At 70.9% G+C, this 57,671-nt stretch carries 47 protein-coding genes and 2 pseudogenes; 23 read left to right on the top strand and 26 right to left on the bottom strand.

Annotated features, from left to right (window positions below; translation table 11 throughout):
* Nucleotides 1–151 precede the first annotated feature (151 nt).
* The 5 genes from F8271_RS01010 to F8271_RS32880 all read left to right on the top strand — a co-directional run bounded on the left by F8271_RS01010 (nt 152) and on the right by F8271_RS32880 (nt 6,388).
* Nucleotides 152–748: a protein jag gene (locus tag F8271_RS01010; protein WP_370461837.1), complete on the top strand. Its 597-nt coding sequence runs from the start codon at nt 152–154 to the stop codon at nt 746–748.
* Nucleotides 749–917: 169 nt separating this feature from the next.
* Nucleotides 918–1,601: a 16S rRNA (guanine(527)-N(7))-methyltransferase RsmG gene (gene rsmG / locus F8271_RS01005; protein ID WP_192580093.1), complete on the top strand. Its 684-nt coding sequence runs from the start codon at nt 918–920 to the stop codon at nt 1,599–1,601.
* Nucleotides 1,602–1,859: 258 nt separating this feature from the next.
* Nucleotides 1,860–3,179 carry a ParA family protein gene (locus F8271_RS32110; protein ID WP_151487689.1) on the top strand — a complete coding sequence of 440 codons (1,320 nt, stop codon included), beginning with the start codon at nt 1,860–1,862 and terminating at the stop codon, nt 3,177–3,179.
* A 27-nt stretch (nt 3,180–3,206) separates the two neighbouring features.
* Nucleotides 3,207–4,223 (top strand): ParB/RepB/Spo0J family partition protein, encoded by a 1,017-nt coding sequence (locus F8271_RS00995; RefSeq protein ID WP_151487688.1) that lies wholly within the window; start codon nt 3,207–3,209, stop codon nt 4,221–4,223.
* Nucleotides 4,224–5,245: 1,022 nt separating this feature from the next.
* Nucleotides 5,246–6,388 carry a hypothetical protein gene (locus F8271_RS32880; protein ID WP_370461836.1) on the top strand — a complete coding sequence of 381 codons (1,143 nt, stop codon included), beginning with the start codon at nt 5,246–5,248 and terminating at the stop codon, nt 6,386–6,388.
* 79 nt (nt 6,389–6,467) lie between these two features.
* Here the strand turns inward: F8271_RS32880 and F8271_RS00980 are convergent, their stop codons facing one another.
* Nucleotides 6,468–7,472, bottom strand: coding sequence for a D-alanine--D-alanine ligase (locus F8271_RS00980; protein WP_151487686.1), 1,005 nt, complete (start codon nt 7,470–7,472; stop codon nt 6,468–6,470).
* Nucleotides 7,473–7,479: 7 nt separating this feature from the next.
* A complete protein-coding gene (locus tag F8271_RS00975) occupies nt 7,480–8,793 on the bottom strand; it encodes a PLP-dependent aminotransferase family protein (RefSeq protein WP_151487685.1) in 1,314 nt (437 codons plus the stop codon).
* A 285-nt stretch (nt 8,794–9,078) separates the two neighbouring features.
* On the opposite strand from F8271_RS00975, the gene F8271_RS00970 reads away from it, so the two are divergent.
* Nucleotides 9,079–9,744, top strand: a complete 666-nt coding sequence (locus tag F8271_RS00970) for a GNAT family N-acetyltransferase (RefSeq protein ID WP_151487684.1) — start codon at nt 9,079–9,081, stop codon at nt 9,742–9,744.
* 18 nt (nt 9,745–9,762) lie between these two features.
* On the opposite strand, the gene F8271_RS00965 is transcribed toward F8271_RS00970, so the two are convergent.
* The 7 genes from F8271_RS00965 to murJ form a co-directional block, all read right to left on the bottom strand.
* Nucleotides 9,763–10,929 carry an N-acetylmuramoyl-L-alanine amidase gene (locus tag F8271_RS00965; RefSeq protein ID WP_151487683.1) on the bottom strand — a complete coding sequence of 389 codons (1,167 nt, stop codon included), beginning with the start codon at nt 10,927–10,929 and terminating at the stop codon, nt 9,763–9,765.
* A gap of 173 nt (nt 10,930–11,102) precedes the next feature.
* The gene (gene trxA / locus F8271_RS00960) at nt 11,103–11,426 is read right to left on the bottom strand and encodes a thioredoxin (RefSeq protein ID WP_053651673.1); all 324 of its coding nucleotides are present in this window, start codon (nt 11,424–11,426) and stop codon (nt 11,103–11,105) included.
* Nucleotides 11,427–11,458: 32 nt separating this feature from the next.
* Entirely contained in the window at nt 11,459–12,409 is a 951-nt protein-coding gene (gene trxB, locus F8271_RS00955) for a thioredoxin-disulfide reductase (RefSeq protein ID WP_151487682.1), read from the bottom strand.
* Between the two features lie 180 nt (nt 12,410–12,589).
* Entirely contained in the window at nt 12,590–13,597 is a 1,008-nt protein-coding gene (locus F8271_RS00950; RefSeq protein WP_151487681.1) for a hypothetical protein, read from the bottom strand.
* On the bottom strand, nt 13,594–14,289 hold the full coding sequence (gene sigM / locus F8271_RS00945) for an RNA polymerase sigma factor SigM (RefSeq protein ID WP_151487680.1): 696 nt from the start codon (nt 14,287–14,289) through the stop codon (nt 13,594–13,596). Before sigM ends, F8271_RS00950 begins: the two co-directional genes overlap by 4 nt.
* Before the next feature lie 43 nt (nt 14,290–14,332).
* Complete coding sequence (locus F8271_RS00940) at nt 14,333–15,940, bottom strand: protein kinase family protein (protein WP_151487679.1); 1,608 nt, start codon at nt 15,938–15,940, stop codon at nt 14,333–14,335.
* A 441-nt stretch (nt 15,941–16,381) separates the two neighbouring features.
* On the bottom strand, nt 16,382–18,139 hold the full coding sequence (gene murJ, locus F8271_RS00935) for a murein biosynthesis integral membrane protein MurJ (protein ID WP_151487678.1): 1,758 nt from the start codon (nt 18,137–18,139) through the stop codon (nt 16,382–16,384).
* Nucleotides 18,140–18,260: 121 nt separating this feature from the next.
* On the opposite strand from murJ, the gene F8271_RS00930 reads away from it, so the two are divergent.
* Nucleotides 18,261–19,721, top strand: a complete 1,461-nt coding sequence (locus tag F8271_RS00930) for a CCA tRNA nucleotidyltransferase (protein ID WP_151487677.1) — start codon at nt 18,261–18,263, stop codon at nt 19,719–19,721.
* 76 nt (nt 19,722–19,797) lie between these two features.
* On the opposite strand, the gene F8271_RS00925 is transcribed toward F8271_RS00930, so the two are convergent.
* The gene (locus F8271_RS00925) at nt 19,798–21,333 is read right to left on the bottom strand and encodes a flotillin family protein (protein ID WP_151487676.1); all 1,536 of its coding nucleotides are present in this window, start codon (nt 21,331–21,333) and stop codon (nt 19,798–19,800) included.
* 27 nt (nt 21,334–21,360) lie between these two features.
* Nucleotides 21,361–21,882, bottom strand: a complete 522-nt coding sequence (locus F8271_RS00920) for an NfeD family protein (protein WP_225854085.1) — start codon at nt 21,880–21,882, stop codon at nt 21,361–21,363.
* A gap of 66 nt (nt 21,883–21,948) precedes the next feature.
* On the opposite strand from F8271_RS00920, the gene F8271_RS00915 reads away from it, so the two are divergent.
* Entirely contained in the window at nt 21,949–22,428 is a 480-nt protein-coding gene (locus F8271_RS00915) for a methylated-DNA--[protein]-cysteine S-methyltransferase (RefSeq protein WP_151487674.1), read from the top strand.
* 112 nt (nt 22,429–22,540) lie between these two features.
* Nucleotides 22,541–23,485, top strand: coding sequence for a hypothetical protein (locus F8271_RS00910; protein WP_151487673.1), 945 nt, complete (start codon nt 22,541–22,543; stop codon nt 23,483–23,485).
* A gap of 89 nt (nt 23,486–23,574) precedes the next feature.
* Here the strand turns inward: F8271_RS00910 and F8271_RS00905 are convergent, their stop codons facing one another.
* On the bottom strand, nt 23,575–24,654 hold the full coding sequence (locus tag F8271_RS00905; protein WP_139588081.1) for an inositol-3-phosphate synthase: 1,080 nt from the start codon (nt 24,652–24,654) through the stop codon (nt 23,575–23,577).
* Between the two features lie 23 nt (nt 24,655–24,677).
* Nucleotides 24,678–25,316, bottom strand: a complete 639-nt coding sequence (locus F8271_RS00900) for a PadR family transcriptional regulator (protein ID WP_151487672.1) — start codon at nt 25,314–25,316, stop codon at nt 24,678–24,680.
* Between the two features lie 176 nt (nt 25,317–25,492).
* Between F8271_RS00900 and F8271_RS00895 the strand changes: the two genes are divergently transcribed.
* The 3 genes from F8271_RS00895 to F8271_RS00885 all read left to right on the top strand — a co-directional run bounded on the left by F8271_RS00895 (nt 25,493) and on the right by F8271_RS00885 (nt 30,610).
* Nucleotides 25,493–25,942, top strand: coding sequence for a DUF5318 domain-containing protein (locus F8271_RS00895; protein WP_151487671.1), 450 nt, complete (start codon nt 25,493–25,495; stop codon nt 25,940–25,942).
* A gap of 197 nt (nt 25,943–26,139) precedes the next feature.
* Complete coding sequence (locus F8271_RS00890) at nt 26,140–28,977, top strand: transglycosylase domain-containing protein (protein ID WP_151487670.1); 2,838 nt, start codon at nt 26,140–26,142, stop codon at nt 28,975–28,977.
* 127 nt (nt 28,978–29,104) lie between these two features.
* Nucleotides 29,105–30,610, top strand: coding sequence for a glycosyltransferase family 87 protein (locus F8271_RS00885; protein WP_151487669.1), 1,506 nt, complete (start codon nt 29,105–29,107; stop codon nt 30,608–30,610).
* A 33-nt stretch (nt 30,611–30,643) separates the two neighbouring features.
* Here the strand turns inward: F8271_RS00885 and F8271_RS00880 are convergent, their stop codons facing one another.
* Together F8271_RS00880 and F8271_RS00875 are read right to left on the bottom strand one after the other, a co-directional pair.
* Nucleotides 30,644–32,806 carry a hypothetical protein gene (locus F8271_RS00880; protein WP_151487668.1) on the bottom strand — a complete coding sequence of 721 codons (2,163 nt, stop codon included), beginning with the start codon at nt 32,804–32,806 and terminating at the stop codon, nt 30,644–30,646.
* Nucleotides 32,803–33,594, bottom strand: coding sequence for a deoxyribonuclease IV (locus F8271_RS00875; protein ID WP_151487667.1), 792 nt, complete (start codon nt 33,592–33,594; stop codon nt 32,803–32,805). Before F8271_RS00875 ends, F8271_RS00880 begins: the two co-directional genes overlap by 4 nt.
* A 640-nt stretch (nt 33,595–34,234) precedes the next feature.
* Between F8271_RS00875 and rpsF the strand changes: the two genes are divergently transcribed.
* From rpsF to rplI, 4 genes are all read left to right on the top strand, one after another.
* Nucleotides 34,235–34,525: a 30S ribosomal protein S6 gene (gene rpsF, locus F8271_RS00870; protein ID WP_007073791.1), complete on the top strand. Its 291-nt coding sequence runs from the start codon at nt 34,235–34,237 to the stop codon at nt 34,523–34,525.
* A 79-nt stretch (nt 34,526–34,604) separates the two neighbouring features.
* Nucleotides 34,605–35,138, top strand: a complete 534-nt coding sequence (locus F8271_RS00865; RefSeq protein WP_192580087.1) for a single-stranded DNA-binding protein — start codon at nt 34,605–34,607, stop codon at nt 35,136–35,138.
* Nucleotides 35,139–35,179: 41 nt separating this feature from the next.
* Complete coding sequence (rpsR, locus tag F8271_RS00860) at nt 35,180–35,419, top strand: 30S ribosomal protein S18 (protein ID WP_013289355.1); 240 nt, start codon at nt 35,180–35,182, stop codon at nt 35,417–35,419.
* A 14-nt stretch (nt 35,420–35,433) separates the two neighbouring features.
* Complete coding sequence (gene rplI, locus F8271_RS00855; protein WP_151487665.1) at nt 35,434–35,880, top strand: 50S ribosomal protein L9; 447 nt, start codon at nt 35,434–35,436, stop codon at nt 35,878–35,880.
* 81 nt (nt 35,881–35,961) lie between these two features.
* Here rplI and F8271_RS32105 read toward each other — a convergent pair whose 3' ends face one another.
* Nucleotides 35,962–37,503: a hypothetical protein gene (locus tag F8271_RS32105; RefSeq protein WP_192580094.1), complete on the bottom strand. Its 1,542-nt coding sequence runs from the start codon at nt 37,501–37,503 to the stop codon at nt 35,962–35,964.
* A 417-nt stretch (nt 37,504–37,920) separates the two neighbouring features.
* On the opposite strand from F8271_RS32105, the gene F8271_RS00840 reads away from it, so the two are divergent.
* Nucleotides 37,921–42,003 carry a replicative DNA helicase gene (locus F8271_RS00840; RefSeq protein WP_370461838.1) on the top strand — a complete coding sequence of 1,361 codons (4,083 nt, stop codon included), beginning with the start codon at nt 37,921–37,923 and terminating at the stop codon, nt 42,001–42,003.
* 24 nt (nt 42,004–42,027) lie between these two features.
* Here the strand turns inward: F8271_RS00840 and F8271_RS00835 are convergent, their stop codons facing one another.
* From F8271_RS00835 to F8271_RS00815, 5 genes and pseudogenes are all read right to left on the bottom strand, one after another.
* A complete protein-coding gene (locus tag F8271_RS00835; RefSeq protein WP_151487661.1) occupies nt 42,028–42,705 on the bottom strand; it encodes a maleylpyruvate isomerase N-terminal domain-containing protein in 678 nt (225 codons plus the stop codon).
* A gap of 103 nt (nt 42,706–42,808) precedes the next feature.
* Nucleotides 42,809–43,058: pseudogene (locus tag F8271_RS00830) on the bottom strand (zf-TFIIB domain-containing protein).
* Nucleotides 43,059–43,080: 22 nt separating this feature from the next.
* On the bottom strand, nt 43,081–43,713 hold the full coding sequence (locus F8271_RS00825; protein ID WP_151487660.1) for a phosphoribosyltransferase: 633 nt from the start codon (nt 43,711–43,713) through the stop codon (nt 43,081–43,083).
* A gap of 41 nt (nt 43,714–43,754) precedes the next feature.
* Entirely contained in the window at nt 43,755–45,086 is a 1,332-nt protein-coding gene (locus F8271_RS00820; protein WP_151487659.1) for a glycosyltransferase family 87 protein, read from the bottom strand.
* A 132-nt stretch (nt 45,087–45,218) separates the two neighbouring features.
* Nucleotides 45,219–47,735: a putative bifunctional diguanylate cyclase/phosphodiesterase gene (locus F8271_RS00815; protein ID WP_370461835.1), complete on the bottom strand. Its 2,517-nt coding sequence runs from the start codon at nt 47,733–47,735 to the stop codon at nt 45,219–45,221.
* A gap of 734 nt (nt 47,736–48,469) precedes the next feature.
* On the opposite strand from F8271_RS00815, the gene F8271_RS00810 reads away from it, so the two are divergent.
* The 5 genes from F8271_RS00810 (at nt 48,470) to F8271_RS00790 (ending at nt 51,833) form a co-directional block, all read left to right on the top strand.
* Nucleotides 48,470–48,706, top strand: a complete 237-nt coding sequence (locus tag F8271_RS00810; protein ID WP_151487657.1) for a winged helix-turn-helix domain-containing protein — start codon at nt 48,470–48,472, stop codon at nt 48,704–48,706.
* 385 nt (nt 48,707–49,091) lie between these two features.
* A complete protein-coding gene (gene moaC / locus F8271_RS00805; RefSeq protein ID WP_151487656.1) occupies nt 49,092–49,583 on the top strand; it encodes a cyclic pyranopterin monophosphate synthase MoaC in 492 nt (163 codons plus the stop codon).
* On the top strand, nt 49,580–50,050 hold the full coding sequence (locus F8271_RS00800; RefSeq protein WP_151487655.1) for a molybdenum cofactor biosynthesis protein B: 471 nt from the start codon (nt 49,580–49,582) through the stop codon (nt 50,048–50,050). The genes moaC and F8271_RS00800 overlap by 4 nt, the downstream gene beginning before the upstream one ends.
* 101 nt (nt 50,051–50,151) lie before the next feature.
* Nucleotides 50,152–51,408, top strand: a complete 1,257-nt coding sequence (locus tag F8271_RS00795) for a molybdopterin molybdotransferase MoeA (RefSeq protein WP_151487654.1) — start codon at nt 50,152–50,154, stop codon at nt 51,406–51,408.
* Nucleotides 51,405–51,833 (top strand): molybdenum cofactor biosynthesis protein MoaE, encoded by a 429-nt coding sequence (locus F8271_RS00790; protein WP_151487653.1) that lies wholly within the window; start codon nt 51,405–51,407, stop codon nt 51,831–51,833. Before F8271_RS00795 ends, F8271_RS00790 begins: the two co-directional genes overlap by 4 nt.
* Before the next feature lie 4 nt (nt 51,834–51,837).
* Here F8271_RS00790 and F8271_RS00785 read toward each other — a convergent pair whose 3' ends face one another.
* Nucleotides 51,838–53,283, bottom strand: coding sequence for a glycosyltransferase 87 family protein (locus F8271_RS00785; RefSeq protein WP_151487652.1), 1,446 nt, complete (start codon nt 53,281–53,283; stop codon nt 51,838–51,840).
* Between the two features lie 215 nt (nt 53,284–53,498).
* Complete coding sequence (locus F8271_RS00780; RefSeq protein ID WP_151487651.1) at nt 53,499–54,044, bottom strand: DoxX family protein; 546 nt, start codon at nt 54,042–54,044, stop codon at nt 53,499–53,501.
* 133 nt (nt 54,045–54,177) lie between these two features.
* On the opposite strand from F8271_RS00780, the gene F8271_RS00775 reads away from it, so the two are divergent.
* The gene (locus F8271_RS00775) at nt 54,178–54,726 is read left to right on the top strand and encodes a GNAT family N-acetyltransferase (protein WP_151487729.1); all 549 of its coding nucleotides are present in this window, start codon (nt 54,178–54,180) and stop codon (nt 54,724–54,726) included.
* A gap of 32 nt (nt 54,727–54,758) precedes the next feature.
* Here the strand turns inward: F8271_RS00775 and F8271_RS00770 are convergent, their stop codons facing one another.
* The 3 genes and pseudogenes from F8271_RS00770 to F8271_RS00760 all read right to left on the bottom strand — a co-directional run.
* Nucleotides 54,759–56,000 (bottom strand): ATP-binding protein, encoded by a 1,242-nt coding sequence (locus F8271_RS00770; RefSeq protein ID WP_151487650.1) that lies wholly within the window; start codon nt 55,998–56,000, stop codon nt 54,759–54,761.
* 135 nt (nt 56,001–56,135) lie between these two features.
* Nucleotides 56,136–56,546 carry a hypothetical protein gene (locus tag F8271_RS34050; RefSeq protein ID WP_151487728.1) on the bottom strand — a complete coding sequence of 137 codons (411 nt, stop codon included), beginning with the start codon at nt 56,544–56,546 and terminating at the stop codon, nt 56,136–56,138.
* Between the two features lie 497 nt (nt 56,547–57,043).
* Nucleotides 57,044–57,526, bottom strand: a pseudogene (locus F8271_RS00760) (hypothetical protein); the annotation flags it as partial.
* Between the last annotated feature and the right edge of the window lie 145 nt (nt 57,527–57,671).

Genomic DNA, 57,671 nt, shown 5'->3' with positions numbered 1-57,671 from the left:
CGGTCGGCGCCGGACGGAACCGACCGCGCTTGACGCGGCCACGGGCGACACTGCCCGTACAGACGTGCCCGCGGGCACCGGCGACCTCCAGCCGGCCCCGGGAAACCAGTCGGACCCGACGGTCCGGCCGAGCGAGTACGGAGATGAGACCGTGACCGAGACCAGCATGCCCCGCGCCGAGCAGTCCCTGGACGAGGAGGAGACCGCACCGCTCGCGGTGGACGACGACGCCGAGACCGACGACACCGAGACCACCGCCGGCGGCCGGGCGAAGAAGGCCACGGGCGAGGGCGACCTGTTCCGGCAGAGCGAGATCGCAGCCGACTACGTCGAAGGGCTCCTCGACATCCTCGACTACGACGGTGACATCGACGAGTTGGTGGCCGGCGGCCGCCCGGTGGTCGAGGTGGTCGGCGCGCGCCTGCAGAACCTGGTGGGTCAGCGCGGGGCCACCCTGGAGGCACTCCAGGAGCTGACCCGGCTCGCCGTCTTCCGGCAGACCGGGACTCCGAGCCGCCTGCTGCTCGACGTCGGCGGCTACCGGGCGAACCGCCGCAAGGAACTGGCCGCGGTCGCCAAGAACGCCGTCGAGAAGGTCAAGGAGTACGGCGAGCCGGTCCGGCTGGAGCCGATGTCCGCGTTCGAGCGCAAGTGCGTGCACGACGTGGTGAACGCCATGTCCGGCGTGGAGAGCGAGTCCGAGGGTGTCGAGCCGAACCGGCGCATCGTCGTACGGCCGGCGGACTGATCGGGTGACACACGACGACGCCACGGCCGACGCCGTGACCGGCCCGGGCGGCACGCCGCCCGGGCCGTCCGCTGTCCGCCCCGACCACACCGGCAACGCCCCGGCGCAGGACGACGCCGCCCCGTCCCCGGTCGACGCGGCTCTCCCGGCCGAGCTCGCCCCGGCGGCACTGACCCTCTTCGGCGACCGGCTCGACCTGGCCGCCGCGTACGCCGAACTGCTCGCCACCGACGGGGTGGTCCGCGGCCTGATCGGCCCCCGCGAGGCGCCCCGGATCTGGGACCGGCACCTGCTCAACTGCGCCGCGGTCGCCGAGCGGATCCCGACCGCGGCGACCGTGCTCGACGTCGGCTCCGGCGCCGGCCTGCCCGGCCTGGTCCTGGCCATCGCGCGCCCCGACCTGACGGTCACGCTGATCGAACCGCTCGCGCGACGGACGTCGTTCCTCATCGAGGTCGTCGAGCGGCTCGGCCTGACCAGATCGGTACGGGTGTTCCGGGGTCGGGCCGACGAGGCCGCCAGTGGGTCGAGCGGACGGGAGCCGATCAGCGGCGACGTCGTGACCTCCCGCGCGGTCGCACCACTGGACCGCCTGGCGACCTGGAGCCTGCCACTGGCGGTGCGCGGCGGCCGGCTCCTGGCCCTCAAGGGATCATCCGCCGCCGCGGAGATCGAGGAGCACGCCGACGTGGTGGCGCGGGTCGGCGGAGGGGAGCCCACCGTGCACCTCTGCGGTGTCGGAGTCATCGACCCGCCCACGACCGTCGTGGAGATCGTGCGCGAGCGGATGGTCGGCCCGGCCCGCCCCACCGCCAGCAAGCGGACCCGGGGCGGACGGGCCCGCCGCCGCTGACCCTGTGCGCCATCGGGCGTCCGGCCGACGGGTTGCCTCGTTGTACCGGTACGGATGGAACGAGGGTATGAGAACCCGACGTGGACCGGCCACGCCCGTCCGCCGTAGGCTGACCGCGCGTCGATAGTGTGGAGCGGGCGACGGACGTCGTAGGTCTCCGACCGCTCCCGAGGGGCCGTACGCTCCGGGGTGCGAGCGCGGGTGCGGCCAAGTTGACCGGGGCGCGGACCGACCATCCGAAGCGGGCAGGGATGACAGGTGCATGACGACGGCAGGTACGACGATCCACGCGTGACCGGGTCAACCAGCGACCCTGTTTCACGTGAAACCGACTACCCGAGCTGGTCGCCCGGCGAGCCCGGGCCGTCGCCCCGACCAGCGGACAGCGATCCGCTGGTGTCGAGCGACGATCCGGCGGGCCAGCCGGTCGGACCGGAGAGCCCGGATCCGATGACTACTCGACGGGCGTCCGAAGGGCTCACCCGACCGGTCAACGCCGTCGACGTGCGGCAGACGGTCGGACGGCGGAACACCGCAGCGGCGGTGCGTTTCGAGCCGGCGGTCCCGCACCAACCCACCGCGGCGGTCGCTCGGGACGCCGCGCCGGTGGTCGCCGACGCGCCGGTCGGGTCGGCCGAGTCGCTGGCTGCTATGGCGGCCGATCCCACGTACGTTTCACGTGAAACCCCGACGCGCGAAGAGGATGACCCACCGTTGGCTATGGAGGCGATGCGCGCCGTGCAGATCCTGAATCCCAGTGGCGAGGTGACCATGCCTCGGCCGGACCGGACCCGGGTCATGTGCGTCGCCAACCAGAAGGGCGGCGTGGGCAAGACCACGACCACGGTCAACCTTGCGGTGGCACTCGCCCTGCACGGCAACCGGGTGCTCGTCGTCGACCTCGACCCGCAGGGCAACGCCTCCACCGGGCTCAACGTCCCGCACCACACCGGCATCCCGGACGTCTACGACTGCCTTATCAACAGCGTGCCGCTGTCCGAGGTCGCGCAGGCGGTCGAGGGCATCCCCAACCTGTGGTGCGTACCGGCGACGATCGACCTCGCCGGCGCGGAGATCGAGCTGGTGTCCGTCGTCGCTCGCGAATCGCGTCTGGATCGGGCCATCGCCGCCTATCCGGGCCAGTTCGACTACGTCTTCATCGACTGCCCGCCCTCGCTCGGCCTGCTCACGGTCAACGCCCTGGTCGCCGCGCAGGAGGTGCTGATCCCCATCCAGTGCGAGTACTACGCCCTGGAGGGGCTCAACCAGCTGATCAACAACATCAACCTGGTACGGCAGCACCTCAACCCGAAGCTCGACGTCTCCACGATCCTGTTGACGATGTACGACCGCCGTACCCGGTTGGCGGACGCGGTCGAGCAGGACGTCCGGAACCACTTCGGCGACAAGGTCCTCCAGGCGGTCATCCCCCGCAACGTCCGGGTCTCCGAGGCACCCAGCTACGGCCAGTCGGTGATGACCTACGATCCCGGATCGCGGGGAGCCACGAGTTACTTCGAGGCCGCCCAGGAGATCGCCGAGCGGGGCGTCAAGGAGCCGGTGGGCCGGAATGCGTAGTGCGGAAGAGTCGCTGGGAGGCGTGGCATGAAGAACCGTCCTCGGGGCGGTCTGGGTCGGGGCCTGGGGGCGCTCATCCCGACCGGGCCGGTGAACGGCGTCGGCGCCGTGACGGCCGAGCCGGAGAACGGGTCCGTCGATGACGAGGGGACCACCGAACCGACACCGGCGACGGCCTCGGTCGCCCCGCTGGCGGAGACCGAGCTGGCGCTCAGCCCGGTGCCCGGCGCCCGGTTCGCCGAGATCCCGGTCGACGCGATCGTGCCGAACCCGAAGCAGCCCCGCCAGGTCTTCGACGAGGAGGCGCTGGAGGAGCTGAAGACCTCGATCCAGGAGGTCGGCTTCCTTCAGCCGATCGTCGTCCGGCAGCTCGACGACGAGAAGTACGAACTGGTGATGGGCGAGCGGCGTTGGCGCGCCGCTCAGGCCGTGGGGCGGGAGAACATTCCCGCGATCGTCCGGGACACCCGCGACGACGCCATGCTCCGCGACGCGTTGCTGGAGAACATCCACCGGGCCAACCTGAACCCGTTGGAAGAGGCCGCCGCCTACCAGCAGCTGCTGGAGGAGTTCGGTGCCACCCACGAGGAACTCGCTCGCCGGATCGGCCGGAGCCGTCCGCAGATCTCCAACACCATCCGACTGCTGAACCTGCCGGCGCAGGTGCAACGCCGGGTCGCCGCCGGAATCCTTTCGGCGGGTCACGCCCGCGCGCTGCTGAGCCTCGACGAGTCGGAGGCCCAGGAGCAGTTGGCGTTGCGGATCGTGGCCGAGGGCCTCTCGGTCCGCGCGACCGAGGAGATCGTGGCGCTGACGCTGAACGACGGCCCGGCGAAGGGGCAGGCGGCGAAGCGGCGTCCGAAGCCACACGCGCCGGCCCTCTCCGATCTCGCCGACCGCCTGTCCGACCGGTTCGACACCCGGGTGAAGGTCGACATCGGCCGGAGCAAGGGCAAGATCACGATCGAGTTCGCCACGGTCGACGACCTTGAGCGGATCGTCGGAATCATCGGAGTGCAGCAGGAGGAGGAGAGCGGAGACTGACCGCTCTCCGTCGCTCGCGGCCGCGCTCCCTCGGGGCGCGGCCGTTCTGCGTCTGCCGCGCCGGTCCCCGTTTCACGTGAAACGGGGACCGGCGGTGGGTCGGCGCGTGCCCGTGGACCGCCTCCGCAGCCGACCCGAACGCGCCCGACCGGCGGCTGTGGTGATCCGCGCCGCGCTCGTTTCACGTGAAACCGAGCGCTCGTCGGGGCCCCCGGGCGGATGCGGTTGCCCGGGGATCATCATGGAGGGGCCCCGTGCGCCCGCTCAGTAGCCTCCTGCCAGCCCGTAGACCGGTCGCGAGGGCTGGTGTCTGAGCACGTCGAGTCGCGGCCTCTTGGTCGCCTTGCGCGTTCGTGCGTCCGGGCCCCACGTTTCGCCGGACCGGCTTCGAGGGCCCCCGCCCCCGCCTGGACCCGCCGGTCGATCGGGTCTGACTCGGCGGGTGAGAGTGCCGAGTCGGCGTCGCGCGCCTCGACCCGCCGGCCGATTGTCGCCGGGAACCGGGTGGCGGGGTTCGGCCCGGCCGCAACAGCCCGACTCGGTCGCCGGGGTACCGACAGCGGATCGAAGGTGCCGGCGGTGAACTGCTGACGTTGCCCGTGTGCCGGGCGATCGCGGCGGCCGGGGATGGTTCACCCGACCCTCGCGAGAGCCGCGCGGGGAGATGACCGGGGCTGTCGAGGCGCAGGGCTGGCCATCACACGTCCCCGAGCCGCCCCCGCCAGCGGTCCGCAGGAGACTCGACGCACCGGATCGGCCGTCCGGACGCAACGAACGAGGGCCGGAAAAGTTATCCACACCGGTTGTCCACAGGCACCCCCCGTTTCACGTGAAACGCCGCGTGAAAGCGGGTGCCAGCCTGTGGATGACGGCCTGTGTCGGGGATCTCGGCAGCCTGTGGATATCCGTCCACCGGGCGTCGCAGAACCCGGGAACCGATCGACGGTGGACGCTGACCTGGTCGGTCGGGAGCGTTCAATCGGGTAGGGACAGCGGTGCCAGACTCGGTTAGGGTCAGCGTCGTGCACGACACCCCTCCCTCAGTCCCGGACTTCACCCAGTGGCCCTCGTTCCCCTTCGAGGGTGACCTGCGGGTGAAGCAGCTCGACGACCCGGTCCCGGTCGAACCGCCACGCAAGGGCGAGGGCCTCCGGGAATGCACGGCCTGCAACGCGCCAGACGACGCCTACATCTGGGTCGGGGAGCGTTGGCGGGTACGCGCCATGGACCGGCCCACCGGCCTGCCCATGGTGCTCATCCTCGAATCGCGGACCCACCTCGACCTGGGCGACCTACCGAACCTGCTCGCCGCCGAACTGGGCGTGATGACCGTACGTCTGGAGCGGGCCATCCGCTCCCTGGACGGCGTCGCCCGGGTGCACGTCAACCGGTGGGGCGACGGCTCCGCGCACCTGCACATGTGGTTCCTGGCCCGGCCCTACGGCCGGCTTCAGTTGCGCGGCACGTTCCTGTCCCTGTGGGACTCGATCCTGCCGCCGATCTCCGAGGCGCAGTGGCGGGAAAATCTGGCGCTCGTCGCCGCGTGGCTCGCGGAGTTCGGCGGCCGGCCGCTTGCCGAGCCGCCCCGCATCCAGTGGCAGGCGCCGTCCAGCCTGCTGGCCCAGTCCGCTGCGGCGCACGCCGCCGCCGAGGCGGAAGCCGTGTCGGTGATCGAGGCGGCCGAGGAGATCCCAGAGCCGACGTCCGACTCCACGATCGGAACCGACAGCGACAGCGGCGGCGACGCGGTCACCGATGGTGTCCCCGCGACCGGGGCCACCGCCCACGCCGAGCGCGAATCGCCGACCATGGGCACCACCGCACACGCCGACTCGGCGACCCTGCCCACAGCCGTCGAGCCGGAGAAGAAGGCCGGCGCCGGTCCACCACCGGACACCGACGCCGCCGCCGGTGCAGAGGCCAACCTCGGGCACATCCCCGCCGAACGCGCCAACGCCGACGACCCAACCAGCGAACCCGCCAACGCCGACGCCACGGCCGCCGAACACGCCGACGCCGAACACGCCGACGCCGACTTCGATCCCGACGCCGACGAGACCCAGAGCTCGGCCGCCCACCACCGCCGTACCCGCGCGGCAGGAGCGGACGACGCCCAGGTCGGCAGCGGTCGAGAGGCACCGGAGGACGCGCCGTCCGGTCGCTGAGCAATGAGGTTGGCGGTGGCACCGGATGTGCGGCCGCCAACCTCGACGTCGGCAGACGGTGCCGGGTACGCCGAGCGGGTCAGGACGTGGCGATGCGGGCGGCGGCCCGGGTCACCAGGGAACCGATGAGCCGGCCAAAGTCCAGGCCCGCCGCCTGCACGGCGAGCGGCAGCAGCGACGTCTCGGTCATCCCGGGTGAGACGTTGACCTCCAGAACGTGCGGTTGACCCGCAGCGTCCACGATCACGTCGACCCGGGACAGGTCCCGTAGTCCGAGAGCGGTGTGCGCGGCGAGTGCCACGTCCGCCACGGCGGCGGCCACCTCCGGATCCAGCCGGGCCGGAGCGTGCCAGGTGGTCCGCCCGGCGGTGTAGCGGGCGGCGTAGTCGTACACGCCGTTGCGGGGCACGATCTCCACCGGCGGCAGCGCCTGCGGGCCGTCGCCGAGGTCGATTACGGAGACCGCCACGTCCATGCCGGGCACGTACCGCTCCACGAGCGCCGTCGAGTGGTACGCGAAGCAGCCCACCATCGCGGCGGGCAGCGCCGCGGCCTCCCGAACCACCGCACCGCCCAGCCCCGACCCGCCCTGCGCCGGCTTGACCATCAGGGGCAGGCCGAGACGGTCGGCGATCCGGTCCAGGACGGCCACCGCGCCAAGCTCGGAGAAACGGTCGTGCGGGAGAGCCACCCAGTCGGGAGTGGGAATGCCGGCCTCGCGGAGCACCGCCTTGGCCGACGGTTTGTCCCAGGCCAGCCGGGAGGCGCGCGCGTCACAGCCGACGTACGGGACGTCGCACAGATCCAACACACCGCGCAGCGAGCCGTCCTCGCCGGTCGCGCCGTGCAGTGCGATCACCACGGCGTCCGGCGGGTCGGCGGTGAGGGCTGGCAGCAGTGCGACATCGGCGTCCCGCAGTTCCGCCTCGACACCGACGGCACGCAGCGCGTCGAGCACCCGGCGGCCCGAGCGCAGCGACACGTCCCGCTCGTAGGAGAGCCCGCCGGCGAGGACCAGCACACGCAGGTCGGCCGAGACGGCGGGATCGGTCACGAGGAGGCGCTCGGCAGCTGTCGTACCCATGCCGGCATCATGCCAAGTCAGGACCTGGCACGTCGGAGCCGGCCTGGCCGCGCCGACCCGCGGCGCCGCCCACGGCACCGAAGACGCGGCGCATCGCGATCTCTTGCTCCATGACGCCGGCCAGCCGGCGGACGCCCTCGCGGATCCGCTCCGGCGGCGGGAAGCTGAAGTTCAGTCGCATGGTGCTCGTGCCGGTGCCGTCCGCGTAGAAGCCGGTGCCGGGCACGTAGGCGACCCGGGCGGCGACCGCGCGCGGCATCATCGCCTTCGAGTCGAGCCCGTCGGGCAGGGTGGCCCAGACGAAGAGGCCGCCGGCCGGTGTCGTCCAGCTGGTGCCCTCGGGCATCAGGTCCGCCATCGCGTCGAGCAGCGCGTCGCGCCGCTCCCGGTAGACCTCGCGGTAGACCTTGAGCTGCTGCCGCCACGGCATCGTGCCGAGGTAGGTGGCCACCGCCGCCTGGGCGTAGCCGCTGGGGCAGAGGATCTGCGCCTCGCTGGCGATGACCAGCTTGTCGCGGACCGCGTGCGGCGCCAGGATCCAGCCCACCCGCAGACCCGGCGCGAAGGTCTTGGAGAAGGTGCTCAGGTAGAACACCCCGTCGCGGCGGCGGGCGCGCAACGGTGCCGGCGCCTCACCCTCGAACCCCAGCTGGCCGTACGGGTCGTCCTCGACGACGAGCAGACCGGCGCGCTCGCAGATGTCGAGCACCCGTTCGCGGCGCTCCTCGCTGAGGGTCACGCCGGTCGGGTTCTGGTAGGTGGGGATCGTGTAGAGGAACTTCACCCGACGGCCCGCGCGCGCCAGGTCGGCGATGGCCGTCTCCAGCGCCTCCGGGATCAGCCCGTCGGCATCCATGGGTACGTGCACGACCTGGGCCTGGGCAGCCTGGAACACTCCGAGCGCGCCGACGTAGGTCGGCCCCTCGGCGAGCACCACGTCACCCGGGTCGAGGAAGAGTCGGGCCACCAGGTCCAGTGCCTGCTGCCCGCCGACGGTGACCACCACGTCCTCCGGGGAGGCGCCGCATCCGGCGTCGATCCCGGAGAGCGCCATCACCTCGCAGATCCGCTCGCGCAGCTCCAGGGTGCCCTGGCCGATGCCGTACTGAAGGGTGGTGACGCCGTGCTCGGAGCCGAGCCGGCCGAGCATCTCGCCGACCGCGTCGAGCGGCAGGGCGGCGATGTACGGGGCCCCGCCGGCGAGTGAGACGACCTCCGGCCTGCTGGCCACCGCGAAGAGTGCTCGGATCTCCGAGGCGGTCATCCCGCGTACCCGCCGGGCGTACCGGTCGGTGTAGTCGTCGAGTGTCGTGCCGGTCATGACCTCACCTCGATCACTGCTCGGGTGGCTCCCGTCCGGGTACCCCGCACGCGGGCGACCATGGCGGTCGGGACACCGATTGTCGATCCTAGTCGCCTCTGGCCAGGGTGCTGGCCCTCCGTGACGGATCGTCCACATCCCGGACCATCCCTCGGTGCGGTGGCGATCTGCGCGTCCCCTCCCGTACCGCCGATCGGCGGCGTACGATCGCTCGTCGGGGACAGGAAGGCGGCGCTGTCGTTGCGTGCCGGCCTCACCACCGAGCCTATTGTGGGGATGCGCCATATGTCGCGACGTCTGGTCAGCCTGACCCTCGACACGCTTGAGGACCTTCCTCGCCCCTGCCGGCAGTGCGTCTACTGGGAGCTTGATCCGGTCTCCGCCGACCGGGCCTGCGCCGCCGGTGACCCGGGTCTGGAGAAGGAGGCGTGGGTCTCCCAGACCCTGCTGGAGTGGGGTTCCTGCGGCAAGCTCGCGTACGTCGACGGCATGCCGGCGGGTTTCGTGATGTACGCCCCGCCGGCCTACGTGCCCCGCTCGATGGCCTTCCCGACGTCGCCGGTCTCCGCCGACGCGGCGCTGCTGATGACGGCGAACGTGGTGGCCGCCTTCGCCGGTGGTGGGTTGGGCCGGATGCTGGTGCAGGGCGTCGCACGGGACCTGACCAAGCGGGGGATCAAGGCGATCGAGGCGTTCGGTGACGCGAAGTTCGGCGACGCGGACGACCCTGCGGGTGGCTGCGTCGCGCCGGCCGACTTCTTCCTCTCCGTCGGGTTCAAGACCGTCCGTCCGCATCCCCGGTTTCCCCGGCTGCGACTTGAACTGCGGACCGCGTTGAGCTGGAAATCCGACGTCGAGTACGCGTTGGAGAAGCTGCTCGGCTCGATGAGCCCGGAAACCCTGCTCCGTCCGGTCCGTCCCGCTCCTGCGACCCGTGCCACCGGCGGCTGACCGACGCCTCGCGGCAGATCAGGTGACCACCGTGGCGGCGGTCACCACCGCACGCAGTTCGCTGACGTCGAGCGAGCCGGTCGGCACGTCCCGCTCGATCGGGTAGTACATCCGCTGCACCGCGGCCACGATCGCCTCGACCACCCGGTCGCGGAACCGGGGGTCGACCAGCCGGGCGCGGTCGGTCGGCGAGGTGAGGTAGCCGACCTCGACGCGTACGGCCGGCATCCGCGTCAACCGCAGCAGGTCCCACGCCTTGGCGTGCGTACGGCAGTCCCGTAGCCCGGTCCGCGCGACGATCTCCCGCTGCACCAGCCCGGCCAACCGTTCGCCGGTCGCCGAGGTCACGCCGTTGTCGGTGCCGTAGTGGTAGGTCGCCACCCCCTCCGCGTCCGGGTTGGCGTGCCCGTCGAGGTGCAGCGAGATGAACACGTCGGCGCCGAGCGAGTTGGCCAGCAGCGCCCGGTCGGTGTCCGGCAGGCAGCTGTCGGGCGACGGACCCCGGGTCAGCTGCACCCGCACCCCAGCCGCGGCGAGCCGCCCCTCCAGCCGGCTGGCCAGGTCGTGCACCAGGTCCGCCTCCGTCCAGCGCAGCGGCCCGTCCGGCACCACCATGCCCGGGTCGGTGCCGCCGTGCCCGGGGTCGATGACGACGGTCTTGCCGACCAGCGCCGGCCCGGACTGCCGGATGGCGTCGGATTCGCGGAGCCACTGGGGGCGGCCACCGACGACCTTGCGGCCGATCCGACGCAGCGCGTTCATCGTGTGCGGCCCGCAGGACCCGTCGGGGGTGAGCCCGACCTCCCGCTGGAACTGGGCCACCGCACGGGAGGTCCGGATGCCGTAGATGGCGTCCGCGCGACCCACGTCGTACCCCATTTCCAGCAGTCGCTCCTGGAGCGACCGGACGTCCTCGCCGGTGAGCGGGTCGGGCACCGCGTGGTAGAGGGTGCGGGCGCCGAGCCGCCAGCGGGCGGCGTCCAGCGCACCCCAGGTTTCCGTTCCGACCCGGCCGTCGACGCTGAGCCCCCGGGACTGCTGGAACGCGCGGACGGCCCGTTCGGTGTCGAGGTCGAACTCGTCGGCGTCCGGACCGGCGGTGGACGCGAGCAGGTCGAGGCCGGTGAGGATGGTACGGATCTCCGTGACCGCTGGTCCCCGGTCACCGGGTCGGATCGGACGCACGCACGACCCCCTCTGCACGACGGTGGCTGGCCGGGCGGCGGCCTCGGCTTGAGGCTATGCGTTCTCCGGCGGTGAGGGGGCGCGGGCCGGGAAAAACGCCGCCGGCTCCGACCCGAAAAAGACCGAACCCCGCACCCCTTGACGGGTACGGGGTCCGGTGCTGTTTCTACTGGTCAGAGCGCCGATTCGATGAGTCGGACCAGCTCGCCCTTCGGCTTGGCACCGGCGATCGACTGCACCGGCTGGCCGTTCTTGAACACGGTGAGCGTCGGCACCGACATGACCCGGTAGGCACGGGCGGTCTCCGGGTTCTCGTCGATGTTGAGCTTGACGATGCTGACCCGGTCGCCCATCTCGCCGGCGATCTCCTCAAGGAGCGGCGACACCTTGCGGCAGGGGCCGCACCACTCGGCCCAGAAGTCCACCAGAACCGGCTTGTCGGCCTGCAGCACGTCGGCGACGAAGCTCTTGTCCGTGACAGCCTTGGTATTTCCCACTATTGCCCCTCCTCCGGGATGTGTTTCCTGTTTCAGCTGAGCGTCGCGATGAACCGCTCGGCGTCGAGCGCGGCGGCACAGCCGGTGCCGGCCGCGGTGATCGCCTGGCGGTAGGTGTGGTCGACCACGTCGCCGGCGGCGAAGACACCGGGCACGTTGGTGCGGGTGCTCGGCGCCTGGACCTTCACGTAGCCCTCGTCGTCCAGCTCGACCTGGTCCCGGAACAGCTCACTGCGCGGGTCGTGACCGATGGCGACGAACACGCCGGTCACGTCCATCACCTTGGTCTCGCCGGTGTGCACGTTGCGAACCCGTACGCCGGTGACCTTGCCGTCATCGCCGAGGATCTCCTCGACGGTGCTGTTCCACTCGACCTTGATCTTCTCGTTGCTCAGCGCCCGGTCGGCCATGATCTTGCTGGCCCGGAACGAGTCACGCCGGTGGATGATGGTGACCGTGTCGGCGAAACGGGTGAGGAACGTGGCCTCCTCCATCGCCGAGTCACCGCCGCCGACAACCACGATGTGCTGGTTACGGAAGAAGAACCCGTCACAGGTGGCGCACGCGGAAACACCGTGGCCCAGGTACTCCTGCTCGCCGGGCACGCCCAGCGGACGCCAGGCCGAACCGGTGGAGAGGATGATCGAACGGGCCCGGTACGCGGTCTCGCCGACCCAGACGGTGCTCACCGCGCCGGAACCGGCGTCGCCGGTGTCCACCAGCTCGACCCGGGTCACGTCGTCGGTGAGGAACTCGGCGCCGAACCGCTCGGCCTGCTTGCGCATGTTGTCCATCAGCTCGGGGCCGAGGATGCCGTCGGCGAAGCCGGGGAAGTTTTCCACCTCGGTGGTGGTCATCAGCGCGCCACCGGACTGGACGCCCTCGATGATCAGCGGCTTCAGGTTGGCGCGTGCGGCGTAGACCGCCGCCGTGTAACCGGCCGGCCCGGAGCCGATGATGATCAGGTTGCGGACCTCGTCCACTGCCGTCTCCCGCGTTGTGTGTGTTCGGCGTTGGTGCGCACCGACGCCGATCCGAGTGCCGACGCCTGGAGGGTGCCGGCAGCTGACTTCCAGAACGTCATCGTACGAACCGGGGATTCCCGAGCCGGGCATCCGGTGGGTCAGGTCACGTAGAGGGTCATCACACCGGTGACCGTGGATTCACCCTACCCGCGTCGAATACCGCGTGTCCGAGGCGGACCCGGGGACGCCGCACTCCGGGCCGCTCACCCAGGCCCAGCGGGCCCCGGTCGAGTCGGTGAACCGGACGATCAACGCCTGCTCGCCCTGGAACTGCGCGTAGTCGATCACCTCGACCACCAGCGGTGCGGAACCGTGCTCCGCCGCGATGTCGGCCAGGCAGGCGGTCAGCGCGGTCTCGTCGGTCAGGCGGGCCAGCTGGTTGAGGCCGTCCGGCGCGGGTCGCCGGCCGCCCTCGGCATCCACCTCGGGCTGCTCGGCGGGGGCGTCGCCGGAGGCGCCGGTGGGCGTGCGGCTGGAGATGTCGGTGGCCCGGTAGGGCACCGGTCCGCTCTGCGCGTCGCCGAAGGTCTGCGGGTCGTAGTTCGTACCGCTGCGTAGTGCCGGCCCTGTGGTGCGGACCGCTCCGGCCGCCGCCGCGCCCTCGGGCGCGCTGGCCGGCCGGTCCAGGGCGCTGGTGCCGGCGGAGTCCGAGGTGTCCGTCGAGAGCTGGTTGAGGCCCAGCGCGACCGTGATGACCGCGGCCGCCGCGAGGGCCACCGGTGCACCGCGCCGCGCCCAGCGGCGTCGGCGGCGACCCGGGCCGGTGGCTGCGGCGCGATCCGGCTCGGACGGTGCCGATCCGGCCGGCCGGCGGCCGGAGCCGACCTGGGACGGCACGACAACCGGGGTGTTCGTGGTGTCCGTGCCGGCCGAGGCCCCGTCCGGCGAATCGTGTGCGGCGGCCAGTGCCGCGGACAGCCGGTCGGCGATCTCCGACGGCATCTCCGGGGACGGGTCGGCCCAGGCGGCCAGGTCGGCGTGCACCTGCGTCAGCGCGCCGCTCAGCCGGGCGTGCGCCTCGGCCCACGCCGGGTCCTCGTCCACCAGCCGGGCGACCTCGGTCTGCTGTGGCGTGCCGTCCAGCGCCCCGCCGAGGTAGTCAGCGAGCAGGTCGTCGTCGACCTCCCGGAACCCCTCGGTCGTCACGTGTCCTCCTGGTTGGCGTCCCGCCGGTAACGGCCCGGCCCCGATCCGACGCCCTCTACCGGGCGGGGGTTCCCCGGGGTGACGTCCGGCACGTCCGCGATCGGGCCGGGCGGACCCGACCGGGTCGGGCGGAGATGCCCGAGCACCACCGCGAGCCGGGCGCGGCCCCGCGCGCAGCGGCTCTTCACCGTGCCCTCCGCGACGCCGAGGATGCGGGCCACCTCGGCGACGGGGTAGCCCTGCACGTCCACCAGCACCAGGGCGGCGCGTTGTTCGACGGGCAGGGTGGCGAGAGCGTCGCGGACCACCAGCGCGGTGTCGTGGTCCTGCACCGGTGCGGCCGGCTCCACGCCCCTGGTGCCGGAGCCGTCCCCGGCCCGGTCGCCGTCGGGCAGCGGCACGGTCGGGTGTGCCTGGCGGCGCCGGATCCGGTCGAGGCAGGCGTTGACCACGATCCGGTGCAGCCAGGTGGTGACAGCCGAGTCGCCGCGGAAGCGCCCGGCGGCCCGGTGCGCGGACAGCAGGGCGTCCTGGAGGGCGTCCGCCGCCTCCTCGCGGTCGCCGAGCGTCCGCAGGGCCACCGCCCACAGCCGGTCGCGGTGCCGGTGGAACAACTCGGCGAAGGCGTCCCGGTCGCCGTCGACGTGGGCGCGCAGCAGCTCCAGATCCGTTGCGGCGTCGCGCCCGTCCATCACCACGTCCTACGGATGTGGTGCCACGGCGGAGGTGCCGGGCTCACGACCCCTGGACCGTGATCTCCTGCACCCCCAGCTTGAAACCACCCTCGGCCGGGGGCAGCTCGGTGATCCAGAACAGCAGGTACCGGTATTTCGTGTCGGCGTCGAAGCCGTTGAACGTCATGGTGGTGCCGTCGTGGTCCTCGAACGGCTGGCCGATCGCGGTCTTGTAGCTGCCGACCAGCTGCTTGTCGCCGCTGAAGCTGGACGGCGGGTTGGTGGTGCCGGCGAGGAGCTGCGCGGACGCGCCAGTGGCCGAGAGCACCGCCTGGACCGACTTGACGTTGCGCGGCTGGCCCAGGTCGATCCAGACGCCCATGCCCTTCTTCAGGTTGCCGAAGTTGGGCCAGCCCCGATAGGTCTCGGTCTCCCAGCCCTTGTCATCGTCACCGTCGATGACCTTGTCGGCGCCGTCGACCTCGCTGCGGTCCTTGCTGTACGGGTCGATGATCCGCACGCTCTTCACGGTCAGCTTGTGCGCCGTGGCGGCGGCCGGAGTGGCGTCACCGGTCGGCGCGCCGGAGGTGGGCGTGGCGACCGGGTTGGCCTGCTGCTCCTTGTCGTCACCGCCGAGGGCGCTGATCCCGATCAGCAGACCGACCAGGGCGACCACCAACAGGCTGGCGATGCCCACGGCGACCTTGCGACCGCCGGCCGCGGCCAGCGGCGACGGCTCCTCCTCGGTGTCGGCGGCGAACCGCAGCGGGCCGCTGTTGTCGAGGTAGTGCTCATCCTCGGCCGGCACGTCCAGGCGGGCCAGCTCGGCAGCGAGCACGTCTGACGAGGGCGGGGCGATCTCGGCGTCGAGCAGATCCATGGTCAGGTCGTCCAGGTATGCGGGCACACCGGCCCGGACCTGGCGAGGTGCCGCGATGGCGCCGGCGGCGTCCCGGACAGCGTCCGGGATGGCGGCCCGGCCGTGGCCCGCGGTGGCACCGCGTAGTGGTGCCTCGGCGTGCGGCCAGTGACCGGTCAGGGCGAAGTAGAGGATGCCGCCGACCGCCCGGATGTCGTTCTCCTGGCTGTCGGCGCCGTCGGTGCGCGCGTCGGCCAGCACCACACGGCCCTCGTCGCTGATCATGACGGTGCCGGGGTGGACGTTGCCGTGCACCATCCCGGTGGCGTGCACCGCGGCGAGCGCGCTCGCGGCGGCGTTGCCGATCGCGGTGGCGCGAGCCGGGTCCAGGGGTCCCTCGGTCGCCAGGTCGCGCAGCGACTGCCCGTCCACCCACTCGCGGACCACGTACGCCCGCTCGGCCTCGTCGATCGCGTCGTAGACGCCGACCAGGTTGGGATGGATGACACGGCTCGCCGCGACGGCGGCCTGAAGCATCTCGGTGGCGGAGTCGCCACCCGGGTAGCGCAGCACGACCGCGACGGGACGGCGCAGGATGACGTCGACCCCGCGCCAGACCAGCCGACCCGCGCTGTCGTTGTTGATGTGCTCGACCAGCTCGTAACGCTCGGCGAGGATTTCACCGGCCGTGGGAGCACCGAAGGTCATGACCGGCGGAGCGCTCTCGTCCGCCTCCTGACCCTCGCCGACCTGGGTCACCCGTCCTCCCTCGGTGATCGTGTCGATCGATGGACCCGAACTGCTGGGCATGTGGCTTCCCGCTCTGCCGTCGAAGGAACCGGCCGACCGATGCCGACGCCCAGCGTCGGCGCCTGCCGTACCCGTCGAGAGCGACCTTACCCGGGTTGCCCGTCTCCCCGACATGTCATCTTCCCGCCGTACCCGGCGGGGTGCCGGGAGTCGGGGAAGTCGTCCGATTACTACCGTTGTCAGCCACGTTGCTGGCACATGTACTAGCTAATCTACGGCTTCATCGCAAGCGGCCGACGTCGGGGCCGACCCTGAATGGCACCTTCGCTCACCGGCATGTTCCCACCGATCGGGGGACCACGCTCATCCGTACGGTTGGTTATCCACAGGACGATCCGGTTGTTGACCGGCGAATCGCGGAGTTATCCACAGGTGCATCCCCAGGCTGGTGATCTGCGGTCACGTTCCGTGGTGGGCCACCGTGTGATCGGATGCTGGCGGTCAGTGACTCAAGCGGCGGCGGACCATACCGACCACCTCGGTGATCTCCCCGATCCGCAGCACCACGGCCAGGCCCAGGTACGTCCCGCCGATCACCACGCCGCCGATCACGAGCTGGAGCACGGCCTGCATCCGGCTCGGCGTGTCGCCGCCGGGCAGCAGACTCACCACGAGCAGCCCGACCAGGGCGGCACCCAGCGCGGCGACCGCCACCCGTCCGAGCGTGCGCAGGATGGCACCCATCCCGATCCGGCCGACCCGGGGTCGCAGCAGCCAGGCCGAGGCGAATGCCGCAGCCAGGTAGGACACCGCGTTGCCGATCATCATTCCGGCCGCGGCGAAGTGGGCGGCGAAGGCGACGTAGAGCACCACCTGCACGCCGATCCGCAACGCCACCACCGGAATGTTGATCAGTGCCGGGGTGCGGGTGTCCGGCAGGGCGTAGAAGGCGAAGATGAAGAGTTGGCTGATCGCGAACGGCACCAGTGCCAGCGCGGCCAGCAGCAGCACCAGCGAGGTGTCGGCCGTGTTCTCGTCGGTGAACGCGCCGTAGCGGAACAGCGTCACCGACAGCGGGGTGGCCAGCACCGCGTAGCAGACCGCGATGGGGGCGAGCACCGCCGAGACGGTCCGGGTGCCCTGCGACAGGTCGTCGGCGACGTCGGTGTACCGGCCGTCGGCGGCGGCCGCGCTCATCCGGGGCATCAGCGCCGTGATGATCGAGACGGCGATGATGCCGTGCGCCATCATCAGCAGCAGGAACACGTTGTTGTAGATCAGTGGGCCGGCGGCGTTCTCCTTGCCGGCCCGGTTGAGCAGGTTGAACAGCACGATCAGGCCGACCTGGCTCACCGCGACGTAGCAGACCATCCAGCCACCGAGCCGGCCCAGCTCGCGCAGCCCCAGGGTGCGGAAATCGAACCGCAGCTTCCAGCGGAAGCCGACCTTGCGTAGTGCCGGCAGCAGCCCGGCGGCCTGGATGGCGACACCGAGCAGGGTGCCGCCGCCGATCAACACGATCCGGCCGGTGGTCATCTCGTCGGGCCGGACGATCTCCGCGCCGAAAATCGCGATGTAGAGCCCGGCCGTGCCGATCACCACGATGTTGTTCAGGATCGGCGCCCACATCGGGGCGGCGAAGTGCCCCCGGGTGTTGAGCACCGCGCTGATCAACGCGCTGAGGCCGGTGAAGAAGATCATCGGCAACATCAGGTAGGACAGGGCCGTGACCAGATCCCGGAAGTTCTTCCCGGTGTCGTCGCCGGCGTAGAGCTTGGTCAGCAGGCCCGCCGACAGCACCGCCAGCAGGGTCGCCGCCCCCAGGGTCAGCACCGCGAGGGTCAACAACCGCTGGGCGTACGCCTGGCCGCCGTCGCTGTCGCACTTCCGGCGGCGGACCAGCACCGGGATCAGGACACTGGTGAGGATGCCGCCGAGTAGGAACTCGTACACCATGCCGGGCAGGATCTGCGCCGTCGTGTACGCGTCGCCGACCAGCGCGCCACCCAGCGCGGCGGTCAACGCCAACGTACGCAGGAAGCCCGTGCCCCGGCTGACCAGGCTGCCGATCGCCATCACCGCGCTGTTGGTCGCCGCGCTCGCCTCGTCCACCTGCTCCTGCGGAGGGGCGGTCGACTCCATGGCCGGCTGGTTCAGCGGCTCGGCGGAGATGAAGGTGGCGCTGTCGGAGGGGCGGACCTCGGCTTCCGCACCGCCGTCCCGCAGGGCGTCCGCGCTGCGGTCGAGCCCGCCGCTCATCTCCAGCCTCCCAGAGGTACACGAGCCGGGCATCGACCCGAATGGGACAAATTATAGTCAATCGGTCGTTACGGCGTCCGGCGAACGCGATGCTGACCGGGCCCGATAAGCTGGCGATCCCATGTCCGAAGCCTCCGCTCCCCACGCCGCCGCCCGCCGCGATCTCACCGCCGCGCAGCGCAACGCCGTCGCCGAACTGCTCCGGGTCTCCCCGGTCGCCGACGAGCTGGGCCGTCGTTTCGTCCGTGCCGGTTACGAGCTGCACCTGGTGGGCGGTTCGGTCCGGGACGCGCTGCTCGGTCGGCTCGGCGACGACCTCGACTTCTGTACAAACGCTCACCCTGACGAGACGTTGCGGATCCTCAAGGGCTGGGCCGAGTCGATCTGGGATACCGGCCGCGAGTTCGGCACCATCGGCGCCCAGCGCGACGGCCTCCGGCTGGAGATCACCACCTTCCGGGCCGAGTCGTACGACCAGGTCAGCCGCAACCCGGTGGTGGTGTACGGCACCAGCCTCGACGAGGACCTGAAGCGGCGCGACTTCACGATCAACGCGATGGCGGTCAGCCTCCCCGATCACCGGTTCGCCGATCCGCACGGCGGGCTGGAGGACATCTCGGCCAAGCTGATCCGTACCCCCAGCACGCCGCGTGAGTCGTTCGGTGACGATCCGCTGCGGATGCTCCGGGCCGCGCGCTTCGCCGCCCAGCTTGGCTTCGTCGTCCACCTCGACGCGCACCGGGCGATGAGTGAGATGGCGGCGGACCTGGACCGGATCACCGCCGAGCGGATCCGTGACGAGTTCACCAAGCTGCTCTGCGGCGCCGACCCGATCACCGGCCTGCGGCTGCTGGTCGACACGGGGCTGGCCGAGCGGTTCCTACCGGAGCTCACCGGGCTGAAGCTGGAGATCGACGAGCACGCCCAGCACAAGGACGTCTATGAGCACACGCTGACGGTCGTCGAGAACGCGGTCTCCTTCGAGGAGGAGGGCTGCGACTTCATCCTGCGGATGGCGGCCCTCATGCACGACGTGGGCAAGCCGGCGACGAAGGCCGTCGGGTCCGACGGCCGGGTCAGCTTCCACCACCACGAGGTGGTGGGCGCCCGGCTGACCAAGGCCCGGATGAAGGCGATGCGCTACCCCAAGGAGATCACCGCGAAGGTGACCGCGCTGGTCGCGCTGCACCTGCGCTTCTACGGGTACGGGCGGGGCGAGTGGACCGACTCCGCGGTGCGCCGCTACGTCGCCGACGCGGGTGACCTGCTGCCCCGGCTGCACAAGCTGACCCGCTCGGACTGCACCACCCGCAACCGGCGTAAGGCGGCTCAGCTCGCCGCCGACTACGACGCGTTGGAGGACCGGATCGCCCGGATCGCGGCCGAGGAGGACCTGGCGCGGGTCCGCCCCGACCTGGACGGCAACGCGATCATGGAGCTGCTCGGCGTACCGCCGGGGCCGGTCGTCGGACGGGCCTGGAAGCACCTCAAGGAGCAGCGCCTCGAGCACGGCCCGCTGGACCGCGACGCCGCCGAGGCGGAGCTGCTGCGCTGGGCGCGTGCCGAGGGCCTGATCGAGTAGCCCGCCGAGGGCCTGATCGAGTACGCCGACGGGCACCACCCCCGACCCCGGGAGCGGCGCCCGTCGGCGTACGGCGTCAGCGCGTCTCGACGGCCGTCCCGTCGACGGAGGCAACGCCCTTGCCGGTCGAGGTGCCGTTGCCACCGGGGGTGGACGCCGAGCCGAGCCGGGCGAGCAGACCGGCCAGGTCGATGCCGGTGAGGTCGCTGCCGAGCTGGAGCCCCTGGGCCACGTTGCCGGCCACCGACTTCGTCAGCGACGACGCGCCGTCGGTGGAGATGACGGTCATCTTGTCGATCGCCCCGATCGGGGCGCTGGCCGCTTCGACGACCTGCGGCAGCACCTTGACCAGCAGGTCCAGGACCGCCGCCTCGCCGTACGCGGCGAACGCCTCGGCCTTGCGCGCCATCGCGTCGGCCTCGGCCTCACCCTTGGCCAGGATGGCCGCCGCTTCGGCCTGACCCTCCCGCTCCACGGCCTCGGCGATGGCGGAGCGCCGCCGCTGCTCGGCCTCACCTTCCTTGGCGCCCTCGATGGCGTTGGCCTCGGCGAGCGCGGCCCGTCGCGCCCGCTCGCCCTCACCGGTGAGCCGGGCCTGCTCGGCGGAGGCCTGCGCGGCGGCGATCACGGCCTGGCGCTGCGCGTCGGCGTTCAGCACGGCCGCGTTGCGGGATGCCTCGGCCTCCTGCTCCACCTTGTACCGGGCCGCGTCGGCCGGCTTGCGCACCTCGGTGTCCAGTTGGCGCTGCTTGAGTTCGGCGTTGCGCTCGGCGACCTTCTGCTGCTCGGAGAGGATCGCCTGGTCCCGCTCCGCCTGGGCGAGTGGCCCGGCCGCGGCGGACTTCGCCTTCGCCGCGTCGATCTCCGCCTGGATGCCGGCCTGCTTGAGGGCCAGGTTCCGGTTCGCCTCGGCGATGGCCTCCTCGGCGAGCAGCCGCTCCTGCTCGGCCTGCTGCCGGGCCCGCGCCTCGGCGATCGCCGCGTCCTTGAGGACACGGGCGGCCTCCGGCCGGCCCAGGTCCTGCAGGTAGGAGCCCTCGGCGAGGATGTCCTGGAGTTGGAAGGTGTCCAGCACCAGACCCTGGTTGGTCATCGAGTGTTCGGCTTCCTCGGCGACCGCGCTGGCGAACGCCGCCCGGTCCCGGATGACCTCCTCGACGGTGAGCCGGCCGACGATCGAGCGCAGCGCGCCGGCCAGCACCTCCCGGGTGAAGTTGTCGATCTCGTCCTGCTGGTGCAGGAACCGCTGGGCGGCGGCCCGGATCGCGTCCTCGGTGCCGCCGACCTTGACGATCGCCACGCCGTGCAGGTCGGCGCGGATGCCCTGCTTGCTCACCGCGCCCCGGATGCCGACGTCGATCCGCCGGCTGGACAGGTCCAGAGACTGGAGTTTCTGCACCACCGGTAGCACGAACACCGAGGCGCCCAGCACGACCTTCTGCCCGGAGTTGTCGGTGGATCGGGCGCCGTCGGCGGTCTGCGTGGTGCGGCCCTTGCGGCCGGTGACGATGAACGCCTCGTTCGGCCCGGCCACCTTGATCCGGGAGAGCACGAACAACACCAGGATGAGTACGAGGAGGACCGCGCCGCCGATGGCGATCAGCAGGGGCATGGATGACGTCCCGTCTGTGAGAGGAGTTCAGTAGGTCTCGACGTGCACGCTGGTCTCGCTGAGCGCCTGCACGACGAAGACCTGGGCACCGATCGGGATCGGCTGGTCGGCGCGGGCGTTGAGCTTGACCGGTTGGCCGGCGACCCGTACCCGGACCTCGCCGTAGCCGTTGACCGGCACCGGCGTGACGACCAGGCCGAGCGCGCCCACCAGGTCGTCCCGGGTGGGGGTGGGGTCGGTGCGCATGTTCCGGGCCGCGCGGCTGAACCGCGAGGCCAGCCACCCGGTGGGCACGGCCGCGAGCAGGCCGCCGGCCACCGCGCCCGCGATCATGGCAGGGGTACGCGCGCCGAGCAGTTCGTTGACGATGGCACCGCCGAACCCGAACGCACCCGCGAAGCCGGCGACCGTCTCGACCGAGATCGGCCCGTCCACGTCGACGTGCCCGAAGTGGAGCAGCTCGGTGCCGAGCAGGGCGAGCGCCAGCACCGCCACACCGGCACCGCCGATGATGAGAAAGATGAGCGTCCCCGTGGCCACGACCTGCACGGTATCGACGTGACGCAACGCAGGGCGGGAGTCGGCAACGGTCGCGGGGTCGGGGACAATGGGTGGATGCGCTGGACTGTGCTCGACTCGCCGATCGGCGAGTTCTCCGTGGCCAGCGACGGCGTGAGCGTCTGTGGCGCGCACTTCGGCCGGGTCGACGGGGCCGCCGACGAGCCGGACGACACGCCGTCCCGGCAGGTCGTCGCCGAGCTGCGGGCGTACTTCGCCGGTGAGCTGACCGGGTTCACCGTGCCGGTGGCGATCTCCCGCGGCTCGGATTTCGAGCGGGCCGTGTGGCGGGAGATGACCCTCATCCCGTACGGCGAGACGCTGACCTATGGCGAGGTCGCGCGTCGGGTCGGCGATCCGGGCGCCGCCCGGGCCGTGGGTGTCGCCTGCAACCGCAACCCGATCCCGGTCATCGTGCCGTGCCACCGCATCGTCGGGGCCGGTGGGCGGCTCGTCGGGTTCGGAGGCGGCCTGCCGCGCAAGGTGCACCTGCTGGAGCTGGAGGCCCGGGTGGCCCTCCAGCAGGCGTGGTCCTGACCGGTCCGCCCCCCTCGGGAAGGTCTCTCGTTTATCGACCGATCGGTCGATGTGGACACCCCGCGACAACCGTCATGATCGGGCGTCATTTAACCGACTCTGCGGGGGACCGATGACCGAGCACGAGGACAAGACCGTGAACCGCCGCCGGCTGCTGCGCCGCGCCGGCACCGTGGCGGCGGGCGTCGCCGGCACCACCGTGGTGGGCGCCGCTGTCGCCGCGCCGGCCCAGGCCGCGCCCGGCGACCCGGTGGTCCAGGGCGGCACCAACGCCGCCGGCGCCACCATCACCACGCTGACCAGCACCGCGGCCGGGCCGACGCTGCAGCTGGCGAACACGAGCACCGCCACCTCGGATGGCGCGGTGCTGGCCCGACCGGCGCTGCGGCTCACGCCCAGTGGGGATTACCTGCACCCGGACTCGCCCGGTGGCTCGATCGGCATGGACAGCGCCAGCAACCTTCAGGTGGTCGCCGAGTACGGCGGCGGCAAGTACCTGGAGTACGTGCACACGACCGGCAACTCGAACCAGATCGTGTCGATCGTGCCGCAGCGGGTCGTGGACACCCGTTCGGCCGGGTCGCGCGCTCGGATCCTCAACGCCTCGTCGACCACCCTGGACAGCTCGGGGCGCCTGCGCGACGGGCAGACCATCCACCTCGACCTGAGCGACTTCGTCTTCTTCAGCGACGCCCTCTTCGGCAACCTCACCGTGACGACCGCGGTCGCCTCGGGCTTCGTGCAGATCTTCCCGTACGGCAGCCCGCGTCCGGCGAACTTCTCGACGATCAACTACCTGCCCAACCAGGTGATCTCGAACTCGTTCATGTCGGGTGTCGGCTACGACGAGGACTTCAGCGACGTCATCTCCGTCTACGCCGCCCGGACCACCCACATCATCATCGACGTGGTGGCGTTCGTGATCGGCGTCGGACAGGTCTACCCGGACATCCTGCCGTTCTCCGCCGGCGCGTCGGCGCGTAGCGCCGAGTCGGCCGAGGACCGCCGGGCGAAGCGGGCCGCGGCGGCCAAGCAGGGGACGCCGAGCTGGAAGTGATGCGGTCGCCGTACCCACGGCGGCACTGAACGCGGCGAGGGCCGGGTCCTTTCGGACCCGGCCCTCGGTCGTGCGTGGTGTTCAGCGCGTCAGCGCTCGACCTCGCCGGCGATGAACTCCTCCACGGCCTGGTGGGCGTCGTGGTCGGCGTACTGCACCGGCGGGGACTTCATGAAGTACGACGAGGCCGACAGGATCGGGCCGCCGATCTTCCGGTCCAGCGCGATCTTCGCGGCCCGGACCGCGTCGATGATGACGCCGGCCGAGTTCGGCGAGTCCCACACCTCGAGCTTGAGCTCGGCGTTGAGCGGGGTGTCACCGAACGAGCGGCCCTCCAGGCGGATGTACGCCCACTTGCGGTCGTCCAGCCACGGCACGTGGTCCGACGGGCCGATGTGCACGTCGCTCTTGCTCATCTCGTGCGGGATCTGCGAGGTGACCGACTGGGTCTTCGAGATCTTCTTCGAGACCAGCCGCTTGCGCTCCAGCATGTTCATGAAGTCCATGTTGCCGCCGAAGTTGAGCTGGTACGTGCGCAGCAGCTCGACACCGCGGTCCTCGAAGAGCTTCGCCAGGGCGCGGTGCACGATGGTGGCGCCGACCTGGCTCTTGATGTCGTCACCGACGATCGGCAGGCCGGCGTCGGTGAACTTCTGGGCCCACTCGGGGTCGGAGGCGATGAAGACCGGCAGGGCGTTGACGAACGCGCAGCCGGCGTCGATCGCGGCCTGGGCGTAGAACTTGGCGGCCTGCTCGGAACCGACCGGGAGGTAGCAGACGACGACGTCGACCTGCGCGTCACGCAGCGCCTGCGCCACGTCGACGGGGGTGGCGTCGGACTCCTCGACGATCTCGCGGTAGTACTGGCCCAGACCGTCGAAGGTCGGACCGCGCTGCACGGACACGCCGGTCGGCGGCACGTCGCAGAGCTTGATGGTGTTGTTCTCGCTGGCGACGATCGCCTCCGCGAGGTCCATGCCCACCTTCTTGGCGTCCACGTCGAATGCCGCGACGAACTCCACGGCGTTGACGTGGTAGTCGCCGAAGGCGACGTGCATGAGACCCGGGACGCGGTCGTTCGGGTCGGCATTCCGGTAGTACTCGACGCCCTGAACCAGGGACGAGGCGCAGTTACCCACACCGACGATGGCGACGCGGACGGAGCCCATAGCGTCTGCCTCCTTCTTTTCTGTCACGGCCGCTCTTTCCTGGTCTCTCCAGGCGGAGGCGGGCTGTTGTCTTCTCGTCGGCCACCGGCCGACCCCAGGTGCGGGGCCGTCGGGGCTCGGCCGGAGCGCTCGTTGGCGATGAGCTCCTCCAGCCAGCGGACCTCACGCTCACAGGCGTCAAGGCCGTGGCGCTGCAGTTCCAAGGTGTAAGCGTCGAGGCGCTCGGCCGCCCGGCCCAGCACGTCACGAAGTCCTTCGCGACGCTCCTCGATCTTGCGGCGGCGACCCTCCAGGATGCGGAGTCGGGTCGCCTGGTCGGTCCGGGCGAAGAACGCGAAGTGCACCCCGAAGCCCGTGTCGTCGTACGTCTCGGGCCCGGCCTGTGCGATCAGCTGGGCGAAGCGTTCCTTGCCCTCCGCGGTGATTTTGTAGACCACCCGACCTCGTCGGCTGGTCAGCGCGGGAACCTCCTCGGCGGTGGCGGGTGTCTCGGCGGCTTCGGTGATCCATCCCGCCGCCTGCAACCTGCGCAGGGTTGGGTAGAGCGAGCCGTAGCTGATCGCCGCCCGGATCGCACCGAGTTTGGCGGTCAGCTCCTTGCGCAGCTCATAGCCGTGCATCGGAGACTCCTGCAGGAGGCCGAGGATGGCGAATTCGAGCACTGGCCACCCTCTCTATCACCCTCCGGCGCGGATTGGTAACCGCCGCGATGTATCGGACCGATACATCGCACGTTAGCGGGTCGCGGGGGCCAGGGCAAACCCGCGTTCCGAGACGCTTCCGTCACGGATCGTGACCATGGTCGCCTGGTCGGGCCGGACCGCGTACCCTTCTCCGCATGCGTACGCAGCGCCAGGTCGTCGACTACTCGCTTCAGAAGCGAGCGGTGCTGCGTGAGCTCCTGGCCGGCCGGGTCGGCACGTACGACGTGTGTGACGCGTCGCCGTACCTGAAGAACGCGGCTCGGTTCCACGGCGAGCCGACCGACCGGCGCTGCCCCATCTGCCGCAGCGAGAATCTGACGCTCGTCCACTACATTTACGGTGACGAACTCAAGCAGTCCGCCGGCCAGGCTCGGACACTGTCCGAGCTGCCCGTGCTGGCGATGACGCTGCGTGAGTTTCAGGTCTTCGTGGTGGAGGTGTGCCTCGGCTGTGACTGGAACCATCTCGTCGAGCAGTACCTGCTCGGCCGGGACGGTCTCACTGCCGACGGCGACAGCGCCGGCGAGCAGGACGCGGCGGGCGCCGAGGGCACGGGTCGGCGGAGGCGAGAGGCGCAACGGTGATCTCAGCTGGATCGACCGGCCCCGGGGCCGCAGACATGAACCGGGACGGCCGACCGCCCGTTGTTCTGATTGGCCCGATTGATCCAGCAATGACCCCGGAGGGTCGGCACCCCCGTGCCGTCGTCCCGGGTGAAGCAACTCACGGCAACCCGGTGGCGGCGCAGTCGCGCCCCACCGCGACCGGCAGGGTGTGAGGAATGAACTCGTACGGCGATCCCAGTTCTGTGCGCGGACGGGCCCAGTACCCGGGCCTCGACGGTGACCCCGGACCGGGCGCGAACGACGCGCACCGCCAGACCGGCGGTGACTCCGGCGGGAGCGGCTGGTCGGCCCAGGAGGGCGCGGCGCCCCCGGGCCGTGCCTCGGTGACACCACGGCCCGCAGGCGGTCGCGCGTCGGTGGGTGGTTCCGCCGCGGTGCCGCCGCGCGGTGGTGCGGCCGGGTCCGCCTCGGTGGGGTCGGCCACGCCGGGCCGCAGCGGCCGTGCCTCGGTGCCGGTGTCACCGGCGCCCGGTGTGGCCGCCGGTCGTGCCGGAGCGGGCCGGGCCTCGGTGCCGGTGTCCCCGGCGCCCGGCGCGCCGGCGGGTCGGGCCACGGTCGGCGCCGCCGCGGTGGGCGCCGCCTCGGCCGGTCGGGCCAGTGTCGGCTCGGCGTCGGTCGGTGGTCGGGCCGCCGTCGCCAGGGCGAGTGTCTCCCCGGTCTCCGGCGGCCCAGGTGGCCCCGGCGGACCGAACGGTCCGGGGCGCGGTGGTCGTGGCGGTCGTGGCCCGGGTGATCCGGCCGGGGCGGCCCGCGCCAAGAAGCGCAAGCGGATGAACCTGCTGATCGCCGGTTTCGCCGTCTTCATCATGCTCGCCGGCATCGGTGTGGTCGGGTTCACCTACTACTCGACCAACGTGGTCATGCCCGACGAGATGCCGCTGCCGCTGTCCACCACCGTGTACGCCAAGGACGGCAAGACCCAGCTCGCCAAGCTGGGCAGCGAGAACCGCACCTTCGTCACCATCGACCAGATCCCGCAGCACGTGCAGGACGCGGTCGCCGCCGCCGAGGACCGGAACTTCTACCGGCACTCGGGTGTCGACTACAAGGGCATCGTCCGGGCCGCCTGGAACAACGTCTCCAACGGCGACAAGCAGGGCGCCTCGACGATCACCCAGCAGTACGCCCGCAACGCGTTCGAGAACCTCAAGGACGACACGTACGGTCGGAAGGTCAAGGAGGCGATCCTCGCCTCCAAGCTGAACGAGAGGTACAGCAAGCCAGAGATCATGCAGCATTACCTGAACGTGATCTACTTCGGACGCGGCGCGTACGGCATCGAGGCGGCGGCGCAGACCTATTTCGGCAAGTCGGCGGTGAAGCTCAGCCCCGCCGAGGGTGCGGTCCTGGCCGCGCTGATCAAGCAGCCCTCGGCGACCAACACCCACAAAGGCTACGACCCGGCGGTCAACCCGACCGACGCCAAGACCCGCTGGGACTACGTGATCGGTGGCATGAAGCAGGAGGGCTGGCTGGACTCCGCCAACCACCCGCCGGCGCCCACCGAGTACCCCAAGGTCCTGCCGCCGAAGAAGGGCGGCAACGGGTTCGGCGTCGACAGCCCGCGCGGCAACGTCATCAACTACGTCCGCAGGGAGATGGACCAGATGGGTCTCTGCTCCAACAGCGGCGCGGACGGCAAGACGAGCTGCTTCGACGCCCTGCGGGACGGCGGCTACCGGATCACCACCACCATCGATCCGAAGCTCCAGGCGACTGCCGAAAACCTCGCAATGCAGTCGAAGAAGGGCTCCGAGCTCAACGAGCAGCCGAAGAACCTGATGGCGGCCATGGTCTCGATCGACCCGAAGAAGGGCCGCGTGCTCGCCTACTACGGCGGTGACAGCGGCACGGACTTCGACTACGCCGGCAAGAACCTCGACCAGTACGGCGACCTGGCCGGTGGCCACCAGCCGGGCTCGTCGATGAAGGTGTACACCCTGGCCGCCGCGATCGAGGCCGGCATCTCGGTGAAGTCGCACTGGGACCCCACGCCGTACAAGCCCGAGGGTTCCGCGGTGGCGATCGGCAACGCCGGTCGTACCAACCTCAAGTGCGGCAAGTACTGCACGCTCGAAGAGTCGACGATCCAGTCGTACAACGTGCCCTTCTACTGGGTCACCAAGGAGATCGGCGCCGGGAAGGTGGTCGACATGGCCCGTAAGGCCGGCGTGACCACCATGTGGGGTGTCGACCCGCCGAAGGCCTTTGACCTGTCGAAGAAGGAGCCGAACCCCTTCGACAACTACACCGGTTTCGGCAAGTACCCGATCACCGTGTTCGACCACGCCAACGCCATGGCCACCTTCGCCAATGACGGCAAGTACATCAAGGCGCACTTCGTCATCAAGGTGGAGCAGCAGGACAAGGACACCGGCAAGTGGAAGGTCGTCGGCAGCGAGCGCATCAAGCCGGAGCAGCGGATCGACAAGAGGATCACCGATGAGGTCACCGGTGTCCTGAAGCAGATCCCGAAGCCCAACGGCCTGACGCTCGAGGGCGGCCGCCAGGCCGCCGCCAAGACCGGCACCTGGGAGTACGACAGCAATGACAACGCCCACGCGTGGACGGTCGGCTACACGCCGCAGAACGCCACCGTCGTCTGGGTGGGCAGTCGGGATCCGAAGAAGCCCCAGATCCGCCTCGCCAACGGTAAGCACATCAGTGGCGCAACGCTGCCCGGCCTGATCTGGGAGAAGTACTTGAACGCCGCCCTCAAGGGGCAGGATGAGATCTCCCTGCCCAGCGTCACCGGCGAGGGCGACACCACAAGGGGCAACGGCAAGGAGCCGGCAGCGCCGCCGCCGACCATTCCGGGCCTGCCCGGCGGGCAGCCCTGTAACCCGCTGACCGACCCGTTCTGCCCGAACCCCGGTGGCGGCGGTCCGGGTGGTCCCGGCGGTCCGGGTGGTCCCGGCGGTCCCGGCGGCGGTGGAAATGGCGGCGCCGGTGGTGGGCTGCTGCCCGGCCTGACACCGACAACCCGGGACTGACCCGCACTCGTGGAACCGACGCCGCAGCCGGCCGGACGACCTGTCCGACCGGCTGCGGCGTTTCCGTACCCGGATCTCCGCGCCGCGCCGGGACGCGCACCCCCGCCGTACGGCAGGATGCCTTGTCATGAGCACCCAGTCGACGCCCGGCATCGACGACGCCGGAACCACCGACCACCCGTCCCGCTCCGACGGGTTCGTTCGCGGCATCTCCGGCGCGATCGGCGGACCGCTGGGCGACCACGCGACGGCACTGAACCGACCGGCCGGCGGGGAACACCGGTTCTGGACGGCCGTCCGGATCGTGCTGGCGCTGGCCTGCCTCACGCTCGCCCTGCACTGGGTGCAGAAGTCTCCCTGCCAGGACGGTGCCTGGCAGAACAACGTCCAGTACACCCGGTTCTGCTACACCGACGTCCTCGCCCTCTACTACGCCGAAGGGCTCAACGAGGGCAAGGTGCCCTACCGCGACCACCCGGTGGAGTACCCGGTGCTCACCGGCTATTTCATGGGGGCACTGGGCCTGCCCGTGCACGCCGTGGGCGACGGCGACCCGAGCATCAACCAGGGCCAGTGGTTCTACAACCTCAACGCGCTGGTGCTGGGCGCGCTCGCGGTGGCCACCGTGGCGGTGATCCTCGCCCTGCGCCGCCGACGACCCTGGGACGCCGCGCTGTTCGCGCTCGCCCCGGCCCTGCTGCTCACCGCCACCGTCAACTGGGACCTGCTCGCCATCGGGTTGGCCGCCTTCGGCCTGCTGGCCTGGGCACGGCGACGACCAGCGGTGGCCGGCGTACTGCTGGGTCTCGCGGGAGCGGCGAAACTCTGGCCGCTGTTCCTGCTCGGCCCGATCCTCATCCTGGCGCTGCGCGCCGACCGGATCCGCGCGGCACTCGTCGCCATCGGCACGGCGATCACGGCGGTGGTGCTGGTGAACCTGCCGGCGGCCCGGTGGTACCCGGAGAACTGGGACCGGTTCTTCGAGCTGAACACCACCCGGCCCATCGACTGGGGGACGCTCTGGTACATCGGGCGCTACCTGGACGGCAAGGTCGGCGGCGACCCCACCCGGCTCGGCCCGTTCGAGTGGCTGAACGTCAACATTCCCACCCTCAACACCATCTCGTACGCCCTCTTCGGGCTGGCCTGCCTCGGCATTGCCGTGCTGGCGTTGCGGGCGCCGCGCCGGCCGCGGCTGGCGCAGCTCGCGTTCCTCGTGGTCGCCGCGTTCCTCATCTTCAGCAAGGTCTGGTCCCAGCAGTTCGTGCTCTGGCTGCTGCCGCTGGTGGTGCTGGCCCGGCCGAAGTGGGGTGCCTTCCTGGCCTGGCAGATCGCCGAGGTCTGCTACTTCGTCGCCTTCTACGGCGAACTGCTCGGCGCGGCCACCAGCCGTCCGGTCTTCCCGGAGGGCGTGTTCGTGCTGGCGTCGACGTTGCGACTGGCCACCGTGGTGGTGCTGTGTGTGCTGGTCGGCAAGGAGATCCTGCACCCCGAGCGGGACGCGGTACGGACCAACTACCCGGACGACCCGGACGGCGGGGTCCTCGACGGCGCACCGGATGCCCCCTGGCTGGACCGCTGGCGCCGCCGAGCAGACAACCCCGAACCGGAGCCCGCGATCAGCACCAGCTGACACCAAGCCACGGACGCAGCCTGACCAAAGGCCTCAGAGCCGATACACCACAGCGTCGCCCACATCCTGCCGCGTGATGCCGAGCGACTCGACCGGCGCGTCGATGGTGATCTCCCATGGCGTGCCGGGCACCTGACCGCGCAGCAGCACCACCGCGCGGACGCCGAGCGTACGCAGGTAGTCGACGCTGGTCTGGTCGGGGAACGACTGGCTCAGCCGGCGGACGTCGTCGAGCTGTCGCGGCGTGAAGCCGCTGCCACCGTTCACCACGTCCGGGAATCCGCTGGTCGACCAGAGCATCACGTGCTGGTCCAGGCTCTGGTTGCTGGGCAGCACCAGCAGCGGCCCCGCCACCGTGCGCATAGCCGCCGGCTGGGTCGGCACCACCGGATGCGGGGTGGTGTTCAGACCCTCGACGGTCACCAGCAGCAGCGGCAGCAGGGTGGCCAGCCGCAGCCACGGCCCCGGCCAGGACGGGATCCGCTGGGCGGCCAGGTCACGCACCCGTTCGGTGAGCGCGGTGACCGCGCCCGCGGCGAGCAGGGCCAGCAGCAGCGTGGCCCACAACATCAACCGGCCCGGGGTACGCAGCGCGTTCCAGCCCGGTGCGTGCTCGAAGAGTGGCAGGTATGTGAAGGTGCCGTCGAAGAAGCGGGTGCCCATCGCGAGGACCATGGTCACCAGCACCCCGGCGAGCAGCAGCAGCCGGTGCCGCAGCCGCCACACCGAGAAGAACAGCCCGCCGGCGGCCAGCGCGTAGAGCACGAAGCCCGGCAGCAGCGTCATCTCCGGGTGCCACGGCAGCGCCGCGCGGGCACCCTCGTGCAGTCCGCCCCAGATCCGGGACTCGGCGGGCGCGGTCACGAAACCGGACGCCGGCGGCGAGAAGATGCTGATGTCACCGATGGTGCGCTCGGCGTACGGGTGCAGCTCGGTCACCCTGAAGTACGGGTACGCCAGGAGCAGACCCACCGCGGCGAAGAAGATCCCGCCGAGCACGTCGGCCACGAGCAGCCGGCGGCCGAACGGCAGGGCCTCACCGGTCCGGAGCCGGCGAACGAGGAACAGGACCGCGGCGACGAGCACCGCACCGGCGAGGAAGTACGCGAACGGCAGACCGATGCCGAAGCCGAGGCTGAGCTGCCAGGCCGCGACCAGCCAACCGGCGTACACCCAGCCGTCGTGCCGGCGTTCGGGCCGGTAGCCGTGCCGCAGCGACCAGCCGTGCCCACGGGCGAGCATGGCCAGCGCCAACGGGATGCCGCCGTTCGACAGCACGTGCAGGTGCCCGGCCTGGGCCAGCAGCCACGGCGCGTAGGCGTATCCGACACCGGCGACCGCGGCACCGATCCGACCCGAGCCGAGCTGCCGGGCCAGCGCGTACGCCCCGAGCGTCGCGAGCGCGTGCGCCAGCACGAACATGATGTTGTAGCGCAGGACCGCGTCCTCGGGGCCACTGCCGAGCATCCCGGCCGGCGCGTAGCCGAGCAGCGTGTCGGAGAACGCGAAGCTCCACAGCTCGGGAAAGAACGTGTTGGACTGCCACAGGCGCGCCGGGTCGGCCAGCAGGATGTGCCCGGACCAGGCCATCTGCCACGCCTGCAGGCTCGGATCCCAGTAGTCCTGCGGAAGGGTGTAGCGCGGGTAGCGCAGCGTCGGCCACGTCATCAGCACGGCCAGGGCCAGCGCAGCGAGGCTCGCCAGCGTCCACTCGTGGATCAGGGACCGGCCCACTGCCCGGCCCGCGCGGGCGAGTCGGGAGGGCACGGGTTCGGGTGCGGACGCGAAGGCCACCCAGCGGTCGGAACCCTCCGCCGTCTTTCCGTCGGCGCCCGTCTTCCCGTCGGCGTCGTCGCCGGGCGTCGCGCCGTCGGTCGGGTCGCCGCCCTTGGCGGCGTCCGCCTTCGGGGCACCGCCTTCGGCGGACAGGCCAGCAGCGCCCTTGCCCTTCGCGGTCCTCCGCCTGCCGAACCAGCCCTTGGCCGCCTTGTCCTTGGTCAGGTGGGCGGCAGGCGTCGCGGCCTCGGCCGTGTCGTCCTTGGCCGTGTCGTCCTTGGCTGTGTCGTCCTTGGCTGTGTCGTCCTTGGTTGCGGTAGCCGTGGGGCCGACGTCCGTGGCTGCGGCGTCCTCAGGGATGTCCGATTCGCCGACGGGGGTGGGCCGGGCGTTCCCGGTCCCGGGCTGTCCGGTCGTCATGCCGCCGTGCTCTCCGCGCCGAGCTGCTGACGCAGGAAGTCGATGTCGGCGGCCTGACCGGTGACACCGCCCGGGGTCTCGACGACCACCGGCGCGCCGGCCGCCCGGATCACCGCGACCACCAGCTCCGGGTCGATCGTCCCGCCGCCCAGGTTGTCGTGGCGATCCTGGCCGGAGTTGAACGCACCCTTGGAGTTGTTGGCGTGCACCAGGTCGATCCGTCCGGTGATCGCCTTGACCCGGTCGACCAGACCGAGCAGTTCCTCGCCGCCCGCGAACGCGTGGCAGGTATCCAGGCAGAAGCCCACCTCGTGGTCACCGATGGCGTCCCAGAGTCGGGCGAGCGCATCCAGCCGTCGGGCGCACGCGTTGTCACCGCCGGCCGTGTTCTCGATCAGGACGGGGACGCCGAAGCCGCCGGAGTCGGCGGCGTACGCGAAGGTCTTGCGCCAGTTGTCGAAGCCGACGGCCAGGTCGTCCCCGGCGTTGACGTGCCCACCGTGGACGATCAGACCCTTGGCGCCGATCTCGGCGGCCGCGGTGGCGTGCCCGAGCAGCAGCTTGCGGCTGGGGATCCGGATGCGGTTGTTCAGGGTCGCCACGTTGATCACGTACGGCGCGTGCACGTACAGATCCACTTCGGCCGTGCGCAGCCGCTCGGCGTCCTCCCGCGGCTTGGGGGCCTTCCACCCCTGTGGGTCGGAGAGGAAGAACTGCACGGTGTCGGCGGACCGGGCGACTGCCTCCGCCAGCGGGTCGGTCGAATCGACGTGGGCTCCGATACGCATGCGAGCGAGCCTACGTCGCGAGCCCGACAGGCGGAGCGACGGTCGGGGTGGTGTCGGGGAGGGGTCGCGTCACCGGACGGACCGACGATCGTTGATGGGATGGAGCCGGCGGTCGACGCCCGGTACCGCCGACGGCGCGAGCGCCGCGTACGGCAGCCGGTGACCGACGGACCGACAGCGAGGTCACCCCCGCCGCGCGGCCCGGCGAGGCGGGGGCGGCCCACGTGGCAGACCCGACTCTCACCGATGAACAATCTCGGAAATTTGTGCTTTTTCCCCCGAGAAGGTACGAGAGCCGTTGTATCGTCAGGTAACAACACGATAAAGCTCCGCGGGGCGTCTTCGGTCCAACCTCATCGGTGTGGTCGTTCCTCCCCAGGTCCCACCCAAGGAATGCGGACGGGACGCCCCGCGGCCTCGTTGACGGGGGCTCATCACCGACCAATGGCGGTCGGACGGTGGGCCCCCGTCGGCATGCCCGGCCCACGACCCGACCACCCCGGGCATGATCGTCCGGACCGGGTATCCTGGTCAGGTTGTCCGCGTCCGGCCGGGTTCCCCCGGCACGTGCGGGCAGCGACGCACGACCTCCTGCCACGGAAGGACCGTGGCCGCCTAGCCCACAGGAGGTGAGCACGTCTTGCGTCATTACGAGATCATGGTGATCCTCGACCCCAGCCTCGAGGAACGCACCGTCGCCCCGTCGCTCGACACGTACCTGAACGTGATCCGGACCGCGGGTGGCTCCGTTGAGAAGACGGACGTGTGGGGCCGCCGGCGCCTCGCGTACGAGATCAACAAAAAGGCCGAGGGCATCTACGCCGTCGTCGACCTGCAGGCCACCCCTGCTGCCGTGGCCGAGCTGGACCGTCAGCTCCGCCTCAACGAGTCCGTGCTGCGCACCAAGGTCATCCGGCCGGAGATGCGCTAAGCATTCAACCCCGGTTCGCCCGGATCAGCCTCCGCGGCTCTGTCGTACTGCTCTGCGAGCCTGTACGTCGAGACGCTGAGTGCGCGAGGAGATGGTCATGGCAGGAGACACCACCATCACGGTCATCGGCAACCTGACCGATGACCCCGAGTTGCGGTTCACCCCGTCCGGTGCGGCGGTCGCCAAGTTCCGGGTCGCTTCGACGCCCCGGTTCATGGACAAGACCACCAACGAGTGGAAGGACGGCGAGCCGCTCTTCCTGGCCTGCACCGTGTGGCGTCAGGCGGCGGAGCACGTCGCCGAGTCGCTCCAGCGGGGCGCCCGCGTGATCGTCTCGGGTCGACTGCGTCAGCGGTCGTACGAGACCCGCGAGGGTGAGAAGCGCACCGTCATCGAGCTTGAGGTCGACGAGATCGGCCCATCGCTGCGCTACGCCACGGCGAAGGTGCAGAAGATGTCCCGCTCCGGTGGCGGTGGCGGCGGCTTCGGTGGCGGTGGCGGTGGCAACCAGGGTGGCGGCGGAGGCAACTTCGACGACCCCTGGGCCTCGGCTGCACCCTCTCCCGCGCGTGCCGGTTCGGGCGCCAACTTCGATGAGGAGCCTCCGTTCTAATGGCGCCGAGCGCCCGCGATCGCAAACCAGGAGCACGTGCAATGGCCAAGGCTGCGGCACTTCGTAAGCCGAAGAAGAAGGTGAACCCGCTCGACAAGGACGGGATCACCTATATCGATTACAAGGACACCGCGCTGCTGCGCAAGTTCATCTCCGACCGCGGCAAGATCCGCGCTCGACGGGTGACCGGCGTGACCTCGCAGCAGCAGCGGCAGATCGCCCGTGCGGTCAAGAACGCCCGCGAGATGGCGCTCCTGCCGTACACGGCCACCACCCGCTGAGAGGAGGCACCGATATGAAGATCATCCTGACTCAGGAAGTTTCCGGCCTCGGTGCCCCGGGCGACATCGTCGAGGTCAAGGACGGCTACGGCCGTAACTACCTGCTGCCGCAGGGCTTCGCGATCGCCTGGACCAAGGGCGCGGAAAAGCAGGTCACGGTCATCAAGCGGGCCCGTTCGGCCCGTGAGATCCGCGACCTCGACCACGCCAACGAGGTCAAGGGTCAGCTCGAGGGCCTCAAGGTCAGCCTGAAGGCCCGCGCCGGCGACGGCGGCCGGCTCTTCGGCTCGGTCACCCCGGCCGAGATCGTCGACGCCGTCAAGGGCGCTGGCGGTCCGGTCCTGGACCGCCGCCGGCTGGAGGTGCCCGGTCACATCAAGTCGACCGGCAGCTACCCGGTGAAGATCAAGCTGCACCCCGAGGTGACCGCCTCGTTCAACCTGAACGTCGTTCAGGGCTGACGTCGGCAACAGCACCACGAGGGCCCGTACCGAGCGATCGGTGCGGGCCCTCGCGCGTTTCGTGCGCCGGCCCGCGCCCGGTCAACCGATCGGCTGCCCGGTCACCGCGCTGATCAGCACGGTGGAGAGGCCACCACCCACGACCGCGGCGGCAAGAGCGATGGTCGCCGAACGCCACGTCGTGCCGACCCGACGCAGCAGCGCCGCCACCACCAGACTGCTCACCAGCGCCAGCCCGAAGCGCGGCGAGCCCGCGAGCAGCGACTCCAATGCCCGCGACCGAGGCGAATCACACCCGCCCCCACTGATGTCGGTGACACAGCCGGCCGGTGCCTGACCGTCCAGAGTCAACAGCCAGACGAAGATCAGGACGGCCGGCACCAGGTAACAGGCGGCGGTGTACAGCAACGGCCGGAACGATCCACCCGGATCCGGGTCGAGAAGGTCGTCCTCCAGGCGCCGAGCCCAACCACCCGTGGCCACCGACTCCACGCGTCGGCGCACCGACGCCGTTCCGACCGGAGACGGGACCGCCCGACGTCGGGTGCCCCCGTCCCGCTGCACGGGTGCGGTGCGAGGACGCGGAGCGGTGTAGCCCACCACCGGCGACCGTGGCGCCGACGTCGGTGGATCCATCCAGCGCGGATCGTCCCCGGCCAGCCGCGTACCGGACCAGAAGCCGTCGTCCCGACTGGGCCAACCCTCCGCCGCCACCTGCCGGTCGGCGCGCGGCGGGACCGTCCGATCCCACTGGTCGTCCGCGACCGCGGACCGCTCCCACTGCCCGGTGCGGTCGGACCGCTCCCAACCCCCGACACCCTCCACCTGTGCCCACTGCCCGCTCAGCTCCGTGCTGTCCGCGTCCGCGATCGACGGCCACGCGTGCACGCCCGACGCGTCCCACGGGTCAACCGCCGGCGCGTACGACGGCTCGGGCTCCGCCGCCCGCTCCGACCCGCGCTCCCACGGATCGACCGGGCGGGCCCAGGACTCTTCCGCCGCACGACGGCTGCGTCGAGTGCGCCGGCTCGCATCCCGACGAGGCGTCTCATCGGCGGGTGCCGCCTCCAGATCACCACCGGACCAGATCACCTGAGGACGACCAGCGGGCGCACGACGGGGGCGACTGTCCGAGACCGCTCCCGAGACCGGTTCCTCCTCCGCCGCGTCGGCGCGCCGGCGGCCGGCGTACCCCTGCTCCTGCGGACGGTCGAGCGTCCACTCCCGGGTGTGGTCCGATTCCGGCGCGGCACCGATCGCCGGTCGCTCCCGCCAACTGGTCTCGCTGACCTGCCGCCGCGTGCCCGTCGTCTCGGCGCGCCGCCAGCCAGCTCCGGAACTCGGGCGCTCCGGTGCGGCCGCATCCTCGTCGTCATCGGGTGCCGCGTGCCGGCCACCGCCGTCGGCGTGCCGAACCCCCGACTCGAGCGCCCACCTCGGCAGATAGGCGTCGACCGGCTCGTCCTGCCCCCGATCCAACGCGCGCCGCCGACTGGAGGTGCGGTAGCGACCGTCCTCGTCGTACGGGTCGACCGGAAGGGACGGCGTGCGCTCACCCCACGAGGCGGTCGGCTGGCCCTCGCGCGGGCTGCCCTCCCCGCGTCCCCAGTCCCGGTAACTCACGGCCGGATTGTGACCCTTCTGAACCGAAAGCGTAATCCGCTGTCCAGGTGTAGCCGTTCGCTGGAGATAGTACGGGACGATCGGGCGTCCGGCCCGACCGAAATATTCTCCTCCACAGGCTGGGGACCACGAAGCCGCAGGTCAGCGGCGTGCGGCCGAGAATTCCCCAGCGGTTATCCACACCCTGTGCACACGCTGCGCACATGCTCGTCCACCGGCGTCCACAGGTTGTCCCGAGGCTCGTCCACCGGCCTTGTTGAGTGGCTGACCTCGTGGTCCGTATGGTTGGCCCTCGACCGCCGGTGCGATGACCCCCGATCGACCGGCCTGGTCGGAAGAGAAGTGTCGTACCCCGGCGGTAGAGCTGGGTCCGGATCCGACGCAGTGGAGGGGGGCCCGGTGTCGGTCACCGATGACATGCGGGCGGAGTCACGGTCCAGCGGCGGCCAGCCGCCCGCGCAGCGGGACGGCCAGTTCGACAAGACCCCGCCCCAGGATGTCGCCGCCGAGCAGTGCGTCCTCGGCGGCATGCTGCTCTCCAAGGACGCCATCGCCGACGTCGTCGAGATCCTCAAGACCAACGACTTCTACCGGCCGGTGCACGCCACCATCTTCGACACCATCCTGGACATCTACGGCCGGGGTGAGCCGGCCGACCCGATCACCGTGGCCGCAGCCCTGACCGACTCGGGCGATCTGGCCCGCATCGGCGGCGCCCCCTACCTGCACACCCTCATCGCCAGCGTGCCCACGGCGGCCAACGCCGCCTACTACGCGCGGATCGTCAGCGAGCGGGCGGTGCTGCGTCGATTGGTCGAGGCCGGCACCAAGATCGTGCAGCTGGGCTACGGCACCGCCAATGGTGGCAGCCGCGATGTCGACGACATCGTGGACCTCGCCCAGCAGGCCGTCTACGACGTCACCGAACGGCGGGTCAGCGAGGACTTCGCGGTCCTGGCCGACATGTTGCAGCCGACGCTGGACGAGATTGAGGCGGTGGGCGCGCAGGGCGGCGTCATGACCGGCGTCCCGACCGGCTTCAGCGACCTGGACCGGCTGCTCAACGGCCTGCACGCAGGGCAGTTGATCATTGTGGCCGGCAGGCCCGGTTTGGGAAAGGCGCTGGCGCTCGACACCCCGCTGCCGACGCCGGATGGCTGGACCACCATGGGTGAGATCCAAGTAGGCGATCAACTATTGGCGGCGGACGGCAGCCCCACCACGGTCACACACGCCTTCGACGTGATGCACGACCGGCCATGTTACGAGGTGGAGTTCTCCGACGGCACCGTCATCGTTGCCGACGCGGACCACCTGTGGAAGACGACCAGCCGTGCCAGTCGACGCCAGGGGCCGGCGCGGCAAAGGCGACGCTGGCCCGAGTCGTCGCTGGCCAGCGTACGTGCGGCAGACAAGAGGCTCGGCGCCGCGAGAAACCAGCCGATCACGCTCTTCGACGAGATCGAGCAGGTCGGGCCGGAGTTCCGGCATGTCCTGCACACCGTTGCCCGTGAGGTCGGGTCGGTCGGCCGGATCAGCCGTCCCATCGTCCGGAACGGCAGGACGCAGAACTGGACTGCGCCCGGGTATCCGGCCGGCCCTCTTCTGACCTCCCTCCTCGCACGAACCGAGCGGGAGGTCAACGCCGATAGTCGGGTCGACCACGACGGTCTCGTCACTACTGCTGAGATCGCGGCCACGCTGCGTACTGACACCGTCGAGCGACGGCTCAACCACGCCGTACGCAACAGCGCACCCCTGCATCTTCCGGATCGGACTTTGGTGGTACCGCCCTACACGCTGGGGGCGTGGCTCGGTGATGGCCACACCGGTGCCAGCCGCTTCACCACCGCAGACCCGGAGATGGTCACGCAGGTCGAGGCGGACGGCTTTGTCGTTCGGCCCAGCGGGCCAATGGTGTACACCATTGTGTTGCTGCCCAGGCCCGCCGCTCAAGGGAACGGTGCCTGCGTGGACTGCGGCGTTTCCACCCGGGCGTTGCGCGAGAATCCAGCAACCAGGAAGTGTGCCGCCTGCCACCGCCAGAACGGATCCTTCCTCGCGCTGCTACGTCAGGCCGGGGTGGCGGCGGACAAGCACATCCCAGGCGTCTATCTGCGCGCCTCCGAGGCTCAACGTCGGGCTTTGCTGGCTGGGTTGATGGACACCGATGGCACTGTCGCTCCTGCGGGCAACCTCCAGTACACGTCGACCTCGAAGCGGTTGGCAGAAGACGTACACGAGCTCATTGTCAGCCTCGGATACCGCTGCACCGTCAACGCGAAGGCGGTGCGTGGTCGCACCCCGGAGTCGTCCATCGCGTACACGTTGAACTTCTCCACGCCGGATGTCATCTTTCGACTCAAACGGAAGCGGGATGCGCACGCCGACCGCCGCCGTACCGCGTCGGACGTCCGGACGACTTCGCGGTTCATCGTCGATGTTCGACCGGTGCCGAGCGTGCCGGTCCGCTGCGTCACGGTGGACAACCCCGAGCATCTCTACCTGGCGAGCCGGTCGATGATTCCTACTCACAACAGCACGGCCAGCATGGACTTCGCTCGAAATGCTGCGATTCGCGCCAACCAGGCGGCGGCCATCTTCTCGCTCGAAATGAGCAAGGTCGAGATCGTCATGCGACTGCTCTCGGCCGAGGCACGCGTGCCGCTGCACGTGCTGCGCAGCGGGCAGCTCTCCGACGACGACTGGACCAAGCTGGCCCGGTGCATGGGCGAGATCAGCGAGGCGCCGCTCTTCGTCGACGACACCCCGAGCATGAACCTGATGGAGATCCGGGCCAAGGCCCGCCGGCTCAAGCAGCGGCACGACCTCAAGATGATCGTCGTCGACTATCTCCAGCTGATGACCTCACCGAAGCGCACCGAGAGCCGGCAGCAGGAGGTCGCGGACCTGTCCCGTGGCCTGAAGCTGCTGGCCAAGGAGGTGGAGTGCCCGGTGATCGCGGTCAGTCAGCTGAACCGTGGCCCCGAGCAGCGCACCGACAAGCGCCCCCAGCTGTCCGACCTGCGCGAGTCTGGCTGCCTCACGGCGGAGACCCGGCTGATTCGAGCGGACGACAATAGTGAAATCACCCTCGGTGAGCTGCTGACCAACAAGGCGAAGGACATCCCGGTCTGGGCCTTGGATGAGGGTCTCCGCTACACCCCCCGCACTATGACCCATGTCTTTCCCAGTGGCACTCGGGAGGTCTTCCGCCTGACCCTCGCCTCGGGCAAGCAGATTGACGCGACGGCCAACCACCCGTTTCTCGCGTTCACCGGATGGGTGCCTCTGGGTGAGCTTTCACCAGGGGATCGCATCGCTACGCCTCGCCATCTGCCGCCCCCGATGGCCGTCCGCCCGTGGGCCGACGCCGAGGTCGTCATGTTGGCACACCTGCTCGGCGACGGTTCTTTCGTGCGGCGTCAGCCGATCCGGTACGCGAGTTGCGACGAGCTGAACCTCCAGGCCGTAACGGAGGCGGCGAAGCATTTCGGGATCTCCGCCGTCCGCGACGATTACACAGCGGCGAGAGTGACCACACTCCGGCTGCCCGCTCCGTACCGACTGGCTCGCGGTCGGCGCAACCCGATTGCGGAATGGCTGGACGGCCTGGGACTCTTCGGCCTCAGATCACATGAGAAATTCCTTCCGTCGCCTCTCTTCAGTCTGCCCAAGGAGCAGATCACCGCGTTCCTGCGACACCTGTGGGCCACGGACGGGTCGGTGACCGTCAACAAGTCAGGCTGCGGAGGGCGCGTCTATTTCGCGTCCACGAGCCGACGGATGCTTGAGGACATATCCCGGCTGCTGCTGAGGTATGGCATCACTGCCCGGCTGAAGGTTGTACCGGTGGTGAATCATCGTCCGCAGTACACCCTCGATATCTCCGGTCGGGACGACCAGTTGAGGTTCCTCCGCGAGATCGGCGTCTACGGGCAGCGGTCGGAGGGATGTACGGCACTTCTTGCCGCTCTGGAATCGGCGGAGAGCAACACCAACGTCGACACGGTGCCGCGCGAGGTGTGGGGCAGGGTCCGGGAGATCCTAGTCGAGCAGGGAATGACTCACCGCGAGTTCGCGAAGGCAATCGGCACCCAGTTTTGCGGCAGCGCCCTCTGGAAGTGTGCGCCGAGTCGCTCCCGGCTGGCAGCGATCGCCGGCGTACTCGACGCTGCCGATCTGGACCTGCACGCGACCAACGACATCTTCTGGGACTCGATCGTGTCGATCGTGTCGATCGGTGAGCAGGAGGTGTTCGACGCGACCGTTCTCGGGACGCACAACTTCATCGCCAACGGCATCGCCACACACAACTCGATTGAGCAGGACGCCGACGTTGTCATCCTGCTGCACCGCGACGACTACTACGACAAGGAGTCGCCCCGGGCGGGGGAGGCGGATTTCATTGTTGCCAAGCATCGAAATGGCCCCACCGACACGGTGACAGTCGCCGCGCAGCTGCATCTGTCCCGGTTCGTCGACATGGCCATCGGCTGACCGTCGCGACTGAGCACCAGCCGGTCAACCGAGCAGCGGAAACCAACCCGCCGACTCGCCCAGCTCCAGCCGGTCCCGGTCGGTGAGCGGGATTCGCCCGGTGGCCTTCAGGAGGAACTCGTGGTCGTCCCACGCGGCGGGGCGGACCGTGTCATCGCTCAGCAGGCCGTCCATGGTGGCCACCGCGACGCGTACCGCCAGTGGGCCGGGCGGCGGCGCGTCGGGCAGGTCCGGCGTGAGGTCCAGATGGTGCACGACGGCTTCGGTGGTCAGGGTGGCCAGGAAGTCCGGTACGCGCAGCACGTGGCCCTGCGTGGTCACGTGCCCGGCCGGGTCGGCTGCCGCGGCGGCGCGGACGGCGGCGGGGGCGGTGTCCGTCCAGAGTCGGACGATCCCGCTCGGGCGGTCGAACGCGGCGGCCGACCGGCGGACCCACCAGGCGTGGCGGTCGCCCTCGTCACCGGTGCCGGGAAAGTCGCGCCAGTAGCTCACGTCGTCCACGTCGGCAGGGCCGTCGACGGGGCTGGCCAGCGTCACCAGGGCGCGCTGGGCGTCGCCGAGGACGTGCAGGAGCAGGTCCGCGACGAGCCACCCTCGACATCGGGTGGCGCGTTGCAGGGCCGCGTCGTCCAGGTCGCGGACCACTGCGGTGATTCCGTCGTACGCCTGAGCCAACGCGTGCTCCGGCCGGATCGCCGTCATGCGATGCAGCCTCGCACGGACTGCCGTACCCGCCAACCGCTGGCGGCGAACGAAGTGCCCGGGCCGACGCGCGGGTCGACCCGGGCGGGATGTCGGGCCCGGTTCAGCCGAACATCTCGTCGAGGAAGCCCTTCTTCTTCTTGCGCCGGTAGTGCCCGTGGTAGCCCTGGTGCTGCGGCTGGCCGTACGCCGGCCTGCTGGCGGCTCCAGTTGGCCTCCGCCTCGAACAGCTTCTCCAGCTCGCCGCGATCCAGGAAGATGCCCCGGCACTCCCCGCACTGGTCGATGACGACACCGCTGCGCTCGTACTGACGCATTTCTCCGTGGCACTTGGGACAGGTGAGACTATTCATCGCCCGACGGTACCCGCTCTAGCTATGCGGTTGCTGTGAGCGCCTCGGTGACCTCCTCGTCGGACACCTCGTGGAAGTCGTCGTAGTAGACGCTGACCGCGCCGAAGTCGGCCGGGCGTTGGGCGCAGACGACCTGGTCGGCTTCGGCGGCCAGCAGCTCGTACGCCTCCTGTGCGCCGACCGGGACCGCGACCACGACGCGGCGGGCGCCGAGCTGGCGGGAGACCTCCACGGCGGCGCGTGCGGTGGCCCCGGTGGCGAGGCCGTCGTCGACGATGACCGCGATCCGCCCGGTGAGATCGAGTGGGGGGCGGCCGGCGCGGTAGAGACGTTCGCGGCGTTCCAACTCGGCCTGTTCGCGGTGGCTGACCTCGGTGATGTCGTCGCTGCTGAGTCGGCTGGCCACCGCGTCGTTGAGGACCTGCACGCCGTCCGGGCCGAGTGCGCCGAAGGCGACCTCCGGGGCCCACGGCATGCCGAGCTTGCGGACCACCAGCACGTCGAGCCGGGCGCCGAGCCGTTCGGCGACAACCCGGGCGACCGGCACACCACCGCGGACCAGGCCGAGGACGACGACGTCGGGTTCGCCGATGAGTGCGGTGAGTCGCTCGGCGAGCACCTGGCCCGCCTCGGCGCGGTCGCGGTAGGTGGTCATGCCTCCAGGTGTACGCCCTGGCGGGCGGTTCCGCCGGACAGTTACGCCGAACTGGCCCGACCGGACAGCTCCGCGGGCGTGGCGACGCTCGGCCGGTGCAGGGCGGGCACCCAGGTGAGCAGGGCCAGCGGGTACAGCAGGTAGCCGAAGCGGGTCGAGGGCATCAGGGCGATGGCGGCGAGCAGTCCGTACCCGCAGATCAGTGCGGCGGCGACGGCGGTGCGGGGCGGTCGGCGGGCGAGCCGGACGGCGATGGCCACGCCGGCCGCGACCAGCAACGCGGCGGCGATGAGCCGGCCGGCGGGCAGCGCCGAGGCGATCAGGTGTCCGGGGAACGGGGACTGCGCGGGGCTGGTCACCAGGCCATGGCCGAGAGGGAAGCGGAGGACGTTCTCGGTCAGGGCGTCGCGGTCGACCAGCAGGGCCGGGAGCAGTGCGGCGATGGGCAGTCCGATCGCGCCGATGGCGACGCGCGTGCCGGCTCGCCGGGTCAGACCCCAGACGATCAGGACCAGGGCGACCGGCCAGGCGAACAGCTTCAGCGCGCCGGCCAGCCCGACCGCGAGGCCGGCCCGGCCGGGTCGGCCGGCGGCGGCGAGCGCGAGAGCCAGCAGACAGAGCGCGAGTACGGGAAGGTCGTCGCCGCCGGTGGCGAGCGTGAGGGCGCAGATGGGCAGGACGGTGGCGGCCTGCACGCCGCGGAGCAGCGCGGCGTCGCGACGGGGGTTCGCAGTGGCGGGGCCGGCGGTGGAAGGTGTGCGGCGCAGGGCGGCCACGGCGAGGGCGAGGGCCAGTGCGGTGCCCACCGCGAACCAGACCCGGGCGTCGGTCCACCAGGTGTCGATCAGGGCTCTGGGCAGGCCGAACAGGGCCATGCCCGGCTGGTACGGGGTGTACCCGAGCAGTTGCTCGCCGGGCGGGAGGGCGGCGATGGCGTCGGGGCCGAGGTACGGGGTGCCGTGTTCCACCAGGCGGGCGCCCGCGTGTTCCACGACCAGCACCTCCTCCTGGGCCCGGTCGGTGCGCCCGGCGGTGCGCTCGATGCTCTGCCAGACGACGGGTAGCAGCGCGGTGCTCCCCCAGGTGAGGGCGGTGACCGTCCAGCGGGCGGGTAGGCCGGCCAGTCGGGAGGTCGGGTTGCGGCGGTGCAGCAGGAGCTGGACGATCACGGCCAGCGTCGCGACCAGGTAACCGACGGCGGCGACCGAGCCCCAGGCGCGGTGTGGCAGTAGCGTCGAGGTGACGGCGGTGATCGCGGCGAAGATGGCCGAGACGCCGTACAGGCCGAGGTCGAGGGCGAGCCCGCCGGCGGCGGTGTCGAGGGTCCGCCAGTGCCAGCGTCGACGGCGGTCGGTGGGGTCGTCGGCGATCACGGCCGTCAGTCTGGCAGACCGGGTTGCTCCGGCTTCGCTTCTGCTCCCCTTGATCACATCATGCTCAGTAGTCGGAATGGTCCCCCGACAACTGCTCAGCGTGAAGTGATCAATGAGCTGGTCGGTGCCCGGTCAGGCCGGGAGGTGCGGGAGACGGGTGCGGCCGCCCTGGCGGCGGGTCTGGCTCAGCCGGATCACCGCGCCGGCGTCGTGCAGCGGCGCGGCCAGGGCGCCCGGGCGGCCGCCCGAGCCGCGTTGCAGGGCCGCGAGGAGGGTGCCGGCCGGCATCGGCCGGGCGAACAGGTGCCCCTGGCCGGCGACGCAGCCCAGCTCCCAGAGGGCGCGGCGCTGCGGCTCGCTCTCCACCCCCTCGGCGACCACGACCAGGTCGAGGCTGCGGCCCAGGTCGAGGGTGGAACGGATGACCGCGGCGGCTTCCGCCGAGCTCTCCATCGTGGTGACGAAGCTGCGGTCGATCTTCAGCTCGTGCACGGGGATCCGGGAGAGCAGGGAGAGCGAGGAGTAGCCGGTGCCGAAGTCGTCCAACGCCAGCCGGACGCCCTCTTCGCGCAGCCGGCTCAGCACCTGGTCGACCACGTCGAGCTGACTGAGCGTCAGGGTCTCGGTCAACTCCAGCACCAGCCGGTCCGGTGGGAGGTCGTGGGCGCGCAGGCGGGCCAGCACCGAGCCCGGGAAGCGCGCGTCGAGCAGACTGCGCGGGGACACGTTGACGGCGACCGGTACGTCGAAGCCGGCGTCGCGCCAACTGCCCGCCGCGATCAGCGCCTGGTCGAGGATCGCCTCGGCGAAGGCGGGCAGCAGTCCGGAGCGTTCCACCGCCTCCAGGAAGCGCAGCGGGTCGATCATGCCGTGGGTGGGGTGGTGCCAGCGGGCCAGCGCCTCGACGCTGGTCACCTCGCCGGTGCCCAGGTCGACGATCGGTTGGAAGTTGACGACGAACTCGTGGTCCGCGACCGCCCGTGGCAGGTCACCGCCGAGGGTGAGTCGACCCAGATCGGCGGTGTCCCGGGTCGGGGCGTACGTGGAGATCCGGAGGCCGGCACGCTTCGCCTGGTACATCGCCACGTCGGCGCGGCGCAGCAGCTCGGCCATGCCGCCGCTGGTCGGGGCGACGGAGATCCCGCCGCTGGCTTCGACGCTGATCCGCATGCCGTCCAACTCGAACGGCTCGTGCAGGGCGGCGAGCAGCGCCTCGGCCCGGTGCGCGGCCACCGCCGGGGCCGGCAGCCCGCGCAGGAGTACGGCGAACTCGTCGCCGCCGAGACGCGCCACCAGATCGCTGGGCTGGGCGGCCCTGCTCAGCCGGTCGGCGACCTGCACCAGCACCTGGTCACCGGCGGCGTGCCCGAGGGTGTCGTTGACCTCCTTGAAGTGGTTGAGGTCGATCAGCACCAGCGCGGTCACCCCTTCGGCGTGCCGGGCACTCAACTGCTCGGTGCCCTGGTCGAGCAGGTGCCGGCGGTTGGCCAGGTTGGTGAGCGCGTCGTGCGCGGCGGCGTACGCGTGCTCGTCGGCCACCCGGGCCAGCTCGGCGTACGCCTGGGCGTTGCGGACCGCCGTACAGAGGGCGGAGGCGAACGTGCGCAGCGTGTACTGCTCCCGTTCGGAGAGCTGGACGGGCCCTCGGAAACGCAACCGCAGCACGCCGACGTCGACGGAACGGTCGTGACCCTCCAGCGGCGTGGGCACGATGGTGCCGTCCACGTCGGTGGGTGTGCCGGTCGGCCCGTCGAAGGTGATGCCGCCGGTGCCGCCGCGCACGGTCCTGGTGCCGTCGCGCAGCTCGATCTCGACCTCGTCGGCGGAGAACAGCTCGGCGGCCTGGGTGACGGCGGTGGTGAGGACCTCGTCGAGGTCGACCACATTGAGCGCGTCGGTGGTGCGGGCGAGCCGCTGCCACGCCTGCTGCTCGGTCCTGGATCGGATTCTGGTGGAGTAGGCCAGGTGCAGGCTGAGCACGAGCGGCGGGACGGCCAGCAGGAGTTTGAGGTTGGCGTCGAGGATCAGCAGCGTGCAGGCCGCCACGATGAACCGTACGGCGAAGCCGGCGAGCCGGAGGTCGAGGTTGCTCCGGAACTGTTTGGAGATCTTGGTCCCGGATGCCAGCGCGATGACGGGGATGGCGAGGATGTCGTCCAGGAGGGCAGCGACCAGGTAGGCCAGCCCCAGTGGCACGATCAGTGCGACGAAGCCCGCTGGGGGCCAGGTCCACGTTGTCATGGCCAGCGTGATGCCGGCGCCCCAGGCCACGATGACGTTCTTGCCCACGCTGAACGCCAGCTTGATCGGCGGCACCCGGCGCGCGGTGCAGGCGATGCCGACCGCGGTGCAGAGCACCACCACCGGAGCCGGAGCGATGGCGAGACCGATGATGATCGCGGTTTCGGTCCAGCTGATCGAGTGGGTGGTGGATCGGATCCGCACCCGTGCCTTGACCAGCGTGCCGAGGGCGATCGTCACGGTGAGCACGACGAGGACCGCGACATCGTTCTGCGAGGCGGTCATCGCGGTGTGCGCTGCGACCGGTAGTGACGTGGCCGTGATGACAGTCGCCACAACGACGACGAGACCGACGAGCAGCCGTAGCCGCCGATCGGTCTCAATCTCTCGTCGCTGAGGAAGGGTCACACCACCCCCGAGGGACTGCCTCCGCCGTGCTCGTAGCCTACCGTTCTGGACTCGTGCACGTCCCCTGCCAGCTGATCAATCCCACTCGCTGCCGCGCATCGCAATGCTCCTCTCCTCCGCCGTGCCATTCGATGACCTACCGCCGTGGGCGGGTCTTCCTATGAATGGCAGCTTAAGAGGAGGAAGGGCAGCTTAAAAGAAATATATGTCGGTATGCGCAACATTAGCCAAGTTGGAGTGGCTTTATTACGTTCTGTCCATCACGACTAAACGGAGTGCGCTTGAGGTTTGCGGTGCCGGATCCGAGGCGGGGTGCGCAAGTGCGGACCTTATCCGGTCCGCGGAAGTGCTATTCGCTGAGTCTGGCCGCCCTTCTGGAGTTGTCTCATCCCGAGTTTGGCCAGGCGTAAGGGCGGGTTGGCCAGAGTTGGCGCAGGTTCGCGGCGTTGGTCGGCGGCGGTGACAACGTGTGGGCAGTTGCGTTGCGGCAGGTAGTGGTGCAACGTGCGGCTGCGGCGTTGTGGTCAGGGCCGGCAATCGGAGGGGCTCCTCGCATCATTCTGCGGCCCGTCGACGATCGTCGCTTGGTGCAGGAACGCGTATCACCGCAGCCGGACCTAGACTTCGTTGGGTGATCGGCTGAATACCGGCGACGGTCGAAGTGGGGACGGGTGGAGCAGGGGGCGGGTGGAGATTCAGGTTCTGGGGGTCTTTCGGTGCGACTGCCTACCCGCATGTTGCGCCTTGGCACACCCAAACAGCAGGCGATCCTCGCAGTACAGCCGGGCCGGCTGGTGGCGGTGGACGATCTCGTCGACGAGTTATGGGCTGATCGCCCACCGCGATCAGCGGTTGCGAATGTGCTGAGCTATGCCGCCAATCTGCGCCGAACCTTCGAGGCTTTCCCATCCGGTCGAGCGGTCATCGTGCGGCAGCGGAACGGCTATCGGCTCGCGTGCGCCCCGAGCTGATCGACGTTTTCTGCTTCGAGTTCGACTGGAGCGCGGGTCGCGAAGCGCTGGCGGCCGGTCACGTGGACAAGGCTCGGGACCTACTGGGTCGTGCGGTTGACCCGGGACGCTGACCTGCCCGGACAGAGCTTATCGATTTCTTATCGCCGGGTCCGCTAGCTTCTGCGCCGTATCGGCGAACGGGGGAGGTTCTGCCCACGGGCAGAACCGGGTCGTCGACACACGCCCGCCGCGAGGTCCCCCAGTGACTTCGGCAGCGGGTGGTGGTGAGGGAGGAGCGGCACCCGGAGCAGCATCGCGCCGTCAGCACCCGGCGCGGTTGGGGGCCGGGCGCCGCTCCTTCCGAAACACCCGTCGGTCGTGCCGCACCGATAGGCTCACGGCCGTGACCGAATCCGCCCAGCTCAGCCACGTCGACCGCGCCGGCGCGGCCCGCATGGTCGATGTCTCCGCCAAGCCGGTGAGCGGCCGGACGGCCGTCGCGGCCGGCCGTCTGCGCACCACGTCCGAGGTCATCGACCTGCTGCACCGTGACGGGTTGCCGAAGGGTGACGCGCTGGCGGTGGGCCGGCTGGCCGGGATCATGGGTGCCAAGCGCACCCCGGATCTGATTCCGCTCTGCCACCCGATCGCCCTGCACGGCGTCACCGTCGACCTGCTGCTGACCGCCGACACGGTCGAGATCACGGCCACCGCCCGCACGGCGGACCGGACGGGGGTCGAGATGGAGGCGCTCACCGCGGTCGCCGTCGCCGGTCTCGCCCTGATCGACATGGTCAAGGCGGTCGACCCGGCGGCCTCCGTGGAGGCCGTCCGGGTGCTGCGCAAGGAGGGTGGCAAGACCGGCGAGTGGGTCCGACCGGAGGACCGCCCGTGATCCGCGCCCGGGTCGTCGTCGCGTCCAACCGGGCGTCGGCCGGCGTCTACGCCGACACCAGCGGGCCGCTGCTCGTCGCCGGCCTGCGTGAGCTGGGCTGCGAGGTCGACGAGCCGGTGGTGGTGCCCGACGGTGAACCGGTCGGCGCGGCCATCCGGGCAGCCCTCGCCGACGGCGTCGACGTGGTGGTGACCAGCGGCGGCACCGGGGTGACCCCGTCGGACCGGACGCCGGACGTCACCCGGGGTCTGCTCGACTACGAGATCCCCGGCATCGCCGAGGCCATCCGCGCCCACAGCCGTGACCGGGTGCCCACCTCGGTGCTGTCCCGAGGGCTGGCCGGGGTGGCCGGCCGGATGCTGGTGGTCAACCTGCCCGGCTCGACGGGGGGCGCGCGCGACGGGTTGGCCGTACTCGGACCGATCCTCGGCCACACCGTCGACCAGCTTCGCGGCGGCGACCACTGACCGCTTCGCGGCGGCGGGCACTGACCGCTTCGCGGCGGCGACCACTGACCGGTCCGCGGCAGGCACCGGCAGGGGATGGCGCGTCCCGATAGGCTCGACCGGTGAGCACGGAAACGGCACCAACCGCGGATCAGGTCGCCGCACCCCCGCCGGCCGGGTGGGAGGAGGCGCGGTCCCGGGTGTACGCCGTAGGCCTGGCGGCCGCGCTGCCGGTGGTCGCCCGATCGCTCGCCGACACCGACGGGTCGACCCTGGCGGAGCCGTTGGCCACCCGCACCGACCTGCCCGCCTTCCCCACCTCCAGCGTGGACGGCTGGGCGGTGCGCGGGGACGGTCCGTGGCGGGTCGTCGGTCGGGTGCTGGCCGGAAACACCCCCGCCCCGCTCACCGACGACAACACGACCGTCGAGATCGCGACCGGTGCCATGGTGCCCGAGGGCGCCACCGCCGTACTCCGGGTGGAGGAGTCGACCATCACGGACGGCCTGGTTCGCGGCACGCCCCGACCGACGCCGGAGTGGCGGCAGCCGGGCGAGGAGGCGTACGCCGATGAGGAGCTGGTGCCGGTCGGCACGCCGGTCGACCCGGCGGTGATCGGCCTGGCCGCCTCCTGTGGGCACGACACGCTGCGGGTCCGGCGCGCGCCGCGCGCCGCGCTGCTGGTGTTCGGCGACGAGCTGCTCACCGCGGGGCCGCCCGCCGCCGGTCGGGTCCGGGACGCGCTGGGCCCGGCGGTGCCGGCGTGGCTGCGCCGGTACGGCTGTCAGGTGCGTCCGTCCGACGTGGTCGGCCCGGTGGCGGACACGCTGCCCGCGCACGTGGCGGCCGTACGCGCCGCGCTGGCCACCGCCGACCTGGTCTGCACCACCGGCGGCACGATGCACGGCCCGGTCGACCACCTGCACCCGACGTTGGAGGCGCTCGGCGCCGACTACGTGGTCAACACGGTGGCGGTCCGGCCGGGCTTCCCGATGCTGCTGGCCCGCCTGGTCGGTCACGACGGGCGGGTCCGGTTCGTGGCCGGGCTGCCGGGTAACCCGCAGTCCGCGATCGTCGCGTTGGTGTCGCTGGTTGCTCCGCTGCTCGCCGGACTCCAGGGTCGTCCGATGCCGGTGCTGCCGCAGGTCACCCTGGCCGAGGCGGTGCCCGGTCGCGGTAACCACACCCATCTCGCGCTGGTCCGGGTGGACCGGGCCGCCGGCACGGCGCACCCGGTGCGGCACGTCGGCTCGGCGATGCTGCGCGGGCTCGCCGGAGCGGACGGGTTCGCCGTCATCCGGCCGGGCACCAGCGGTGCGCCGGGTGACCGGGTGCCGATCGTTCCGCTGCCGTTGCTGCCCGGGGAGCGGGCGTCGTGATCGCGCCGGCCATCACCATCAGCGAGGTCACCGACCAGCCGCTCGACCTCGCCGCGCATGAGGCGGCGGTCGCCGACCGCAGGGCCGGCGCGGTGGTCTCCTTCCAGGGCGTGGTCCGCGACCACGACCACGGCCGTCCCGTCGTGAGTCTGGAGTACGAGGGGCACCCGAGCGCCGTGCAGGTGCTGCGCGAGGTGGCCGCCGAGATCGCGGCCGACCCCGACGTCTACGCGGTGGCGGTCTCGCACCGGGTGGGGCCGCTGGCCATCGGTGACGTGGCGCTGGTCGCGGCGGTGAGCACGGCGCACCGTGCGGCGGCCTTCGTCGCGTGCGCGCGGCTCGTCGACGAGGCCAAGGCCCGGCTGCCGATCTGGAAGCGGCAGGTCTTCGCCGACGGCACCGAGGAATGGGTCAACTGCCCCTGACCGGTCAGCGGCGGCCGTTGACCGCCACGGCACGGGCGAGCCGGTCGCCGTAGAACGCCGGCTCGGCACCCGGCCGCCACGGCAGCGCGGCGACCAGCACGATCAGCGCCAGCGCCAGCGAGTTCTCCATCAGCGCGCCGAACAGACCGTCCTGGTAGTGCGACATCTCGGGTAGCTGGTGCTCGTACGGCCAGATCGGTGAGATCAGGAACAGCAGGTAGAGGCCAATCGCGGCGACGCCGTGCCGGAGCCCGGTCAGCGTGGGATACCAGATCGGCGGTCGGAGACCGTTGAGGCCGGGGAACCCACCGAACGCCGGGCCCTGACCGACCCGCTGCGCCACCCCTCGGCTCGCCTCGCGGCGGCGTACGGCGGCGTCGGCCAGCACGATGATCGCGGGGATGACCCAGACCAGGTGGTGCGTCCAGGAGATCGGGCTGATCACGTTGGCGGTGAGGCCGACCAGGGTGAACGCGGTCAGCTCGTCACCGTCGGCGCGGGAACTGGCGGCCCGGGACAGGCCGAGCGCCAGGATCAGCACCGAGAAGGTGAACCAGAGCAGCCCCGGGGTCTCGATCGAGTCGTACAGCCGGGCCAGCAGACCGGCGAGCGACTGGTTCGGCGTCATGTCCGCCGCGCCGACCCGCTCGGTCTGCCAGAGCACGCTGCCGAAGTACGTCCGCGACTCGTCGCCGACGATCGCGAACGTCCCCAGGGTCACGCCGATCGTGGTGCCGATGGCGGTGGCCGCCACCCGCCACTGGCGGGTGATCAGCAGGTAGGCGATGAACAGCGCCGGGGTGAGCTTGACCGCGGTGGCGAGACCGATGCCGGCACCCGCCCAGGCGCCGCCGTAGATGAAGCGCAGCAGAGGGCCGTCCGTCGCGGCGTAGTGGGTACCCCGGCGGGAACGCCAGCGCAGCCCGATCAGATCAGCCATGATCAACGCGAAGAGCAGGATGTTGACCTGGCCGTAGCCGAGGGTCTCCCGGCCCGGCTCGATGGCGACCGCGAGTGGCACCGCCACGGCCACGGTGAACCACAGTGGCCAGCCCAGCCGGTCCACGATGGGCCGCAGCAGCCCGGCCAGCACCAGGGCCAGCGCGGCGATGCTCCCGAGGGCGTTGACCATGCCGGCCGCGCCGATCGGCAGCTGCGCCATCGGCAGCATGACCAGCCCGGCGAACGGAGGGTAGGTGAACCCGAGTGTGGTGCCGGGCGCGATGAACTCGTAGAGCTCGTGACCGCTCGCCCACCACACCACCGCGCCGTGGTAGATCTTCATGTCGAAGAAGTTGTACGGACGCCCGAAGGTGCCGATGGCGAGCCATGCGGCGTAGGCGACGGCAGCCACGATGGCGCCACGTACGACTTTCCTGCGATCGATCCCGCGCGTCATGCGTTGGATTGGGGCGAGGCGGTCCGCCCGTCTACCGACAGCCGTCGGCATGGCGTGGCCACCCCCGTACCAAGGTCGTCCTACCCGTCCAGGTCCTGCACGGAGCCTAGAACGGCGCCTCACGTCAGTGCCTCCCGCGTTATGCGACCGTGTCCGATCCCACACATGTTTTTGACATTTCCACCGCGTTAACGCCTACCGGGTGGTTCAGGTAATTCGTGGCCTTAGCGAGGGGCGGGGGTGGCACCGAGGGGGATCGACGCAGGTCAGCCGGGGAGGCGGCGTGCGGTGGCGGCGGACCGGACGGCGATCCGGGCCTCCCGCCGGGCCGTGCGGACGGCACGTTGCATGGAACGTCGAGAGTGGCCGATGCGATGACCCGTGCGCCACCGCAGACCCGGCTTGCCTCCGGTGTCCGCCGCGGCGAGCAGCAGACCGCCGAGGAGGCCCAGGTTCTTCAGCGTGTGGATCTCGTTGTTGTTCTTGGTGGTGGGGTCGTCGTTCTTCCAGAAGGGATGCCCGGCGATGGTCACCGGCACCAGCGTGCTGGCGAGGACCAGCGCGGCGGGTCGGCTGAACCGGTTGGTGGCCAGCATCAGCCCGGCGCTGACCTGCACTGCCGCGTTCATCCGGATCATCGTCTCGGTGTCGGTGGGAAAGCTCGGGTGAGCCCTCTGCAGGATCGGTGCGACCTTGTCGGTCACCGGTTTGGCCGCCACCACGAGCCGGCTGGGGTTACGGAAGTTGCGATACCCCTGCACCACGAAGATGCCGCTCAACATGGCGCGGGCGAGGGAGCGTACGGGCGTCATGGATCAGTCATACCCCGTCGGGGCGTTTGCTACCCCGTCAACCGCCGGATCCGGATTGGTGACCGTGCACGTCGCCACGCCGATTCGAGCGACCATCGCTGATGGACGGGCCGTGGCGGGTAACGTCGCGCGGGTGACCACGCTGCGGCTACGACCCGAGGATCCGGCTGACGCCGGCCCGGTACGTCGGGTACTCGCTGCGGCGTTCGCCCGCCCGGACGTGACGACGCCGCCGGAGGTGTTCCTGGTCGACGAGTTGCGCGACACCGACGCCTGGCTGCCGGAGCTGGCGATGATCGCCGAGTACGGCGGTGAGGTGGTCGGGTACGCGCTGCTCAGCCGGGTACGGGTGCGGCCGGAGCGGGGTCCCGCCGCGCAGGCGTTGGCGTTCGGCCCGGTGGCGGTGGCGCCGCACCGACAGCGCGTCGGGCACGGTACGGCGGTCGTGCAGGCCGCTCTGGACGCTGCCACCGAGCTGGGTGAGCGTCTGGTTGTGGTCCTCGGCGATCCGGCCTTCTACCGCCGGTTCGGCTTCGGGCCGGCCAGCGACCTCGGGCTGACCAGTCCGTGGGCCGGCCTCGGTGAGCCCTGGCAGGCGCTGGTGCTGCCGCCGTCGACCAGCGAGGACGGGCCGCCGCCACGCGGCGAGGTGCTCTTCCCCGCCCCCTGGTCCCGGGTCTGATCGGGCTGGTCCCGGAATCGGGCGCGGCTCGGTCAGGCCGGCTGGGTGCGCAGGTACCGGCCGAAGTGCGGGACGGTGAACGCCACCGTGCCCCGCTCGCCGGAGTAGATCAGCCCCTTCTTGATCAGGGCGTCCCGGGCCGGGGAGAGGCTCGCCGGCTTGCGGCCGAGGGCTCGGGCGATCTCCGCCGTCGGCACCGCGGCGTCCATGTCGTCGCGGACCGCGCCCCCGGATTCGGCCTCCACCAGAGACATCGTGGCCATCGCCCGCATGTACTCGCGTTCGGCGGGGGTGGCCCGCTCGAACCGCGAACCGAAGAACCCGACCGCCAGCTCTGCCTCCGCCTCCGGTGCGGCGACCCGCACGTCGGCTGCCGTGATCGGGGAGCGCGGCGCATGGTCCCAGGTCGCCTTGCCGTACGCCTGGACGAAGTACGGGTAGCCGCCGGACTTCTCGTAGAGCAGGTCGAGCGCCTTCTGCTCGTACTCCACGTCCTCCCGATCGGCCGGCGCGCAGAGCGCCTGGTCGGCGGCGATCCGGTCGAGCCGGTCGATGCGTTGGTAGCGGAACAACCGTTCGGAGTACGACTTGGCGGCGCTCAGCACGGCCGGCAGGTGCGGCAGGCCGGCGCCGACGACGATGAGCGGCGCGCCGAGCTGGGACAGCTCGTGGCAGGCGGCGCAGAGCGCCGACACGTCCTCCGGGCCGAGGTCCTGCATCTCGTCGATGAAGATGGCGATGCCGGTGCCCACGTCGCTGGCCACGGCTGCGGCGTCGCTGAGCAGCTCGACCAGGTCGATCTCGATGTCGCCGGAGTCGGCCCGGCCGCTGGCGGCGGGCACGTCGATGCCAGGCTGCCACCGGTCCCGTAGTTTCGGGGACGCGCCGGCCCGACCGGTCGGGGCCGACCGCTGGGCGAACGCCTTGAGGACGCCGAGGAACGCGTCGATGCGGTCCGGCGCGCGGTGTCGGGGGGCGAGTTCCCGGACGGCCATGTGCAGTGCCGCGGCGACCGGGCGGCGCAGCGACTGGTCCGGTCGGGCCTCGATCTTGCCGCTGCCCCAGAGCCGGTTGATCGCCTGCGACCGGAGGGTGTTCAGCAGGACGGTCTTGCCGACGCCGCGCAGGCCGGTGAGCATCAGGCTACGCTCGGGGCGCCCGCGGGCGATGCGCTCCAGCACGATGTCGAAGACGTCCAGTTCCCGCCCCCGCCCGGCGAGTTCGGGCGGGCGCTGGCCGGCGCCCGGTGCGTACGGGTTGCGGACCGGATCCACGCATCGCACAGTATCGGGCCATCTAGCTCGGGGACTAGACATGGATAGATGGGGCTACCGGCGTGTCGGGATTCGTCGACAACAAACTAGGGCTGTCTAGCGTCCACGCTAGACAGCCCTAGTTTTGGCTACCGGTTACTGCTTCTTCAGGCAGAGCACGTAGTCGAACAGGTCGATCGAGTTGTCGTGCACGTAGTTCGCGGTGGCCTGCGGCGCGAGCGTCTCGCACCGGTCCCCGTCGGTGGTCGCCGGAATCCGCAGCAGAACCTGGTAGGCACCCGGAGCGCAGGGCACCTTGCGCAGCTCCGCGTCGTCCTCGGTGCCGTCGTTCACCACGCAGTCACCCTTGGCGAACTCGTCCTCGTCCTCGTCCGCACTCGGGCTCGGCGCGTCGCTGGGCAGGGCGGGCGGAAGGACCGGCGCACTCGCACTCGCCGACGGGGCGGACGCGGCGCCACCGTCGCCGTCGGCGGCTCTCCAGATCGCCCAACCCGCCAGACCGAGGCACGGGCAGAGCAGGAGCAGCACCACCAGGGCGATGATCAGGGCTACCTTGCGGCCGGTCCTCGGCGTCGGCGGCGCGGGCGGTGCGCCGTACCCGCCGGGCATCGGCGGACCCCACGGGCCCCCCGGCTGCCCCGGCATCGGCCCGGCCGGCGGATACGGTCCCGGCCCGGCCGGTGGAAACGGACCCGGCGTCGGCCCGGCCGGCGGGAACGGTCCCGGTGGCGGTGGGTAGCCCGGCCCCGAGGTCGGCGGCGGACCCCACAGCGGCGCGGTCGGCGGCTCCGCGCCAGGCGGCGGCGGAGCCCACTGCTGCCGGGTCGGGTCGTCGCCGGACGGCGGGGCACCCCACTGCGGAGGCTGACCCGGCGGAGCAGCCGACTGCGGAGGCTGACCCGGCGGCGGACCCCACTGGGGCAGGGTCGGGTCCACCGGTGGCGGGCCGTCGGAGCCGGTCGGCGGGCGCTGGTACGGGTCGTCCGGCTGCCCGGAACCCGGTGGACCGTAGGTCGTCATGTCATCCCCAGGGGTGGGTGAGCTCAGCGCTGCTTGAGGCAGAGGACGAAGTCGAGGGTGTCCAGGTCGCTGTCGAAGAAGTACCAGTTGGTGTAGCCCTCGACCTTGGCGCACTTGGCTTCGGCGTCACGCTCGCCACTCGTCGAGCCGTCGACCCGGCTCAGCACCTCGTACGACTTCGGCGCGCAGCCGCTGATCAACAGCTTGGGCTTGCCGCCGGCCGCGCCGTCGTTGCGGACGCACTGGCCGACCTTCGCGAACCTCGGGTCGGCCGACGACTCCGGAGCCGCCGCGCTCGGCACCGGTTCGGTCACGTCCACGCTCGGCTCACCGGTCGCGGCCGGGGCCGAACCGGTCGGTGCGGCCGTCGGTGTGGAGGCGTCGCGACCGCTGAAGAACCAGAACGCGCCACCGCCGGCCACCACCAGCAGCAGGATGACGGCGAGCACCGAGATCAGCGGCCTTCGGCCGGAGCGGACCGGGGGCGGCGGCCCGGGATCCGCGCCGTACGGGCGGTCGTCGGGCCGGTACGGCTGCCCGCCGTACGCCGGTGCCGCCTCGACCGGCCGGTACTGCTCGCCGGGATAGGTGGGTGCGCCACCGTAGGGGCCGTCACCACCACGGTGGGGCCCCGGTTGCCCGGTGTACGCC

The sequence above is a fragment of the Micromonospora sp. ALFpr18c genome (assembly GCF_008868155.1).
Lineage (GTDB): Bacteria > Actinomycetota > Actinomycetes > Mycobacteriales > Micromonosporaceae > Micromonospora.
The sequence above is the reverse complement of the archived record's forward strand: the minus strand, read 5'-3'. Positions and strand labels throughout refer to the sequence as shown.

Excerpts from the sequence above, each read along its gene's own strand:
- F8271_RS00995 (WP_151487688.1), top strand. The coding sequence starts at position 3,207 with ATGAAGAACCGTCCTCGGGGCGGTCTGGGTCGGGGCCTGGGGGCGCTC.
- F8271_RS00910 (WP_151487673.1), top strand. The coding sequence starts at position 22,541 with ATGACCGAGCACGAGGACAAGACCGTGAACCGCCGCCGGCTGCTGCGC.
- F8271_RS00890 (WP_151487670.1), top strand. The coding sequence starts at position 26,140 with ATGAACTCGTACGGCGATCCCAGTTCTGTGCGCGGACGGGCCCAGTAC.
- murJ (WP_151487678.1), bottom strand. The coding sequence starts at position 18,139 with ATGAGCGGCGGGCTCGACCGCAGCGCGGACGCCCTGCGGGACGGCGGT.
- rpsR (WP_013289355.1), top strand. The coding sequence starts at position 35,180 with ATGGCCAAGGCTGCGGCACTTCGTAAGCCGAAGAAGAAGGTGAACCCG.
- F8271_RS00975 (WP_151487685.1), bottom strand. The coding sequence starts at position 8,793 with ATGACCGGCACGACACTCGACGACTACACCGACCGGTACGCCCGGCGG.
- F8271_RS00875 (WP_151487667.1), bottom strand. The coding sequence starts at position 33,594 with ATGCGTATCGGAGCCCACGTCGATTCGACCGACCCGCTGGCGGAGGCA.
- F8271_RS00785 (WP_151487652.1), bottom strand. The coding sequence starts at position 53,283 with ATGCCGACGGCTGTCGGTAGACGGGCGGACCGCCTCGCCCCAATCCAA.
- F8271_RS00880 (WP_151487668.1), bottom strand. The coding sequence starts at position 32,806 with ATGACGACCGGACAGCCCGGGACCGGGAACGCCCGGCCCACCCCCGTC.
- F8271_RS00810 (WP_151487657.1), top strand. The coding sequence starts at position 48,470 with ATGTTGCGCCTTGGCACACCCAAACAGCAGGCGATCCTCGCAGTACAG.
- F8271_RS00895 (WP_151487671.1), top strand. The coding sequence starts at position 25,493 with ATGCGTACGCAGCGCCAGGTCGTCGACTACTCGCTTCAGAAGCGAGCG.
- F8271_RS00980 (WP_151487686.1), bottom strand. The coding sequence starts at position 7,472 with ATGGGTACGACAGCTGCCGAGCGCCTCCTCGTGACCGATCCCGCCGTC.
- sigM (WP_151487680.1), bottom strand. The coding sequence starts at position 14,289 with ATGGACGGGCGCGACGCCGCAACGGATCTGGAGCTGCTGCGCGCCCAC.
- F8271_RS00925 (WP_151487676.1), bottom strand. The coding sequence starts at position 21,333 with ATGCCCCTGCTGATCGCCATCGGCGGCGCGGTCCTCCTCGTACTCATC.
- F8271_RS00970 (WP_151487684.1), top strand. The coding sequence starts at position 9,079 with ATGTCGCGACGTCTGGTCAGCCTGACCCTCGACACGCTTGAGGACCTT.
- F8271_RS00780 (WP_151487651.1), bottom strand. The coding sequence starts at position 54,044 with ATGACGCCCGTACGCTCCCTCGCCCGCGCCATGTTGAGCGGCATCTTC.
- rplI (WP_151487665.1), top strand. The coding sequence starts at position 35,434 with ATGAAGATCATCCTGACTCAGGAAGTTTCCGGCCTCGGTGCCCCGGGC.
- F8271_RS00825 (WP_151487660.1), bottom strand. The coding sequence starts at position 43,713 with ATGACCACCTACCGCGACCGCGCCGAGGCGGGCCAGGTGCTCGCCGAG.
- F8271_RS00905 (WP_139588081.1), bottom strand. The coding sequence starts at position 24,654 with ATGGGCTCCGTCCGCGTCGCCATCGTCGGTGTGGGTAACTGCGCCTCG.
- F8271_RS00915 (WP_151487674.1), top strand. The coding sequence starts at position 21,949 with ATGCGCTGGACTGTGCTCGACTCGCCGATCGGCGAGTTCTCCGTGGCC.
- F8271_RS00930 (WP_151487677.1), top strand. The coding sequence starts at position 18,261 with ATGTCCGAAGCCTCCGCTCCCCACGCCGCCGCCCGCCGCGATCTCACC.
- F8271_RS00835 (WP_151487661.1), bottom strand. The coding sequence starts at position 42,705 with ATGACGGCGATCCGGCCGGAGCACGCGTTGGCTCAGGCGTACGACGGA.
- F8271_RS00840 (WP_370461838.1), top strand. The coding sequence starts at position 37,921 with ATGCGGGCGGAGTCACGGTCCAGCGGCGGCCAGCCGCCCGCGCAGCGG.
- F8271_RS00940 (WP_151487679.1), bottom strand. The coding sequence starts at position 15,940 with ATGCCCAGCAGTTCGGGTCCATCGATCGACACGATCACCGAGGGAGGA.
- F8271_RS00885 (WP_151487669.1), top strand. The coding sequence starts at position 29,105 with ATGAGCACCCAGTCGACGCCCGGCATCGACGACGCCGGAACCACCGAC.